Source organism: Capnocytophaga sp. G1920 (assembly GCF_051417515.1).
The window spans coordinates 57,672-112,172 of record NZ_JBPRKH010000007.1 but is presented as its reverse complement, the minus strand read 5'-3'; the positions used below and the strand labels follow the sequence as shown (position 1 = coordinate 112,172).

At 38.0% G+C, this 54,501-nt stretch carries 58 protein-coding genes and 3 tRNA genes; 25 read left to right on the top strand and 36 right to left on the bottom strand.

Going from position 1 to position 54,501, the window contains the following annotated elements; translation table 11 throughout:
* Window positions 1-267 precede the first annotated feature (267 nt).
* On the top strand, window positions 268-1,761 hold the full coding sequence (locus ACSQ7D_RS06085) for a sulfatase (protein ID WP_437135237.1): 1,494 nt from the start codon (window positions 268-270) through the stop codon (window positions 1,759-1,761).
* Here the strand turns inward: ACSQ7D_RS06085 and ACSQ7D_RS06080 are convergent.
* From ACSQ7D_RS06080 to tig, 7 genes are all read right to left on the bottom strand, one after another.
* A complete protein-coding gene (locus ACSQ7D_RS06080) occupies window positions 1,758-3,386 on the bottom strand; it encodes an AMP-binding protein (protein WP_009751476.1) in 1,629 nt (542 codons plus the stop codon). The two genes, ACSQ7D_RS06085 and ACSQ7D_RS06080, sit on opposite strands and share 4 nt — an antisense overlap.
* A gap of 26 nt (window positions 3,387-3,412) precedes the next feature.
* Window positions 3,413-4,087 carry a tRNA (guanosine(37)-N1)-methyltransferase TrmD gene (trmD, locus tag ACSQ7D_RS06075; protein WP_437135236.1) on the bottom strand — a complete coding sequence of 225 codons (675 nt, stop codon included), beginning with the start codon at window positions 4,085-4,087 and terminating at the stop codon, window positions 3,413-3,415.
* A 4-nt stretch (window positions 4,088-4,091) separates the two neighbouring features.
* Window positions 4,092-4,730 (bottom strand): hypothetical protein, encoded by a 639-nt coding sequence (locus ACSQ7D_RS06070; RefSeq protein ID WP_437135235.1) that lies wholly within the window; start codon window positions 4,728-4,730, stop codon window positions 4,092-4,094.
* A gap of 30 nt (window positions 4,731-4,760) precedes the next feature.
* Window positions 4,761-5,363, bottom strand: coding sequence for a thioredoxin family protein (locus tag ACSQ7D_RS06065; protein WP_437135234.1), 603 nt, complete (start codon window positions 5,361-5,363; stop codon window positions 4,761-4,763).
* A 63-nt stretch (window positions 5,364-5,426) separates the two neighbouring features.
* Window positions 5,427-6,659, bottom strand: a complete 1,233-nt coding sequence (clpX, locus tag ACSQ7D_RS06060; protein WP_289013339.1) for an ATP-dependent Clp protease ATP-binding subunit ClpX — start codon at window positions 6,657-6,659, stop codon at window positions 5,427-5,429.
* Window positions 6,659-7,318, bottom strand: a complete 660-nt coding sequence (gene clpP / locus ACSQ7D_RS06055; protein ID WP_437135233.1) for an ATP-dependent Clp endopeptidase proteolytic subunit ClpP — start codon at window positions 7,316-7,318, stop codon at window positions 6,659-6,661. The genes clpX and clpP overlap by 1 nt, the downstream gene beginning before the upstream one ends.
* A gap of 232 nt (window positions 7,319-7,550) precedes the next feature.
* The gene (gene tig, locus ACSQ7D_RS06050) at window positions 7,551-8,879 is read right to left on the bottom strand and encodes a trigger factor (RefSeq protein ID WP_009751461.1); all 1,329 of its coding nucleotides are present in this window, start codon (window positions 8,877-8,879) and stop codon (window positions 7,551-7,553) included.
* Window positions 8,880-9,645: 766 nt separating this feature from the next.
* Here tig and ACSQ7D_RS06045 point away from each other — a divergent pair.
* The 6 genes from ACSQ7D_RS06045 to ACSQ7D_RS06020 all read left to right on the top strand — a co-directional run bounded on the left by ACSQ7D_RS06045 (window position 9,646) and on the right by ACSQ7D_RS06020 (window position 12,971).
* Entirely contained in the window at window positions 9,646-10,491 is an 846-nt protein-coding gene (locus ACSQ7D_RS06045; protein WP_002676096.1) for an NADAR family protein, read from the top strand.
* 103 nt (window positions 10,492-10,594) lie between these two features.
* Complete coding sequence (udk, locus tag ACSQ7D_RS06040; protein WP_002672209.1) at window positions 10,595-11,209, top strand: uridine kinase; 615 nt, start codon at window positions 10,595-10,597, stop codon at window positions 11,207-11,209.
* Window positions 11,209-11,517: a septum formation initiator family protein gene (locus ACSQ7D_RS06035; protein ID WP_002672207.1), complete on the top strand. Its 309-nt coding sequence runs from the start codon at window positions 11,209-11,211 to the stop codon at window positions 11,515-11,517. The genes udk and ACSQ7D_RS06035 overlap by 1 nt, the downstream gene beginning before the upstream one ends.
* Window positions 11,518-11,548: 31 nt before the next feature.
* Window positions 11,549-11,866, top strand: coding sequence for a DUF4298 domain-containing protein (locus ACSQ7D_RS06030; protein ID WP_002672205.1), 318 nt, complete (start codon window positions 11,549-11,551; stop codon window positions 11,864-11,866).
* 50 nt (window positions 11,867-11,916) lie between these two features.
* The gene (locus tag ACSQ7D_RS06025) at window positions 11,917-12,333 is read left to right on the top strand and encodes a PaaI family thioesterase (protein WP_009750555.1); all 417 of its coding nucleotides are present in this window, start codon (window positions 11,917-11,919) and stop codon (window positions 12,331-12,333) included.
* A 17-nt stretch (window positions 12,334-12,350) separates the two neighbouring features.
* On the top strand, window positions 12,351-12,971 hold the full coding sequence (locus ACSQ7D_RS06020; protein ID WP_178977900.1) for an L-threonylcarbamoyladenylate synthase: 621 nt from the start codon (window positions 12,351-12,353) through the stop codon (window positions 12,969-12,971).
* 51 nt (window positions 12,972-13,022) lie between these two features.
* On the opposite strand, the gene ACSQ7D_RS06015 is transcribed toward ACSQ7D_RS06020, so the two are convergent.
* Together ACSQ7D_RS06015 and ACSQ7D_RS06010 are read right to left on the bottom strand one after the other, a co-directional pair.
* Window positions 13,023-13,307: a winged helix-turn-helix domain-containing protein gene (locus tag ACSQ7D_RS06015; protein WP_009419679.1), complete on the bottom strand. Its 285-nt coding sequence runs from the start codon at window positions 13,305-13,307 to the stop codon at window positions 13,023-13,025.
* On the bottom strand, window positions 13,297-13,896 hold the full coding sequence (locus tag ACSQ7D_RS06010; RefSeq protein WP_437135232.1) for a hypothetical protein: 600 nt from the start codon (window positions 13,894-13,896) through the stop codon (window positions 13,297-13,299). The genes ACSQ7D_RS06015 and ACSQ7D_RS06010 overlap by 11 nt, the downstream gene beginning before the upstream one ends.
* 272 nt (window positions 13,897-14,168) lie before the next feature.
* Here ACSQ7D_RS06010 and ettA point away from each other — a divergent pair, with 272 nt between their 5' ends.
* From ettA to ACSQ7D_RS05995, 3 genes are all read left to right on the top strand, one after another.
* Window positions 14,169-15,860 carry an energy-dependent translational throttle protein EttA gene (gene ettA, locus ACSQ7D_RS06005; protein ID WP_002672152.1) on the top strand — a complete coding sequence of 564 codons (1,692 nt, stop codon included), beginning with the start codon at window positions 14,169-14,171 and terminating at the stop codon, window positions 15,858-15,860.
* An 86-nt stretch (window positions 15,861-15,946) separates the two neighbouring features.
* Entirely contained in the window at window positions 15,947-16,525 is a 579-nt protein-coding gene (locus tag ACSQ7D_RS06000) for a flavin reductase family protein (RefSeq protein WP_437135231.1), read from the top strand.
* Window positions 16,526-16,661: 136 nt separating this feature from the next.
* Window positions 16,662-18,725 (top strand): M13 family metallopeptidase, encoded by a 2,064-nt coding sequence (locus ACSQ7D_RS05995; RefSeq protein ID WP_437135230.1) that lies wholly within the window; start codon window positions 16,662-16,664, stop codon window positions 18,723-18,725.
* Here the strand turns inward: ACSQ7D_RS05995 and ACSQ7D_RS05990 are convergent.
* Genes ACSQ7D_RS05990 through prmA form a run of 3 tightly spaced genes read right to left on the bottom strand, consistent with a single transcriptional unit; the run spans window position 18,689 to window position 21,714 of the window.
* Window positions 18,689-20,188 carry a phytoene desaturase family protein gene (locus tag ACSQ7D_RS05990; RefSeq protein ID WP_437135229.1) on the bottom strand — a complete coding sequence of 500 codons (1,500 nt, stop codon included), beginning with the start codon at window positions 20,186-20,188 and terminating at the stop codon, window positions 18,689-18,691. The two genes, ACSQ7D_RS05995 and ACSQ7D_RS05990, sit on opposite strands and share 37 nt — an antisense overlap.
* A gap of 3 nt (window positions 20,189-20,191) precedes the next feature.
* Window positions 20,192-20,878 (bottom strand): SMUG2 DNA glycosylase family protein, encoded by a 687-nt coding sequence (locus ACSQ7D_RS05985; RefSeq protein WP_437135228.1) that lies wholly within the window; start codon window positions 20,876-20,878, stop codon window positions 20,192-20,194.
* Window positions 20,878-21,714 (bottom strand): 50S ribosomal protein L11 methyltransferase, encoded by an 837-nt coding sequence (gene prmA / locus ACSQ7D_RS05980; RefSeq protein WP_437135227.1) that lies wholly within the window; start codon window positions 21,712-21,714, stop codon window positions 20,878-20,880. The genes ACSQ7D_RS05985 and prmA overlap by 1 nt, the downstream gene beginning before the upstream one ends.
* A 499-nt stretch (window positions 21,715-22,213) precedes the next feature.
* Between prmA and ACSQ7D_RS05975 the strand changes: the two genes are divergently transcribed.
* The 4 genes from ACSQ7D_RS05975 to ACSQ7D_RS05960 all read left to right on the top strand — a co-directional run bounded on the left by ACSQ7D_RS05975 (window position 22,214) and on the right by ACSQ7D_RS05960 (window position 25,352).
* Entirely contained in the window at window positions 22,214-22,864 is a 651-nt protein-coding gene (locus ACSQ7D_RS05975) for a phosphatidylserine decarboxylase family protein (protein ID WP_015782987.1), read from the top strand.
* Window positions 22,865-22,872: 8 nt separating this feature from the next.
* Window positions 22,873-23,985: a CapA family protein gene (locus ACSQ7D_RS05970; RefSeq protein WP_437135226.1), complete on the top strand. Its 1,113-nt coding sequence runs from the start codon at window positions 22,873-22,875 to the stop codon at window positions 23,983-23,985.
* Between the two features lie 7 nt (window positions 23,986-23,992).
* Window positions 23,993-24,712 carry a YebC/PmpR family DNA-binding transcriptional regulator gene (locus tag ACSQ7D_RS05965; RefSeq protein WP_437135225.1) on the top strand — a complete coding sequence of 240 codons (720 nt, stop codon included), beginning with the start codon at window positions 23,993-23,995 and terminating at the stop codon, window positions 24,710-24,712.
* 91 nt (window positions 24,713-24,803) lie between these two features.
* Complete coding sequence (locus tag ACSQ7D_RS05960) at window positions 24,804-25,352, top strand: RsmD family RNA methyltransferase (RefSeq protein ID WP_437135224.1); 549 nt, start codon at window positions 24,804-24,806, stop codon at window positions 25,350-25,352.
* Here ACSQ7D_RS05960 and ACSQ7D_RS05955 read toward each other — a convergent pair.
* Window positions 25,349-26,038: a DNA alkylation repair protein gene (locus ACSQ7D_RS05955; RefSeq protein WP_437135223.1), complete on the bottom strand. Its 690-nt coding sequence runs from the start codon at window positions 26,036-26,038 to the stop codon at window positions 25,349-25,351. The genes ACSQ7D_RS05960 and ACSQ7D_RS05955 overlap by 4 nt on opposite strands.
* Window positions 26,039-26,057: 19 nt before the next feature.
* Window positions 26,058-26,549 carry a DUF2271 domain-containing protein gene (locus ACSQ7D_RS05950; RefSeq protein WP_264854327.1) on the bottom strand — a complete coding sequence of 164 codons (492 nt, stop codon included), beginning with the start codon at window positions 26,547-26,549 and terminating at the stop codon, window positions 26,058-26,060.
* Window positions 26,550-26,693: 144 nt separating this feature from the next.
* On the opposite strand from ACSQ7D_RS05950, the gene ACSQ7D_RS05945 reads away from it, so the two are divergent.
* The 7 genes from ACSQ7D_RS05945 (at window position 26,694) to mgtE (ending at window position 33,895) form a co-directional block, all read left to right on the top strand.
* On the top strand, window positions 26,694-27,731 hold the full coding sequence (locus ACSQ7D_RS05945; RefSeq protein WP_437135222.1) for a DUF445 domain-containing protein: 1,038 nt from the start codon (window positions 26,694-26,696) through the stop codon (window positions 27,729-27,731).
* Window positions 27,732-27,816: 85 nt separating this feature from the next.
* Entirely contained in the window at window positions 27,817-28,947 is a 1,131-nt protein-coding gene (tgt, locus tag ACSQ7D_RS05940; RefSeq protein WP_437135221.1) for a tRNA guanosine(34) transglycosylase Tgt, read from the top strand.
* A gap of 97 nt (window positions 28,948-29,044) precedes the next feature.
* Window positions 29,045-30,121, top strand: coding sequence for an LptF/LptG family permease (locus ACSQ7D_RS05935; RefSeq protein ID WP_437135220.1), 1,077 nt, complete (start codon window positions 29,045-29,047; stop codon window positions 30,119-30,121).
* Between the two features lie 350 nt (window positions 30,122-30,471).
* Window positions 30,472-31,125, top strand: coding sequence for a hypothetical protein (locus ACSQ7D_RS05930; RefSeq protein WP_437135219.1), 654 nt, complete (start codon window positions 30,472-30,474; stop codon window positions 31,123-31,125).
* A gap of 146 nt (window positions 31,126-31,271) precedes the next feature.
* Window positions 31,272-31,715: a hypothetical protein gene (locus tag ACSQ7D_RS05925; RefSeq protein WP_437135218.1), complete on the top strand. Its 444-nt coding sequence runs from the start codon at window positions 31,272-31,274 to the stop codon at window positions 31,713-31,715.
* Between the two features lie 23 nt (window positions 31,716-31,738).
* Window positions 31,739-32,512 carry a 16S rRNA (adenine(1518)-N(6)/adenine(1519)-N(6))-dimethyltransferase RsmA gene (rsmA, locus tag ACSQ7D_RS05920; RefSeq protein ID WP_437135217.1) on the top strand — a complete coding sequence of 258 codons (774 nt, stop codon included), beginning with the start codon at window positions 31,739-31,741 and terminating at the stop codon, window positions 32,510-32,512.
* 27 nt (window positions 32,513-32,539) lie between these two features.
* Window positions 32,540-33,895 (top strand): magnesium transporter, encoded by a 1,356-nt coding sequence (mgtE, locus tag ACSQ7D_RS05915; protein ID WP_437135216.1) that lies wholly within the window; start codon window positions 32,540-32,542, stop codon window positions 33,893-33,895.
* A 41-nt stretch (window positions 33,896-33,936) separates the two neighbouring features.
* Here mgtE and ACSQ7D_RS05910 read toward each other — a convergent pair whose 3' ends face one another.
* The 17 genes from ACSQ7D_RS05910 to ACSQ7D_RS05830 all read right to left on the bottom strand — a co-directional run bounded on the left by ACSQ7D_RS05910 (window position 33,937) and on the right by ACSQ7D_RS05830 (window position 46,391).
* On the bottom strand, window positions 33,937-35,151 hold the full coding sequence (locus tag ACSQ7D_RS05910; RefSeq protein ID WP_437135215.1) for a bifunctional folylpolyglutamate synthase/dihydrofolate synthase: 1,215 nt from the start codon (window positions 35,149-35,151) through the stop codon (window positions 33,937-33,939).
* A 108-nt stretch (window positions 35,152-35,259) separates the two neighbouring features.
* Window positions 35,260-36,087 carry an energy transducer TonB gene (locus ACSQ7D_RS05905; protein ID WP_308765874.1) on the bottom strand — a complete coding sequence of 276 codons (828 nt, stop codon included), beginning with the start codon at window positions 36,085-36,087 and terminating at the stop codon, window positions 35,260-35,262.
* 8 nt (window positions 36,088-36,095) lie between these two features.
* A complete protein-coding gene (locus tag ACSQ7D_RS05900; protein WP_437135214.1) occupies window positions 36,096-36,482 on the bottom strand; it encodes an ExbD/TolR family protein in 387 nt (128 codons plus the stop codon).
* A gap of 27 nt (window positions 36,483-36,509) precedes the next feature.
* Window positions 36,510-37,214 carry a MotA/TolQ/ExbB proton channel family protein gene (locus ACSQ7D_RS05895; protein WP_308765873.1) on the bottom strand — a complete coding sequence of 235 codons (705 nt, stop codon included), beginning with the start codon at window positions 37,212-37,214 and terminating at the stop codon, window positions 36,510-36,512.
* 168 nt (window positions 37,215-37,382) lie between these two features.
* Window positions 37,383-37,457, bottom strand: a tRNA-Val gene (locus tag ACSQ7D_RS05890).
* Window positions 37,458-37,493: 36 nt separating this feature from the next.
* A tRNA-Val gene (locus ACSQ7D_RS05885) sits at window positions 37,494-37,571 on the bottom strand.
* A gap of 40 nt (window positions 37,572-37,611) precedes the next feature.
* A tRNA-Val gene (locus ACSQ7D_RS05880) sits at window positions 37,612-37,686 on the bottom strand.
* Between the two features lie 111 nt (window positions 37,687-37,797).
* Window positions 37,798-39,912, bottom strand: a complete 2,115-nt coding sequence (gene recG, locus ACSQ7D_RS05875; RefSeq protein ID WP_308765872.1) for an ATP-dependent DNA helicase RecG — start codon at window positions 39,910-39,912, stop codon at window positions 37,798-37,800.
* 45 nt (window positions 39,913-39,957) lie between these two features.
* Window positions 39,958-41,007: a glutaminyl-peptide cyclotransferase gene (locus ACSQ7D_RS05870; RefSeq protein ID WP_308765871.1), complete on the bottom strand. Its 1,050-nt coding sequence runs from the start codon at window positions 41,005-41,007 to the stop codon at window positions 39,958-39,960.
* Window position 41,008: 1 nt separating this feature from the next.
* Window positions 41,009-42,685, bottom strand: coding sequence for a tRNA pseudouridine(55) synthase TruB (gene truB, locus ACSQ7D_RS05865; RefSeq protein WP_308765870.1), 1,677 nt, complete (start codon window positions 42,683-42,685; stop codon window positions 41,009-41,011).
* A gap of 5 nt (window positions 42,686-42,690) precedes the next feature.
* Complete coding sequence (locus tag ACSQ7D_RS05860) at window positions 42,691-43,341, bottom strand: epoxyqueuosine reductase QueH (protein WP_308765869.1); 651 nt, start codon at window positions 43,339-43,341, stop codon at window positions 42,691-42,693.
* Window positions 43,342-43,396: 55 nt separating this feature from the next.
* Entirely contained in the window at window positions 43,397-43,843 is a 447-nt protein-coding gene (locus tag ACSQ7D_RS05855) for a GNAT family N-acetyltransferase (RefSeq protein ID WP_002672071.1), read from the bottom strand.
* 137 nt (window positions 43,844-43,980) lie between these two features.
* Entirely contained in the window at window positions 43,981-44,799 is an 819-nt protein-coding gene (gene pyrF / locus ACSQ7D_RS05850) for an orotidine-5'-phosphate decarboxylase (RefSeq protein ID WP_437135213.1), read from the bottom strand.
* Entirely contained in the window at window positions 44,789-45,028 is a 240-nt protein-coding gene (locus ACSQ7D_RS05845; RefSeq protein WP_002672069.1) for a hypothetical protein, read from the bottom strand. Before ACSQ7D_RS05845 ends, pyrF begins: the two co-directional genes overlap by 11 nt.
* Window positions 45,025-45,714, bottom strand: coding sequence for an SIR2 family NAD-dependent protein deacylase (locus ACSQ7D_RS05840; RefSeq protein ID WP_437135212.1), 690 nt, complete (start codon window positions 45,712-45,714; stop codon window positions 45,025-45,027). The genes ACSQ7D_RS05845 and ACSQ7D_RS05840 overlap by 4 nt, the downstream gene beginning before the upstream one ends.
* 158 nt (window positions 45,715-45,872) lie before the next feature.
* On the bottom strand, window positions 45,873-45,995 hold the full coding sequence (locus ACSQ7D_RS05835) for a hypothetical protein (RefSeq protein ID WP_437135211.1): 123 nt from the start codon (window positions 45,993-45,995) through the stop codon (window positions 45,873-45,875).
* 105 nt (window positions 45,996-46,100) lie between these two features.
* Complete coding sequence (locus tag ACSQ7D_RS05830; protein WP_255346883.1) at window positions 46,101-46,391, bottom strand: HU family DNA-binding protein; 291 nt, start codon at window positions 46,389-46,391, stop codon at window positions 46,101-46,103.
* 186 nt (window positions 46,392-46,577) lie between these two features.
* Between ACSQ7D_RS05830 and ACSQ7D_RS05825 the strand changes: the two genes are divergently transcribed.
* Together ACSQ7D_RS05825 and yajC are read left to right on the top strand one after the other, a co-directional pair.
* A complete protein-coding gene (locus ACSQ7D_RS05825; protein WP_437135210.1) occupies window positions 46,578-47,519 on the top strand; it encodes a transcription antitermination protein NusB in 942 nt (313 codons plus the stop codon).
* A gap of 75 nt (window positions 47,520-47,594) precedes the next feature.
* On the top strand, window positions 47,595-47,903 hold the full coding sequence (gene yajC / locus ACSQ7D_RS05820) for a preprotein translocase subunit YajC (RefSeq protein WP_437135209.1): 309 nt from the start codon (window positions 47,595-47,597) through the stop codon (window positions 47,901-47,903).
* 78 nt (window positions 47,904-47,981) lie between these two features.
* Here the strand turns inward: yajC and ACSQ7D_RS05815 are convergent, their stop codons facing one another.
* Entirely contained in the window at window positions 47,982-48,671 is a 690-nt protein-coding gene (locus ACSQ7D_RS05815) for a PAS domain-containing protein (RefSeq protein ID WP_437135208.1), read from the bottom strand.
* Between the two features lie 371 nt (window positions 48,672-49,042).
* Here ACSQ7D_RS05815 and ACSQ7D_RS05810 point away from each other — a divergent pair, with 371 nt between their 5' ends.
* Entirely contained in the window at window positions 49,043-50,698 is a 1,656-nt protein-coding gene (locus tag ACSQ7D_RS05810; protein WP_002672050.1) for a ribonucleoside-diphosphate reductase subunit alpha, read from the top strand.
* Window positions 50,699-50,801: 103 nt separating this feature from the next.
* Here ACSQ7D_RS05810 and serC read toward each other — a convergent pair whose 3' ends face one another.
* The 3 genes from serC to ACSQ7D_RS05795 all read right to left on the bottom strand — a co-directional run bounded on the left by serC (window position 50,802) and on the right by ACSQ7D_RS05795 (window position 53,261).
* Window positions 50,802-51,863: a 3-phosphoserine/phosphohydroxythreonine transaminase gene (serC, locus tag ACSQ7D_RS05805; protein ID WP_437135207.1), complete on the bottom strand. Its 1,062-nt coding sequence runs from the start codon at window positions 51,861-51,863 to the stop codon at window positions 50,802-50,804.
* On the bottom strand, window positions 51,850-52,815 hold the full coding sequence (locus ACSQ7D_RS05800) for a D-2-hydroxyacid dehydrogenase (protein WP_437135206.1): 966 nt from the start codon (window positions 52,813-52,815) through the stop codon (window positions 51,850-51,852). Before ACSQ7D_RS05800 ends, serC begins: the two co-directional genes overlap by 14 nt.
* 164 nt (window positions 52,816-52,979) lie before the next feature.
* Window positions 52,980-53,261, bottom strand: a complete 282-nt coding sequence (locus tag ACSQ7D_RS05795) for a GNAT family N-acetyltransferase (protein ID WP_002672042.1) — start codon at window positions 53,259-53,261, stop codon at window positions 52,980-52,982.
* Between the two features lie 209 nt (window positions 53,262-53,470).
* Here ACSQ7D_RS05795 and ACSQ7D_RS05790 point away from each other — a divergent pair, with 209 nt between their 5' ends.
* Window positions 53,471-54,139, top strand: coding sequence for an alpha/beta fold hydrolase (locus tag ACSQ7D_RS05790; protein ID WP_128090614.1), 669 nt, complete (start codon window positions 53,471-53,473; stop codon window positions 54,137-54,139).
* 61 nt (window positions 54,140-54,200) lie between these two features.
* Here ACSQ7D_RS05790 and ACSQ7D_RS05785 read toward each other — a convergent pair whose 3' ends face one another.
* Complete coding sequence (locus ACSQ7D_RS05785) at window positions 54,201-54,332, bottom strand: hypothetical protein (protein ID WP_437135205.1); 132 nt, start codon at window positions 54,330-54,332, stop codon at window positions 54,201-54,203.
* Window positions 54,333-54,501 lie beyond the last annotated feature (169 nt).

Genomic DNA, 54,501 nt, shown 5'->3' with positions numbered 1-54,501 from the left:
GACGAACAAATGACGAACAAATGACGAACAAATGACGAACAAATGACGAACAAATGACGGTGCGAGCCGCACGGGCAGATAAACAAATGACGAAGGAAAGACAAACAAATGACGGTAAGAGCCACACGGGCAGACGAACAAATGACGAAGAATAAATATATCTAAGATCAACTTAGACTCTATCTAAGATGAAATTTAGTTATTATTTTAGTTACATATAATTTTGTTTAATTGAAAAGTTGTATCTTTGCTGAAACTTTAAATGAAATGAGAACACTCTTTTTACTTGCTTCAACACTCCTTTTTCTCACAGTTGAAGCACAACGCCCTAATATAGTAGTTTTTATAGTAGACGATATGGGATGGGAAGACACTTCTTTGCCTTTTTGGAGTGAACGTGTTCCTAATAACGATATTTATCACACGCCTAATATGGAGCGATTGGCTTCGCGAGGGGTGCAGCTTACGCAAGGTTATGCGGCGTCAATTTGTTCGCCCAGCAGAGTGAGTTTACTTACCGGTAGCAATGCGGCACGCCACCGTGTTACTAACTGGACGTTGCACTACAATACCCCTACCGATGTGGAAGATACCGTACTCACGCCACCCGATTGGAATGTAAATGGTATTTCACCCATACCTAATGTACCTCACGCTTATTATGCTAAAACGCTTCCTCAGTTATTAAAAGAAGCTGGTTACTACACTATTTGCATAGGGAAAGCACACTTTGGGGCAACTCAAACCTTAGGGGCTAATCCGTTGAATTTAGGGTTTGAGAAGAATATTGCAGGACACGCGGGAGGAGGACCTGCGAGCTATTCAGGGCTTACTAATTTTGGCAATCGTACTGATGGACAACCTTCGTCGGCTTTTGCGATTCCTGACCTCGAAAAATATTGGGGAAAAGATATTTCGGTAACCGAAGCACTTACGTTAGAAGCACTCGAAACATTAGATAACCGACCTAAAGACCGTCGGTTTTTTCTCTATTTCTCACATTACGCAGTGCATATTCCTATTGAGGAAGATAAGCGTTTCAGTACTAAATATCAGCATTTAAACCCTATTGAAGCTCGTTATGCCTCGATGATAGAAGCTATGGACAAGAGTTTGGGCGATGTGTTGGATTATCTCAAAGCACATCAGTTAGAAAATGATACTTTTATTTTGTTTCTATCGGACAACGGAGGGCTGAGTGCCGTAGGTCGTGGTGGAAAACCTAATACACATAACTATCCGCTACAAGCAGGTAAAGGCTCGGCTTATGAAGGAGGTGTGCGTATTCCTATGATAGCCTCTTGGCAAGGACAACTACCCACAAATAAGCACACTGAGCAACCTGTAATTATAGAAGATGTATTTCCGACACTTTTGGAAGTGGCAAAGATAAAAGACTATAAAGTACCTCAAAAGGTAGATGGGAAAAGTTTTTTGGCAATCTTAAAAGGTAAAAGAGTAGGAGAGGAGCACCGTTGCTTTTATTGGCATTGTCCTAACAATTGGTATACAGTGGAAGGCTATGGTTATGGAGCTTCCAGTGCTATAAGGCAAGGCGATTGGAAATTAGTATATATGCACAAAACGGGTGAGAAACAGTTGTTCAATATTAAAGAAGATATAAGCGAAGCTCATAACTTAATTAAGCAGTACCCTCGTAAGGCAAAGCAACTTACAAAAAAAATACGCCATTATCTCAAAGAAGTAAAGGCGCAGATGCCTATGAATAAAGAGACAGGGAAAATAGTTCCCTTACCTTAATCTTCGTCCTCTAAACCGAGTTCTCTCGCTGATATTTCACGCATTTCTACCTTGCGTATTTTACCCGAGATAGTCATCGGGAACTCTTCTACAAATTTCCAATAACGAGGCACTTTGTAATGAGCTATGCGTCCTTTGCAGAAGTCGTGGAGTTCTTCTTCGGTGAGGGTAACCCCTTCTTTAGGTTTAATCCAAGCCATAACTTCTTCACCGTATTTTTTGCTAGGGACACCAATTACTTGCGCGTCCATTACTCCTTTATAGGTATAGAGGAAGTCTTCTATTTCTTTAGGAGAGATATTCTCACCTCCGCGAATAATTAAATCTTTAATGCGACCTGAGATATGAATATAGCCATCATCGTCCATCATAGCCAAATCGCCAGAGTGCATCCAGCGTTGTTCGTCTATTACCTGCTGTGTAGCCTGTGGACTGTTCCAATACTTCAACATTACTGAATAGCCACGGGTACATAGCTCACCGTTCTCACCTCGTTTCACGATGGCTTTGGTCTCAGGATTGATAATCTTAATCTCTAAGTGGTCGTGAATAGTTCCTACCGAGTGGATTTGTTTCTCGAAAGGTGCTCCTATTTTAGTTTGTGTAGAGACAGGTGAAGTTTCTGTCATACCGTAGCAAATAGTTATTTCGTGCATATTCATTTGCTCTTTTACGCGTTTCATAATTTCAGGAGGACACAAAGCTCCTGCCATTACCCCTGTACGCAGACTTGATAAATCATAAGGTTGTTTGTCTAATACATACAGTTCTGAGATGAACATCGTAGGCACACCATAAAGCGAAGTACATTTTTCTTTCTCTACAGCTTCGAGTGTTTTAGTAGCATCGAAACTGTCATTAGGGATTACCATAGTAGCACCGTGTGTTGTGCAGGCGATATTGCCGATTACCATTCCGAAACAGTGGTAAAAAGGTACAGGAATGCACACTCTATCTTTTTCGGTATAATTCATTCGGATACCGATAAAATAACCGTTGTTGAGGATATTGTGGTGAGAAAGTGTAACGCCTTTTGGGTTGCCCGTAGTTCCTGAAGTATATTGTATATTTACGGGATCATCAAACTGCACTCTCTCTTCAAAAGAAAGTAGTTTCTCGTCGGTAACTTTTTCACCGTGTGCTAAAAAATATTCCCAACTCTCTCCCCAATACACTTCTTTACGCAAAGATTCAGTAAACTCACGCGCATCGTCTATCATTTTTTTATAATTACTACTTTTAAACTGAGGGGCAGCAAAGATGTATGATATCCCTGATTGATTGATTACATAAATCAACTCACTGGTACGATAAGCAGGATTGATATTCACCATTATCGCTCCTATTTTGGCTGTGGCATACTGCAAGAGCGTCCACTCATAGCAATTAGGCGACCAAATACCTACCCTATCGCCTTGTTTCACACCTAAGGCGATAAGCCCTTTCGCTACCGTTGTTATTTGCTTATAAAACTCGGTATAAGTAACTCGGTAGTCCTGGTGTACGGATATAAGCGCTTCCTTATTAGGGTATTTTTCTACTGTTTTACGAAGGTTCTGGTCGATAGTTTCTCCTATAAGAGAGATATTGGAAGCTCCATAGGTGTAAGCTAAGTTTTTATTCATAAGGATTATTTTAAGTTATTCTTTTGTTATTTCAGTAAGTCAGGTCGTTTGGCTTTGGTATGCTCATAAGCTATATTTTCCCGCCATTGTTCTATTTTGGGGGTATTGCCACTGGTAAGGATTTCGGGTACTTCCCAACCCTTGTAGTTAGCAGGACGTGTATAGACTGGTGGAGCCAACAAATTATCCTGAAACGAATCGGTAAGGGCTGAAGTTTCATCGGAGAGGACACCAGGGATGAGGCGAATAATTGCATCGCAGAGCACTGCTGCACCTAATTCTCCACCTGAAAGCACATAGTCACCTATGGATATTTCTTTGGTGATAAAGTGGTCGCGTACGCGCTGGTCTACCCCTTTGAAGTGCCCACACAAGATGATAAGATTTTTAGCCAACGACAGTTGGTTAGCCATCTTTTGTTGCAGTGTATCTCCATCAGGGGTGAGAAATATCACCTCGTCATAATCTCTTTCAGCTTTGAGAGCTGAAATGCACTTATCGATAGGCTCTATCATTAGCACCATACCTGCCCCCCCCCCAAACTGATAGTCATCTACTTGGCGGTAGGCATTATTGGCATAGTCGTGTAGGTTGTGGAAATGTACTTCTACTAATTGTTTATCAATTGCACGCTTTATAATGGAGTAGCCAAAAGAACTCTCCATTAGTTCAGGAACAACTGATATAATATCAATACGCATCAGTCTAACGATGTTTATTTATTTCGTCTTGCAACTGGCGACGCACTTTCTGTTCGCGTTCAATAGCTGCTTTGCGATAGCTCTCGTATTCCTCTTGTAATTCTGATAATTGATGAAGAGACTTTCTTGTAACAATATTTCCGTTAGAGTATTTGTAAATATACAGCACTAATAGAACTCCTAAAGCAATAATAATTCCCCACATAATGGTATTGTATAAACCTTTGGATAATAAAGCTCCAAATAGATTCATACTATCTTTCTCATTGCGGGTTTGGTCTAAGGTAGTTTGCAAAGAGGCTATATTATCATTTAGTGTCTTAATAGTTTCTTCGTGAGTTTTTACTTTTCCCTTTTCAGCAGCGAGACGTGATTTTATATTATTCACACTATCTGCCATACTGCGTTGAAAGCTGGCAAGTTTAGCTTTGTCAAACATTTTGTAATTTTGCCAAGACCCTGCTCTGTCTATCATACGTTGGAACTGTTCGGGTAGGGTGGTAGGCTTTGGTTCTTCAGGCTGTACTTCCACAGTTGTTGAAGCAGTTTTCTGTGAACTAAATGAAGTTGTTGTTGCATCTTGTGCTTTAATTGATACAGCAGAAAAGGCACTAAGTGCCATCATTATTATTAGTTTTTTCATATAACTTATATTTTAAATTAATAATTGAGGTTACAATGTTTTCATTATCTTTGTAAAATCGTCTACAATGGTGGCTCCTTTGTCCTGGTTGTACCATTTTTGTAGTTCTTCTTTGAATTCAGGGGTGAGTTTACCATTCTTAGCCTTCTCTTCTTCTACCATTTTAGTAGCTACTGACGGACGAGAGCCCCAATGTGCTAATACCTTATCTTCTAAGTCTAAAAACACTACTACAGGAATGGCTTTGCCTCCATTGGTAAGAAAAAGATTCATCAGCTCTTCATTCTCATCTCTAAAAACAAGTTTCATAGTGATTTTAGGGTTGAGGATCGCTATTTTATGTACGACGGGTACAATTTGAGCCGCATCAGCACACCAACTTTCGGCAATCACTAATAAACAAACACTCTTAGGGTAGTTTACAAAGAATTGAGCCTTATCTTCAGGTATTTCTATGGTCTTATCTAAGCGTTTGTAGCGTTTTTGGTTTAAAGCAGTGTAATATATACGTTCTTCGGTTTGTTCTTCTCCACTCGATTTTCCTTCTGTTGCATACTTGTCTATCAGGTTGCGATAGGTCTCGTAAGAAACAGCTTTTAGGAGGCTATTGCGAATGATTTGTGTTGTATCCATATTCAATTAATTAACAATTAAAAGGTAAGGCACGAGCTACAAGCTCGCACCTGCTTTTGTAATTTAAGAAGCTATTTGCAAAGCTGATTTGTTGAGTTTTTCCTCAGCGTATTCTTTGGTTACTGTCAGTTCTTTTACGCCTGAATTAGGAAGCTCAAACATCGCATCAGTGAGTATATTCTCGCATAGCGAACGCAAACCACGTGCGCCGAGTTTATACTCTAAGGCTTTCTCAACGATAAAGTCGAGCGCTTCTTCTGTTATATCAAATTTAATGCCATCCATCTCAAAGAGTTTTTTATACTGTTTGATGATGGCATTCTTAGGTTCGGTAAGAATCATACGCAAAGCGTGTTTATCTAATGGATTCATATAGGTAAGCACCGGTAAACGACCTATAATCTCGGGTATCAAACCGAAGTCTTTTAGGTCTTTGGGTATGATGTATTGCACCAAGTTTTTCCTATCTACTTGTGTATTTTTAGACGAGTTGTAACCCACCGCTTGCATATTCAGGCGTTTAGAAATAACACGCTCAATGCCATCGAAAGCTCCTCCGGCAATAAACAAGATGTGTTCGGTGTTTACTTCTATATACTTCTGGTCGGGATGCTTGCGTCCGCCCTTGGGAGGTACGTTCACCACAGAGCCTTCGAGGAGTTTTAGTAGTGCTTGTTGTACCCCTTCGCCCGATACGTCACGAGTGATAGAGGGATTGTCGCTCTTGCGAGCAATCTTGTCGATTTCGTCTATAAACACGATGCCTCTTTCAGCTTTTTCCACATCGTAGTCAGCAGCTTGTAATAGGCGTGAGAGAATACTCTCTACATCTTCACCTACATAGCCTGCCTCAGTGAGTACTGTAGCGTCTACAATGGCAATAGGCACATTTAGCATCTTAGCAATGGTGCGTGCTACTAAGGTTTTACCTGTACCCGTTTCGCCTACCATTATCACGTTACTCTTTTGTATTTCCACTTCATCGTCGGCATCGGGTTGTTGCAAACGCTTGTAGTGATTGTATACCGCCACTGAGAGTATTTTTTTAGTAAAGTCCTGACCTATTACATACTGGTCGAGGAATTTTTTAATCTCTTGTGGGGTTTTCAGGGTCATATCACCCGATACTACAGGCTTCCCTTTTTGAGCTTTAGTACCGAATGCCTCTTCTATAATGATATTAGCTTGTTCAACGCAATAGTTACATATATTACCAGCCATACCGCGAATTAGCATCTCGGTTTCGGGTTCTGCACGACCGCAGAATGAACAATATTCTACTTCTTTTTTAGCCATTATTTTCTTTCTAACACTTCGTCTATCATACCATACTCTTTAGCTTCGCGTGCTATCATCCAGTAGTCGCGTTCTGAGTCTTTATACACTTTAGCAAAAGGTTGCTTAGAGTGTTTGGCAATGATTTCGTAGAGTTCGTTTTTGAGTTTCAACATTTCTTTTAGATTTATTTCCATATCGCTGGCTACCCCTTGTGCACCTCCCGAAGGTTGGTGAATCATCACACGAGAGTGTGGCAATGCCGAGCGTTTGCTCTCAGTTCCAGCACATAGCAATACAGCAGCCATCGAAGCAGCAATACCGGTGCAGATAGTAGCCACATCAGGTTTTATAAACTGCATCGTATCGTAAATGCCTAAGCCGGCATACACGCTACCCCCTGGCGAATTGATATAGATTTGAATATCTTTAGCGCTATCCACACTTTCCAAGAAAAGCAATTGTGCAGTGACAATATTCGCTACTTGGTCGTTTACATCGGTGCCCAAGAAGATGATTCTATCCATCATCAAGCGCGAAAATACGTCCATTTGGGCTACATTCAGCTGGCGTTCCTCCATAATGTAAGGGGTCATACTGCCAATAATCTTATCGTAGTAAAGACTATTTACACCGTGCTGTTTAGTAGCATATTTTCTAAATTCGTCTGATAAATTCACTTTTTTAATGATTAATTGTTAATAATTAAAGGTTATCTTTTTAGGAAGTATGGTTAGATAATGATTAACAGACTTCTACAAAATATCAAACTTTGTCTAAGTGTAGCTGTTTTTACCTTTTATCTCTTGCCTTTTACCTAAAAAGGGTAGTCCAAAATTGCCAAAGTAAGATACAGAAATGGTATTTATCATTAGCAATTTTGGACTGGTTTTTTATGTTTTTTGTGAAGTTCTATTCAGGGAAAGCTAACTTTACAAATTCATCGAAAGTAACTTTCTTTACATCAGTATTTACATTTTCTTTGTAAAACTCAATGAGTTTCTTAAATACCAATTGTTGCTGAATGCGTTGTACTTCTTCTCGGTTTTGCAACACACGGTCTACAATGCCGTCTACATAACTATCGTCATCGGTAGGCATACCGTATTGAGATAACTGTGCTTTGATATAAGTGCGCGCAAAGTCTTTTAACTCTTCAAATTTAGGGTGCAAGTTATTATCTTCCATCACCTTGCCTTCGATAAGCTGATAACGCAATCCTTTTTCTGAATGCTCGTATTCTTTTTCCGCTTCTTCCTCAGTAAGTTCTTTTTCACCAGCAGTGCGCAACCATTTTTTAAGAAAAGCAACAGGGAGGTCAAACTGAGTATTGTCTACCAAATAATCGGTAACAGTGTTCAAGAAATGCTGGTCGGCTTGCTCATTGTATTGTTGTTGAGCACCTTCTCTTATCTTGTTGCGCAATTGCTCTTCGGTGGTAACAGAACCATCAGGGAAGAGTTTATTAAACAATTCTTGGTTTAAAGCAGCTTTTTCGCGTTCATTCACTTCTTCCAGGGTAAAAGTAACTTCTACATCTAAGTGATGAGCTTCGTCGTGCGATACTTTTAGGTAGTGCATTAAGCTGTGTGCATCTTTGAACAACCCTTTAGTTTGCAACTGAAATTGGTCACCTATCTTTTTGCCTACAAACTCTTTGCGAACAGCATTGCTGAGTTCTTCTAAGGTGAAAGTAGCTTGAGAGTCAATACCTTTTTCCTCGTTAAAGAAAGTACCAGTTACTTCAAGACTGTCATCATCTATTACTTCGCCTTTGGCAACGAGTTTACCAAATTGTTTCTGAATGCGTTCTATTTGTTTGTCGATTTGGTCATCAGTAACGGTAATTTCGTAGCGAACGATTCCTTTTTTAGGTTGCAAGTTTACTTCGATAGCAGGAGCTAAGCCTATTTCAAACTCAAAAGTAAAGTCATCGGCATCTAAGTCGATGTCTTTTTTCTCTTTGGGGAGTGGGTTACCTAAAATATTGAGTTTTTCATCGCCTATGTATTTGTATAACGAGTCTTGTAACACTCGGTTGATTTCGTCAAACTTCACAGCTTTTCCATACTGTCTTTTAATCATACCAGCAGGTACGTGACCCTTTCTAAATCCAGGAATAGAAGCAGTTTTTCTGTAATCGTTTAGTACTTTCTCTACTTTATCGGCGTAGTCGTTTTTTTCAATAGCTATCTTAATGACAGCATTCAAAGCATCTACTTGCTCTCTGTTTATATTCATTTTTTAAAAAATATTAATCCAAATTTTTCAGTTTGCAAAAGTAGTACATTTTTTTTATATAGCAAAACTTTATGCTAATTCTTATATTTTAAAAGCATTAATTTTACTTTTTTCTTCACCCTAAATTTTTAATCATTTTCATCTCACAATATTCTTTGCGTTGCTACATTCCTCAGAGAGGAAGTTTGCACCAGCTCAGTATGTGAATAGGGAGAGGTTTCTTTTACCTTATCTTCATTCATTGTTCGTCATTTGTTCATCTGCCCTTGCGACTCGCACCTTCTTTTCTTCGTCTTTTCTTTATCTGCCTGTGCGGCTCGCACCGTCATTTGTTCGTCTTTTGTTCGTCTTTTATTCGTCTTTTATTCGTCTTTTGTTCGTCTTTTGTTCGTCTTTTGTTCGTCTTTTGTTCGTCTTTTGTTCGTTAATTGTTTATCTACTCTTGTAGCTCGCACCGTCTTTTGTTTTCCTTAGGCTTGATTCAGTTTCGCTCTATCTTCAAATAAGTTTTGTCTTTCAGACTGATAGTCTTTACCAATTTTTTTTTAAGGCTTGTCCCCCTTCGGGGGTTCGGGGGCTTCTCACTAGTCTTTTCATTATCTGCCCGTGTGGCTCGCACCGTCTTTTATTACCCGTACATAGTGCTATGATTGCCTCTCGTGCTACGACTGCTCATACGACTCACACTGTGGTATTAACAGCGCATTTGCTAATTATCCAATTATTTACTATCTTTGTCCCATTGTTAATGATTAATTATTCAATTATGGATTATATGACTCCACAGTGGATTAAATATCCTGAACTTTCTGAATTTACGATGGGCTGGCGTATGGGCTATGGCGAAGAGTACCGCTATCAATTTTGGGATTGGTACGACTCGCTTACGAATAAACAGCAGCAAGAGTATCAAAAGCTCTTTCCTTATCCTGTTTTTTGGCATTACAACAATTGGAAAATGATTAACAATGACGGTAAATTATCTCAAGATATTGTTGATAATGAAGAGGATTATTACTTTGGAAGTATTTCCTTTTGGCAACCTAAGGGAATGTGTAAATATTCCAAAGAAACCTTTCTTAACTCTCCTAAAAAACTCAAGTTTCTCTTCTTTTGGAAACCTAATGCCGATGCCATAGATGAATCCTGTTTTTCACAATGGCAACTTTCGCCTTTTAATGTAAATGCCAATGAATATTCGTGTACTGAGCAGTATATGATGGCTGAAAAAGCACGTTTGTTTGACGATGAAGAAGTAGAAAAGGAAATAATGAACACCACTGACCCTAAGCTGATAAAGGCTTTAGGCAGAAAGGTACGCAATTTCGACCCTGCCGTATGGGATAAGGTGAAATACAGTATTGTACTTAATGGCAATTACTATAAATTTACCCAAAACCAAGCAATGATGGATTTTCTTTTATCTACGGGTGATAAGATATTAGTAGAAGCCAGTCCGTTAGACACCATTTGGGGCATTGGTTTAGGTAAAGATAACGAAAAAGCGTTCAACATCGCTTCGTGGCGTGGTAAGAATCTCTTGGGGTTTGCCCTAATGGAAGTACGAGATGAACTTCGCAAACTTTATAAGAACGCACACTTGTTGCTGTAGTATGTAAAGACCAATCACTAAAAGAACTTCTCATTGACGATTTTTAAGTTTTACTTTGTCAATTGAGTAGTATTTTATACTTTTGCCCCAAAATACATCAAAGATGCTTATCATAGGAATTACAGGAGGAACAGGTTGTGGTAAAACAACTGTTGTTAATCAAATTATTAAAGAACTCTCAGGCGAGGAAGTTACCGTTATTTCACAAGATTCTTACTATAAAGATTTGAGTTATCTTAGCTTTTCTGACCGCACCAAAATCAATTTTGACCATCCTAACTCTATCGATTTTGATTTGCTTAAAGAACATTTATTAGCATTAAGAGAAGGAAAAGATATTCAAAGTCCTACTTATTCATTTGTAGAACACAACCGTACTAACGAAACCATTTTAGTTAAACCTACCAAAGTGGTAATTGTAGAAGGTATTCTTATCTTTGCACACCCCGATATCCGTGAGCTTTTTGATATTAAAATATTTGTACACGCCGATTCTGATGAACGACTTATACGTCGTATCAAACGCGATACAACCGAGAGAGGTCGTGATGTGAATGAAGTACTCAATCGCTATCAAACCACCTTAAAACCTATGCATTTAGAGTTTATTGAACCTGCTAAAGAATTCGCCGATATCATTATTCCTAATAATAAGCGCAATAAAGTAGCTATTGATATCATTAAAACAATAGTGCATAACCGTATATTTCAAAAATAATGAAAAAGTTACTTGAATATCTATCTTTATTGAAGGGCTATAAACTATATCTCGCCATATTATTCTTTTTTATAATATGGATGACTTTCTTTGATGCTAATTCTATATTAACTCATCACGAACTCAATAAAGAAAGAGAAAAACTCAATAAGCAAAAACAGTTCCTTAAAAGAGAGATTGAAAAAGATAAAAAAGAACTTCAATCTCTTTACACCGAAGAAGGTAAAGAGAAGTTAGGACGTGAAATATACTATCTCAAACACGACGACGAAGAAGTGTTTATCATCGAATACGATAGCATTAATTAAAACAATAAACTAACTTTTTTTTAAATTAGCTATGAACAAACGATATGAGAATATTAGCAAGATGAACGACATTCTTGCTAAATTAGAAAATACTCTTACCAAAGCTCAAGAAGTATTGGAAGAATGGAAAGCAATCCAACCGGAGTATGACCAGTTGGTAGCTTATTACGATAGTAAACAGTGGCGCCAAGACTATTTTGATAGCAACGATGGTAAAATACCTGACGAAGTACCGCAATGGGTACTCACACAAGATGCTATTTTTGATGCTATTGGCACTCAGTTTTATTTAGCTGATGAATATCGCACTTTATTGGATAAAATTAAAGCAAAAGAAATGAACCCTTAGGAAATCACCGCTTATACTTTTGTAAACTCTTAAAGTTTTTACTAAATCATATGAATAAAGAAACCTTGCGACAACTGTGGGAAACACTACCTCCTAATAATTTAATGCGTGATTGGCAAATGGAAATTGCTGAAATTACTGAAAGTACTATTACTCTTAGTATGCCAGTTACCGAACGCGTTACTCAGATAGACGGGGTTCTTCACGGAGGCGCTACACTTGCGCTGGCAGAAACTGCAGGGAGTTTAGGAGCTTATTTGCTCTATCGAGAAGAAGGAGAGCAGATACGAGGTATAGAACTAAGTGCTAATCACGTGCGAGCAGGTAGGGTAGGGGATACACTCTATGCTAAGGCAATATGTGTGAATGCAGGTAGAACGCTCCAGTTATGGGAAATAAAAGTAACAAATCAAGACGAAAAGCTTATCTCTTACTGCAAATTTACCACTATACGAATTAATTACTAACTGTTAATCATTGAAAAATGGCTGAGTTTATAAAACTATATAATGAAAATCCCAATGAAAAAGATATAAGTAGGGTAGTAGAAGTCCTTCGCCGTGGAGGATTGATTATTTATCCTACCGACACAGTTTACGGATTGGGCTGTGATATTACTAACACTAAAGCTCTTGAAAAGATTGCTCGTATCAAAGGTGTAAAGCTCGAAAAAGCAAACTTCTCTTTTGTGTGTTCTGATTTAAAGAACCTATCAGATTACGTAAAACAAATAGATACAAGTACTTTTAAGTTGTTGAAACGTACGTTACCTGGTCCTTATACTTTCATTATGCAAGGTAATAATAATTTACCTAAAGATTTTAAGAAGAAAAAAACAGTGGGTATTCGTGTCCCCGATAATTTAATAGCTCGTACAATTGTAGAGAAATTAGGAAACCCTATTGTATCTACCTCTATTTATGATGAAGATGATGTGATAGAATATACCACCGATCCAGAACTTATTTTCGAGAAATGGCAAAACAAAGTAGATTTGGTGATTGACGGCGGTTATGGCGATAATGTAGCTTCCACAGTTATAGATCTTTCAGGAGATGCTCCTAAAGTATTGCGTGAAGGCAAAGGAGATATATCAATTATTTGATATTAGCCGTTAGTGGTTAGAAACTAACGACTAACGGCTAACGGCTAACGGCTAACGGCTAATATAGCTTTTTAGTGCCTCTACATATCGCTCAAAAGCTAAAAGACCTTCTTTGGTGAGCTGAACTTCGGTATTGGGGTAGTTATCTTTAAAAGATTTTTTGACAGTGATATAACCAGCAGTCTCTAACTTCTGGATTTGCACAGAAATATTACCAGAGGTAGCTTTGGTTATTTCCTTAATACGAGCAAAATCAGCTTTTTCTTCTGAAACCAATAGTGAGACGATAGCCAAACGAAGCTGTGAGTGCAAAATAGGGTCTAAATCAGCGAACATTACTTCTCTTTTTATATTTGTTATGAAATTGAATACCAGGCACTAAGAACAATAAGGTTGCTAATACTACGCATAGCAAAGGCAAATAGATTTCATAACTAAAAGGCACAAATATACCTGCATAAATTAACAACAAAGCTACTAACGATGTTGCTATCCAGAGTTTCATTTTCATTTGTAATGCCATTGCTAAAGCTACAAAAGCAAAAGGCAGATAAATGACCAAAATGGCTATTTGAAATTTGCCAAAAGAGCTCAAAGGTACTAAAAAAGCAAAAATTGCATTAATGCCTGCAACTGCCCATATCCAATCTAACCAATCGACGTAGTTTTTTTGTGTAGCAACTTTCTTTTCTTTGTATTTGATAATGAAGTTCACCACAAAGCCAAGAGGCATTAATATCAACCATACAAATCCAGATTGTTTGGAATAATAGTTGGTGATAAGCATCACAAACTGCAGTACGCCTGCAAGCATAATAAGCACACTCCAAAAGATAAGGAAGAAACCGTTCTCTTCGTACTTTTGTTTTCGTTGATTGATGACAGACTGAATGATTTTCAAGCTGTCGGATACTTGTAAGTCCATAATGTTAAAATGTTTAATGTTATAAATTCGCTGCAAATATAAGTTAGTTTATAATATAAACCAAATTTTTAGCAATTATTTTTATAGCATAAGGTATGTTTTTTTTATATAAACTTGTAATTCAATTAATTATAGAAGTTTAATTTTACAGTTTACAAGTGCGTGCGAGCCAAAATTTGCTTACTTGATATTCTTTTTATATTTTTGCACTTGTAATAATAAGAATCTTTAATGATTTCATTTACTATTCATTTTTTACTTTTCACTAAATTATGGCAGACGATAAAAAGATAATCTTTTCGATGAATAAGGTAAGCAAAACCTATTCATCTACTAATAAACAGGTACTTAAAGATATTTACCTAAGTTTCTTCTATGGAGCCAAAATCGGTATTTTAGGGCTTAATGGCTCTGGTAAATCCTCTCTGCTAAAAATTATTGCAGGAATAGATAAAAACTATCAAGGAGAAGTAGTATTTGCTCCTAATTATACCGTAGGCTATCTCGAACAAGAACCTCATCTTGATGATGATAAAACTGTTATTGAAGTAGTACGCGAAGGAGTAGCCGAAACTGTAAAGCTCTTAGAGGAATTCAATCATATCAACGACCTTTTTGGGCTCGAGGAAAACTATTCTGACCCCGATAAGATGCAAAAGCTGATGGATAAGCAAGCCGAGTTACAAGACAAGATAGATGCCTTAAATGCTTGGGAACTCGACAATCAGTTAGAAGTAGCAATGGAAGCCCTCCGTACCCCTGAGCCCGATACGCCTATCAAAGTGCTTTCGGGAGGAGAACGCCGTAGGGTGGCACTCTGCCGTCTACTCTTGCAACAACCCGATGTTTTGTTACTCGACGAGCCAACTAACCACCTCGATGCAGAATCGGTATTGTGGTTAGAACAGCATTTGCAACAGTATGCAGGTACAGTCATAGCCGTTACCCACGACCGTTATTTTTTAGACAATGTAGCGGGGTGGATATTAGAGCTCGATCGTGGAGAAGGTATTCCTTGGAAAGGCAATTACTCTTCTTGGCTCGACCAAAAAGCTAAACGTTTGGCTCAAGAACAGAAAACTGAAAACAAACGTCAGAAAGTATTGGAGCGTGAGCTCGAATGGGTACGTCAAGGTGCTAAAGGACGTCAAGCTAAACAAAAAGCACGTTTGCAGAACTATGACCGTCTGCTCAATGAAGACCAAAAACAATTAGAAGAAAAGTTGGAAATATATATCCCCAACGGACCTCGTTTAGGAACTAATGTAATAGAAGCACGTCACGTAGCCAAAGCCTTTGGTGATAAGCTACTCTATGATGATTTAAACTTTGTGCTTCCTCAAGCAGGAATAGTAGGAGTGATAGGACCTAATGGAGCAGGTAAATCTACGATCTTCCGTATGATAATGGGTGAAGAACAGCCCGATAGCGGTGAGTTTTTGGTAGGTGACACGGTGAAGATAGCTTATGTAGATCAAACTCACAAACAGATAGACCCCGAGAAGTCTATATGGGAGAACTTCTCTGGTGGGCAAGACCTCATTATGATGGGAGGTAGACAAGTGAACTCTCGTGCTTATCTCAGTAGATTTAACTTTGGTGGTAGTGAACAAAATAAAAAAGTAGCCACTCTTTCAGGAGGAGAACGCAACCGTTTACACTTGGCAATGACTCTTAAAGAAGAGGGTAACGTATTACTGTTAGACGAGCCTACCAACGATTTAGACGTAAATACTCTTCGCGCCTTAGAAGAAGGTTTAGAGAACTTTGCAGGTTGTGCAGTAGTAATTTCACACGACCGTTGGTTTTTAGACCGTATTTGTACTCATATCTTAGCTTTTGAAGGTGACTCACAAGTGTATTTCTTTGAAGGTAGCTTTTCAGAGTATGAAGAGAATAAGAAAAAACGACTTGGCAAAGAAGTAACACCTACTCGTATTAAGTATAAGAAGTTAGTACGGTAAGAATAATAAATATGAAAACTTTTTGATAAATATTTATTGTTTTTCCAATTAGATTTTGTACTTTTGTGCCAAAATAAAAAAATAGTATGAAGTCTTTTTTACCAACTATGTTTTATTACGGGTTTCCTGTAGTACTTCTTACTACTACCGATAAAGATGGAAACGCCGATGTAACGCCTATTTCAAGCACCTTTACTTTAGGTGCGAATGCTGTGATAGCGCTTGTAAAACTAAACAAGGCTTATCATAATGTGATGGAAGTGCCCGAGGTAGTTTTTAACCTCCCTACTGCAGCTATGTGGGAAAAAGTAGAGGCAATTGCCCCTTATACCGCTCAAAACCCTGTGCCTCCTCAAAAAATGGGTAAATACACTTATACTGACGACAAGTTTAGTATTGGAGGATTTACTCAATTACCTTCAGAAAAAGTACGTCCTCCGCGTATTGTCGAATGTCCTATTCAGGCAGAAGCTAAAGTGAAAAACGTGAATGACCGCGATGCTTATGTACTTGTAGAATTGGAATTTGTGCAAGTACACGCTGAAGACCATTTGGTAATGGAAGGTAATAAAATCAACCCATTAGAGTGGGAACCGCTCATCTATAATTTTAAACATTATTACGGATTGGGAGAACACAAAGGTTTGAATTTCAGTATTAAGTAATGACTTATCTAAGATAAGAAAAAAGAAAGCTTTGCTAAAACTCTTACAAGGTTTAGCAAAGCTTTTTTTATATTCTTTATTGCTAATTGTTAATTATTTTTTACCTTTGCTTCATTAAACAAAAACATTATACAAGATGATGAGAAAAACAGTAAAAACCGCACTGTTGTTTTCGTCGGTAGGGCTAATGGTTGCCTGTGGCGGGAATAACAAAAAATCAGAAAATGCAATGACAGACAAAAATGCTGACAAGGGGATTGCTCTTGCTGAAATGGACACTACGGTACGTCCGCAAGATGATTTCTACAATTATGTGAACGGCACTTGGGCTAAAACTGCCAAAATACCAGCCGATAAACCTACGTGGGGCTCTTTCCATATCCTACGCGAGAAAACCGATGAGAATTGCTTGCTCATCTTGGATAATCTCCTCAAGGAAAACTTCGCTCAAGGTACTGAAGGTCAGAAAATAAAAGACCTCTACGAATCGTTTATCGATTGGAAAAAACGCGATGCCGAAGGACTCAAACCTATTGAAGGTTATTTGAATAAGATTGAGGCTATTAAAAACCTCACAGACCTTCAAAAGTATTTGGAAGAGGTAACTCGCGAGGGTGAAAACCCTATCTGTGCTTGGGGGGTATATGCCGATATGAAGGATTCTAATATGAATACTGTGTATCTCGGCAACTTTAGCATCGGTATGGGGCGCGATTACTATCAAAAAGACAACAAGGAGAATACTGAGGCTTTACAAAAGTATCAAGATTATGTAAAGGCTATCTTTAAAGTTCTTAAAGACGACAAAGCTGCTGAAAAAGCTAAACAAATGGTAGATTTTGAACGCTCGGTAGCCAAATTGATGCTCACCAATGAGGAAGATCGCAATCCTAACCTTAGCTACAACCCTCAAACAATGGCTGAGCTCAGCAAATTAGTGAAGAACCTCAATCTACCTCAGTTTCTTAAAAACGTAGGGGTGAACACTGATAAAGTAGTTGTTTCTGAAATTCGTTTGTACAAACAATACGATAAGTTTATCAACGAAAAGAACTTGCCTCTTATCAAAGATTACCTCAAATATCAATTAGTAGCCGATAATGCGAGCAACCTTACCAAAGAACTCGATGAGCTTTCTTTTAACTTCTACAACAAGGAGTTGCAAGGACAACAAGAACAACGTCCGATGAACAAACGCGCTCTAAGCGTTATCAATAGTATTTTGGGTGAAGCCTTTGGTAAATTGTATGTAGAAAAGTATTTTCCACCTAAAGCTAAAGAAGAAATGGTTACTTTGGTAGATTATCTCAAAAAGAGCTTTGCACAACATATCAAAGATGTAACTTGGATGTCAGATGCTACTAAAGAAAAGGCTTTGGCTAAACTCAATAAATTTACTGTGAAAGTAGGTTACCCCGATAAGTGGGAAGACTACTCTAAATTGACTATTGAACCGGCTGCTAAAACGGTGTATTTTGCTAACTTGCAACGCGTGAGTGAATGGGCTTACCAAAAGAGTTTGGAAAAAGTAAGCAAGCCTGTAGATAAAACTAAATGGGGTATGTCGCCTCAAACAGTGAATGCGTATTACAATCCATTGTATAATGAAATTGTGTTCCCTGCGGCTATCTTACAACCTCCTTTCTTCAATTTCGAAGCCGACCCTGCGGTGAACTTCGGGGGTATTGGTGCTGTAATAGGTCACGAAATGACACACGGATTTGACGATAGTGGCGCTGAATTTGACGGCGATGGTAATCTAAAAAATTGGTGGACTCCTGAAGATAAAAAGAACTTTGAGAACGCTACCAAAGCCCTTGCTAAACAATACGACCAATACGAACCTGTGAAAGGTGTATTTGTAAATGGTACTTTCACCAGTGGTGAAAACATAGCCGACCTCGGTGGGGTGAACATCGCTTTTGATGCTTTGCAAATGTACTTAAAAGATAAAGGTAATGTAGGTAAGATAAGCAATTTCACTCAAGAACAACGTTTCTTTATCTCTTGGGGTACCGTATGGCGTACGCTTTCGACTGATAAATACCTTACAAATCAAGTAAAAACTGACCCTCATAGCCCAGGATATTTCCGTTCATTCGGTCCGCTTGTGAATGTAGACGCTTGGTATAAAGCCTTTGATGTAAAAGAAGGTGATAAACTTTATAAAAAACCTGAAGACCGCATCAAAATTTGGTAGGTGAGCACCGCACTGATAGTAACTCCTACTAATCCGTGCATTGCAACACTCTGCCCTGTAACATACAAATTTTTGATGTGAGTTTGTGGCATAAAAACGCTTTCCATTATATGGTTAGCGTTTTTTTTGTAGCCGTACAATGCTCCCGTAGGGTTGCCTATATAATCGCGGTAAGTAAGCGGTGTAGAGGTGTAGTAATGAGCAATAGCACTTTTGAGTGTAGGAAATTGTTGAGCAACTACATCTAATAAATCCATAGCACGCTGACTTTTGAAAACTTCATACTGGTTGCCTCTATGATTCCCCTCGGTGTTGGTAGTAAAACTATCTTGCCAGCGTTGCAGTTCATCAGTGTTCATATAGGTGAGGATAGTAACATTATCAGTATATTCCCTGCTGTCTTTTGGTGGATTCATAGAGAGCATATACGAAAGCGGAAAGTCGTTATTAGGGTAATTAGTAGCGTGGTAAACACTGTTATTATCCTTAAACCAATATACATTATAAGGCAAGTAGCGAAAAGAATTTAGCTTGAGTACCAAATGTAATGAAAAGGCAGCAACCGTAGGTTGTAAGCCCTGCACGCGTTTGCAAAAAGAAGGCTTAAAAGGCGTTTTGCCTGTGATGTTGAGTAGTTGCTTTACATCTATAGCCGAGATGATTTGTTTTGCAACAAACTGCTCTCCTTGCTTGGTGAGTACTGTGTTGATAGTATTCCCTTCACTGTATTCAAAGCCTATGACCTCCCTTTGGTTGAAGAGGTCAGCACCGTACTGGCGTAGTTTTTCAATGAGCAAGTTGGTGATTTGGCTACCATCTTGTGTGAGTCGCCAAGCGCTTTCTATATATGAATTGACCGATAGCGCGTGCACGTATAAAGGTGTCTGCTCATCAGCACCTCCATAGAGAAAGTTAGAGCCCAATAGCACGGCTTTGAGTCGTTCATTATTGGTAATACTATTAAGGAAATCTAAGAGTTTTAAAGAAAGCGTATGCACATCGTAATCGGCTACTGCTTGCTTATGGCGGTAGAGTGGAAACTTATCGCAAATAGATTGCATTGTGTGAGCATACTCTTCTAAGGCTTTCTTTTCATTCGGGAAATAGGAGAGGAGTTGTTGTACGAAGTTCTCATAACCCTGAGCGTGAGGATACATCACGTTAGGTGTATCGCCAAAACAAATACGGTCGTAGCCGTTTATATCAAGGCGTTCTACCGAAAGATGATTGGCAATACCTACATCTTTAAAATACTCATATAGTACCTGACCTTCTGCGAGACTTCCTATGTAATGCACTCCTGTATCAAACAGCGTATTATTGCGCACAAAAGTTTGTAGGTTACCTCCATACTGCTCATTTTTCTCCAATACACACACTTTCTTTCCTGCTTTTGCCAAGAGCAAAGCCGAAAAGAGCCCCGAGAGTCCGCTACCTATCACCAAAACATCGTATTGCTTCATTGTCTATATTCCAAAACTCATCAAAAACTTATCGATATACAACTGTTTTTCTTTTGATTTATACTGTTGAATAAAGCGAGGGTGCTCTAATACTACCATTTCACCAAATAAAGTAGCTTCTTTATTCAATTTTTGTAAGAAAGTAGCGTTCTTTTTGCCTAATACGAACACCTTTTGAGTATCTACTCCTAAGGCGATGTGCTTTTTGAGAGTTGCTATCATATAGTCCTTTACCGATTTGAAGAGCGTATCCTCATCGTAATAATTAGCATTGAGCCATTTGCCGTCAGAGGCTTTTCGAACAATAGCCAAAGGAAAAGGAGAATTGATATAAAAATCATTGTAGAACTTAGTGACTCCACCGTATGCTTTTATCATATCATACATAAAAACCGATGATACTTCGTGGGTATGTGCCGACTTCATTACAATACCACACTCGCTTTCTAATCGCTTGGTATCAGTAAAAGGAACGCCTGTAACTCCTGCCCCGTGTCGGCTGGGATTGATGCCTATAATGAATTTCCGCTGACGGTTATCGTTGTAGAATTTGTGATAAAAAGCACGCATTACCTCCATAGTTTCAGGGTTATCCATATAAGGATTCAGCACATCAAAATCCTTAGGCAAGGATTGGTTGTACTCTAAATGTGTGTTGAAGTTGATAATTCTATCGGCAAAAGTATTCATTAGGCTTGTTTTTTGAATTTTACTGCTACCCAGTTGTTGCGTTCTAAGTTCTCGATGTATTGCAGACCGTATGCTTCCGCTTTTTTGCGGATAAGAGGTATATCTTCCTTGTAAAAACCACTGAGCAAGAGAGTGCCTCCTGCTTCGAGGACTGGCACATACTGCGGTATATCGTTTAAGAGAATATTACGGTTGATATTGGCAATAATAAGGTCGAAGTCTTTTTCATTAGCCAGGGAAGAAGCATCTCCCAACTGTACTTTGATGTGCTTACAACCATTGCGTTCTACGTTTTCTGTGGAGTTCTCTACACACCATTCGTCTACATCAATGGCGAGTACCTCAGTAGCACCGCGTTTGCTTGCCATAATAGCGAGTACGCTTGTGCCACAACCCATATCGAGTACCTTTTTGCCTTTGAGTTCTTCCTTTAAAAGGAATTGCAACATCATATAAGTAGTTTCGTGATGACCAGTACCGAAACTCATCTTAGGGTCGATAACAATTTCATAAGGGGTATGTGCTTCGGGGTGGAAGGTAGCACGCACGGTACACTCATCGTCTACGGTGATAGGCTCGAAGTGTTTTTCCCATTCCTCATTCCAGTTCACCTGTTCAATAGTTTGATGTGTGTAGGTAATTTGGAACTCCTCGCTGTGAAGTATCTGTATGTCAGAGAGTATATTAGCATTCCAAAAGGGTTCTTGTATATAAGCCTGCAAACCGGTTTCGGTATCTACAAAGCTCTCGAAGCCTACTTCGGCGAGTTCGGCAACTAATATTTCAGAAGCAACCCCCATAGGAGTAATGGTAAAAGTGTATTCTATGTAATTCATTAAATATAATTGATTATCAGTATTATTTATTTAAGTAGAGTACTGATTAGAAAACTGAGAAAAAAATGTTAAAATATATAAAAACCGTGCATTTTCTTCAAAAAAAAATGATTAAAACACTTCTTTATCTTTATTGCTATGAAAAATATTAAATATTTATTAATCAGTTAAATAAGAGTTACAGCTACTCTGCTGTTTAGATGGTGTTAGAGCGAAGCTAAGACGAAGGAAAGACGAACCTAAGACGAAGGTAAGCCGAAGCTAACGTCTTATTAAGCTGTATTTCAATTGGTAAAAACTTCAATTTTCGACATTGAGGAAAAAATGTTAAAATTGCCGATATGCCAAAAAAAATGCAATAGTTATTAAAGTTTTAATGTCAGAGGGCAAAAGTAGTAAAAAAATAGGGAAGACCAAGAATTATGGTTGAAAAATATTTATTGTGCGTTGCAATTTGTTAATTCTTTCGTATCTTTGCACCCTAAAATAATTGCATACAATGTTTCACAAGGAAGGTTTTAAGATTATTCTCATTACGCTATTCGCCGTGATAGGTATATCGGTTATAGCGCATTATTTTGTTGATATACTGTGGCTTAAAAAGCTTATACAGATAGTAGCTTTTTTATTTTTGATAGCTATATTGCAGTTCTTTAGAAATCCTAAACGCATTACGCCTAAAAATGACCAGCATATTATCGCTCCCGTAGATGGTAAGGTGGTGGTGATAGAAGAAGTGTTTGAGAAAGAATATTTTAAAGATAAACGTTTGCAGGTATCGATTTTTATGTCGCCTGTGAATGTGCACGTAACTCGTTATGCTTTAGGTGGAAAGGTTACTTATAGCGAGTATCACCCGGGGAAGTATTTGGTGGCGTGGCACCCTAAGGCTTCGGAAGAGAATGAACGTACTACCATAGTGGTAGATAATCCTGTATTCGGTGAAGTGTTATACCGACAAATAGCGGGAGCATTGGCTAAACGCATTGTGAATTATGCCAAAGTGGGTGAAACAGTGGTACAAGGCGAAGATGCTGGATTTATCAAATTCGGGTCGCGTGTAGACGTGTATTTGCCTTTGGGGACGAAAATAAATGTGCAACTCAATCAGACCGTAAAAGGAGGAATTGATGTGATTGCCGAAAAATAAAGGATAAGATGCAGAGAATCTTATTGTTAATAGCATTAAGTTTTAGTGGATATGCTACAGCTCAAATAGATAGTCTGGTGCATACTACTGTTGATACCTTACTCGTTCGTACCAAAGATACGCTTACCATAGTAGCCGTTGGCGATGTGATGATAGGCTCCGGTTTCCCTGCTGGTTATTTGCCTAAGGACGATGCGGTGAACAGTTTTAAATACGTAAAACCCTATCTGAAAGGTGATATTGTGTTCGGAAATTTAGAAGGAGTGATACTCGATAGTGGCGATTCGGAGAAGTGCAAGGATACAGAAGAGAGTCCTTGCTATGTTTTCCGTATGCCCAACCGCTATGGGAAAATCATTAAGGAAGCAGGTTTTAACCTGATGAGTACCGCTAATAATCACGCCAATGACTTTGGTGAAAAAGGACGGCGCAATACGGCTAAGATACTCGATAAGGTGGGTATATACCACGCAGGGCCAGTAGAAAAAAAGTTGGTTGTATTTGAGAAAGAAGGCATAAAGTACGGTTTTTGTGCTTTTTCACCCAATAGCAATATGCTATCGATAAATAACATAGAGCAAGCAACCGATTTGGTAAAGGAATTGCGCCCACAGGCGGATATCCTTATTGTTTCTTTCCACGGAGGCGCTGAAGGCTCTAAAAATACACGCGTACCGAGAGCTGATGAGTTTTTCTTCGGTGAAAATAGGGGGAATGTGTATAAGTTTGCGCACTCGGTAATAGACGCAGGTGCCGATATTGTATTGGGGCACGGGCCTCACGTTACCCGCGCGGTGGAAGTGTACAATAGGAAGTTTATCGCTTATAGTATGGGAAATTTCAATACTTATGGGCATTTTAATCTGCAAGGAGTTAATGGTATTGCTCCTTTGCTTGATATTAAGATTGACCGCAAAGGCAATTTTCTTTATGCCAATGTGATTTCAGTGAAACAGACGAAAGTGAAAGGATTAAAACTCGATAATGATTGCAAGGTGTTTAATGAGATGAAACGCCTTACTCATCTTGACTTTCCTGAGACACCTTTACACTTTGTGAATAACCAAATTTTGATTAAAACAACAGAACAGACAGATAACAAACTAATAACTAATAACTAAAATAAAAATGGGAAGAGCATTTGAATTTAGAAAAGCCCGTAAATTTAAGCGTTGGGCAGCAATGGCAAAAACATTTACCCGTTTAGGGAAAGACATCGTAATGGCAGTGAAAGAAGGAGGTCCTCACCCTGAGAGTAACTCACGTTTGCGTGCCGTGATACAGAATGCCAAAGCCGCCAATATGCCTAAAGAAAATATTGAGCGCGCCATCAAAAAAGCAACTGAAAAAGATACTGCAAACTATAAAGAAGTTCTTTTTGAAGGCTATGCACCTCACGGTATTGCTTTACTCATAGAAACGGCAACCGACAATAACAACCGTACCGTAGCTAATATTCGCAGTTATTTTAACAAGTGTAATGGTACTTTAGGTACATCGGGGTCAGTGGAGTTTATGTTCGACCACACTTGTAACTTCCGTATTAATGGCAATGGGATAGACCCCGAAGAGTTGGAACTCGAAATGATAGACTTCGGGGCAGAAGAAGTGTTTGTAGACGAAGACGGTATCCTCATCTATGCGCCTTTTGAGAGTTTTGGAGCTATCCAAAAAGAGTTAGAAAGCCGTAACATAGAAATCTTATCGTCAGGCTTTGAGCGTATTCCACAAGTAACGAAAGAACTTACCCCTGAAGAACAAGCCGATGTGGAGAAACTTCTCGAGAAGATAGAGGAAGATGAGGACGTGCAACAGGTGTACCATACGATGAAAGAAACGGAAGAATAATTAATGAGTTTATTCTTTTCCAAGAAGCTATGAACGAGGTAATGCAGAGTTTAACAGTGAGGGAAACTGTTCAATAAAAAGGTTAATCTTTATGAGAATAATATCAGGGAAGAATAAGGGGAAACAGCTTATAGCACCTAATAAATTGCCAGTTCGCCCTACTACCGATTTTGCGAAGGAAGCTCTTTTTAATATACTCAATAACTATTATTATTTTGAAGAACTTTCTGTACTCGACCTTTTTGCAGGAACAGGAAATATTAGCTATGAGTTTGCCAGTAGAGGTTGCCCCTCAGTATTATCAGTTGATAACCATAACGGTTGTGTGCAATTTATCAATAAAATAGCACGTGAATTAGTCTACCCTATTACAGCACTTAAAGCCGATGTATATGAATATTTAAAACGTACTACTCAGCAGTTTGATGTTATCTTTGCTGACCCTCCGTATGATTTCCCAATTGAAAAGTTTGTTACTATTGCCGATATTGTCTTCAATCAAAACTTACTTACTGAAAATGGAATACTCATTATTGAACATTCGTCTAAAACAGATTTATCAGAACAGCCATTTTTCTCACAAGCAAAGAAATATGGAGGGAGCGTATTTAGTTTTTTTGAAAGAGAAGAACAAGATTAGAGTTTAAACTGCAACAAATATTTCTTAGTATCTTCGGAAATACGACGGCTTTCTCTTGCTTTTTGTATACTCTTATTTTGTACAAAAGGAGAAAGTGTTTTTGATTCTATGTAAGGAACTGTTGCTTCATATTGTTTTGTTAAAGCAGTAGCAAAGTACCACGCTATCATCATATTTATGTAATATTCATCTGAGGTAATTTTTGTTACCCAGGTTAAGTATTCTTCCTTAAAAAGAGCATCTAAATAATTAGACAATAACAACCCAATTCCGTAACGTACTGTATAGGTTTCTTTGCTTGTAATCCATTGTTTGATGTGTTTTAATGTCTCTTCGGGGTATTTCAAGAAGATTTTAGGAGCAAAAGTATCACACGTAGCCCAATTATCAATATAAGGGAGGAACCGCTCTGTATATTGCATTGCTTTATCAAAATCTTTTAGCTGTTCAATGATAAAACCGTGTAGATTATTCTCCTCATAATAATAATGAGGTAACTCTTCTAAAAAAGACATTGCCTCAGTAGGGTAATGCTTTACTAATTCTTTAGCCAACGCTCGCATTGCAGGTGTTCTAACCCCTATAATACGAGATTTCTCCACAGTGGGAATCAAATTCGCTGTAAAATCTCTATAAGGAGAGTCTTCTAATGCCCATAACCGGTCTAAAATAATTTCTTTACTCATAATTTCTTTAAGGTGATTGTCAATCGTTAGGCATTAATCTCACATAACGGATATAACCTTTACCTTCAACTTTAGTGTTAAGGTTCTCGGTTTTAAATTCTACTTCAGCATCTTTAGCATAGTAATATTCATCTTCAACGGCAGTCTCAAAACGTATTTTGTAGCCCTTGTTCAGTTTACTATCATCAATTGTAAGTATCTTTACAGCGCGTTCTCCTCCGCTAATGGTAGCTCCCGTAATCCCATCAATTGTCTGGCGTTTACCATAAAACTTCCACCATTGAGTAAGATCGTCGTACCATTCAGGATCATCTCCAAGAATTTGTAGTGTTTGCTCATATTTACCTTCGGGATTGATAAGTGAAACTACTATGTAGGCTCCTTCACCCTTGTAATTAGTCAGTTGTATGAGGCATTTGTATTTTTTAACAGTTGCTTGCTGTACAAATGAAAGAGTAAGTAAAGCAATTATTCCTACGGCTAATGTTTTTAAAAAGTGCTTTTTTATCATCTTTATTACAAGTTTTAAAATACTACTATTTAGAATAAACTGATGCAAAGATAGGCAATAATTACTATCTGACAATTTATATACTCAACTTTTTTATTTTTCTCACTTTTCTTCGTACCTTTGCACCTGAAAAACTGATAATTTATGAATAGTTCCAAGCGCCAAAAACTACAACACCACAAGAATATAGCTACGGGGCTCTTTGTTTTGATGTTTATCATTTATATAGCAATGGTGGTATGGCATAAAAAAGCTCCCGAACTCACTTTTATAGGTTATATAAAGGCTTTTTCTGAAGCCGCTATGGTAGGAGCGCTTGCCGATTGGTTTGCAGTAACAGCACTCTTTCACAAACCATTAGGATTAAACATTCCACATACCAACCTCATTGAGGAAAGAAAGAATGACATCGGGGAGAATTTAGGTGATTTTGTGGTGGAGAACTTCCTTAAACCTAAACAGATACGTCCTTACATCACCGATATTAAAGTATCATCATTTATAGTTGAGTGGCTCTCGAAAGAAAGTACTCCTCACCAGATAGAAACTTTTGTAAGAAAAATACCTCTCAATGCAAAAGCAAGCGAAGTACTCACCACTTTTTTAGACGAGAATAAACATCAGAAATTCCTTCGGAAAGCTTTTGAAAGGGTAGCTACTTATCTTGCCGAACATCAAGAGATGGTGCAACACGAAATTGACAGCCAATTTCCTCCTCTTGTTCCATCGTTTATTAAAGATACAATTACTCGGAAGGTAAGTAATGGGCTCTATCAGTTAGTTGTAAAAGCATCGGAAGATGAAACACACCCTATCAGGGCTGAAATTACAGCGCAATTGTATGAATTTGCCGAAAAACTCAATACTCCTGAATGGGAACAACATCTTGCAAAGCTATTGCGCACCGCTACGGAGCGCTTCTCCGATGAACTCCGTCAAAATGTCCAGCTGCAACACCAAATAGACGCTTGGGTACAGAAAACTGCCTATCAGTTTGTGCTAAAAAACAAAGAGGAAGTGGGAAAACTCATCAGTCATACGGTAGAGAACTGGGAGGGACGCGAATTGAGCGAAAAACTTGAATTGGAAGTAGGTAAAGACCTCCAATTTATCCGTATCAATGGCACTTTGGTAGGCGGATTAGTCGGTTTGGCTATTTACGCCTTTACTCAGTTATTCTGAAAGAGATATTAGCCTATTTGCTAACTTTCCTGATTTGCTAATTTGCTAATTCTTCCCTACCTTTGCGCCCGAAAATGTTTCAACTATGGATTTTGAAATACTAAAAACAGACGAACATACTAAAGCACGTGCTGGGAAGATTACTACCAGCCACGGCGTGATTGAAACCCCCATTTTTATGCCTGTGGGAACGGTGGGAAGCGTGAAAGGAGTGCACCAACGCGAACTGAAAGACGATATTAATGCCGATATCATCTTGGGGAACACCTATCACCTCTATTTACGACCTCAAACACCCATTTTGGAAAAAGCAGGAGGCTTACATAAGTTTATTAATTGGGATAGAAACATACTTACCGATAGCGGTGGTTATCAAGTATATTCATTGGCTGCCAACCGAAAGATAAAAGAAGAAGGTGTAAAGTTCAAAAGCCATATCGATGGCTCTTTTCACTTCTTTTCACCCGAAAAAGTAATGGAAATAGAGCGCAGTATAGGTGCTGATATTATGATGGCTTTTGATGAATGCACGCCTTACCCTTGTGAATACGGTTATGCAAAACGTTCAATGCATCTCACACATAGGTGGCTCGATAGATGCATTGCTCACCTCGAAAAAGTACCTTCTAAATACGGTTATCATCAAAGTTTATTCCCGATAGTACAAGGGTCAGTCTATAAAGACCTTCGTACACAGTCTGCCGAATATATTGCAAGCAAAAATGCCGATGGAAACGCTATCGGGGGGCTATCAGTAGGCGAACCCGTAGAACAAATGTATGAAATAACCGAACTTGTATGCGATATTCTCCCCAAAGACAAGCCCCGATACCTTATGGGAGTGGGTACACCCGTTAATATATTGGAAAATATTGCTTTGGGAGTGGATATGATGGATTGTGTAATGCCTACGCGCAATGCTCGCAACGGAATGCTCTTTACTGCAAAAGGAATTATCAATATTAAAAACAAAAAATGGGAAGATGATTTCTCGCCCATAGACCCTGACGGTCATACTTACGTAGATACCTATTACACGAAAGCCTATTTACGTCATTTATTCGCTGCTAACGAGTTTTTGGGCAAACAAATCGCTTCAATTCACAATCTTGGTTTCTATTTATGGCTTGTGAGGGAAGCTCGCCGACAAATTGTAGCGGGTACTTTCTTTACGTGGAAGACAAAAATGGTTACTGATATGTCAAATCGTCTTTAAACAAATTAAATTAATTAATATACTTCTGATAAAAACGCTTTTGCGTCGCTAATTCCCCCTTTGGAGGGGGATAGGGGGAGGTTTAAAAAACAAAAAAATGAAAATACTCGACTGGTACATCTTAAAACGCTATCTTCTTACCTTCTTTATGATGATAATTCTCTTTATTCCTATCGGAATTATCGTAGATTTATCTGAAAAAGTAGATAAGATGATACAAAAAGGCGCCCCGATGAACGAAATACTGTGGTATTACCTCAGTTTTATCGTTTATTTTGCCAATATATTGTTTCCCATCTTGCTATTCCTCTCTATCATCTGGTTTACATCAAAGTTAGCCAATAATACCGAGATAATCGCTATCCAGAGCTCAGGTGTATCGTATATGCGCTTTTTGCGTCCGTATATCGTGGGTGCGAGTATCATTTCGGTGATAGTGTTTTTTATGGGAATGTTTATTGTACCGGCTGCCAGCACTGTGTATAATGATTTTTGGAATAAGTATATACGTTCTTCGAAGGTGGAAAGCGTTTCAGACCTCTACAATCAGTTTTCTGACAACGATTACCTTTATGTAAGCTCGTTTAACTACCAAGACAAACGCGGGTATAACTTTTCAGTAGAACATTTTGAAGGTATTAAGATGACGGAAAAGATAAATGCCGAAACGATTCAGTGGATAGACAGCACGAAAACCTATCGGCTTACTAATTACTCCAAAAGAAAGATAGGGGAGGGCGACGATGTGATAGTGAAACGCGACCAGTTAGACACGATATTCAATTTCAAGCCTGATGACCTGATGCCTATGGAATATACAGCGGAAAATAAGAACTTGTTTGAGCTAAACAAGTTTATTGAACGCGAAAAGATGAAAGGTTCACCCAATTTAAATATGTATCTATTGGTAAAATACCGCCGTTGGGGTGCTATAAGTACTGCCTTTATCCTTACGCTTATCGGCGTGGCTGTTTCATCGGTGAAAAAGCGCGGAGGAATGGGAATCAACTTAATGGTGGGAGTAGTCGTAGGGTTTAGTTTTGTGTTTTTCGACCGTGTGTTTGGAACCCTTGCTCAAACCTCAGGAGGCTTATCCCCATTGATGGCAGTCCTTTTGCCTAACCTTATTTTCCTTACCTTAGCTATCTTGTTACTCCGGAAAGTAAGAAACTGATAGAGCATTTTAACCCTTTGTAACACCAAAAGAAAGTGTTGCAACTGTAAAACAAAAGAAAGTAAATGCAAAAGGTAGTAAAGTAATAAGATAACAAAACTAAGTAATAAGTAAAAAGCGTATTGTAATGCCAAAATAACCCACTGTAACTACAAACGTAAGTAATGTAACAGCTTATCGTCTTATTTTAAATTGATATGAGAAGTTTACAAAGAATACTTTTTTACCAGCAAAAACAATAATTTGCACAGTGTTATTTGGCAGGATTTTTGCGGTATAGAAATGAATGTAAATCATAATGATTTAACATTTTTCAACTAATTTATAGACCTTTTAAAATATGTAATATTATGAAGGAAAAGAGTACAGAATTAAAAACACTTGAAAACAGACGTTTGTTATTTACCAATTACAGTGAAATAGCCGAATTGAAAGCTCAGTTAGAGGAATATCAATACAATGAAGAGGCTATGAAAGTAGGTAAAGCACTTTATGACAAAGCACAAGCCGCTTATAACGATAATTTGGCAAAAACGAGCCAAACGGTAGAGAAAAGAGCCTTGTTTGAAAAGGCTTATAAAGCGATGAGCGACAAATATAAAGAACATCGCAAGGTCGCAAAAGTAGCGTTGAAAGCATCTCCCGAAGCGCTGGTATCATTTGGGTTAAAAGGAACGATGTCGCGCGATTATCTGGAAGGTTTAGCCACCACGAAAAAGCTTTACGAGGGCATTAAAGCCACTACTACCCAGCGGGCAGCGCTCGACAGGTTCAAACTTACCGAAGCCGTCGCCGATGAACAGCTTTCAGCCATTGTGAAAGTGGAAGAGCTCCGTGCGCAATACGTGAAATTGCGCGGTATCGACCAACAAGCCACTCAGGATAAGAACAAAGCCTTCGAGGCAATGAACAAATGGGTGAAGGAATTTTACGAAGTAGCCAAGATAGCCCTTTCTGACCGTCCGCAACTACTTGAAAGCATTGGTAAACTCGTAAAGAGTTAGTTGTAACGCAATAATATAAACATTTTAGCACAGAAGCCCACCCGCCACCAAAGTTAAGAATTTGTTCTTTTTCTTGTTTATAAATTTTTATTAGATTTTAGGGTGTGGCTTCTGTGTATTTTTAAATTGCACAAAAGAATAATATTATGAAAACAGCTATAGAATTTAAAGAAACACAATTTTCTTATATATTACTGTCTATTTTAGCCCTTTTTATAGGGATTATAGCTTTTTCGGGCTATCAAAGCAAAGGAGGTTGGGTAATAATTCTATTATTAGTGGCTATTTTAGTAGCTGTATTCTATAAACTCACTACTGTAATAGATGATTATGGTATTGTAGCTTCATTTGGTATCGATTTTTTGAGTAGACGAATGAATTTTCAAGAAATGGACGTCTCTACTATTCAACTCATTGATATTCCTTGGTATTATGGCATTGGGATACGGTATACTTCGGCAGGTATCATCTATAATACGAAACATAATAAGGCAATCAAGATATTGTCTAAGGACAGAAAGAAGGTGTTTTTGGTAGGAACTGACCATTATGAGGAAATAAAGTCGATACTTCTGCAAAAGAACAACTAAAAGCCTCTCTGAAAGGTATATAAATGGAATTAGTAAAAGCAAAAAAGCATTTAGGACAACATTTTTTAAAAGATTTAAACATTGCACAGAAAATAGCTGATACATTATCGCTAAAAAACTATAAAAAAGTAGTAGAAATAGGAGCTGGAATGGGCGTGCTTACTCAGTTTTTGCTCAAAAAAGACGTTGATGTGCACATAGTGGAAATCGATAAGGAATCGGTAGCTTATTTGGAGGCAAATTATCCTGCATTAAGAGGAAAAATAATTGCCGATGACTTTTTGAAATATGATGTAGCGGGTTATTTATCCGAACCATTTGCTATTATAGGTAATTTTCCTTATAATATCTCTACTCAAATCGTTTTTAAACTACTTGAACTGCGAAAATATGTTCCTGAGTTTAGTGGAATGTTTCAGAAAGAGGTAGCCGAACGTATATGCGAGCACGAAGGCAGTAAAACGTATGGAATTTTATCAGTTTTAGTACAGGCTTTTTATGAAACGAGCTATTTATTCACAGTTTCGGAGAGTGTTTTTAATCCTCCGCCCAAAGTAAAGAGCGGTGTAATACGATTAGTACGGAAAGCTGACTTCCATTTAGATTGTGATGAAGGATTATTCTTTACCGTAGTGAAAACAGCTTTCAATCAACGGCGAAAAACCCTTCGCAACAGCCTAAAACCACTACTTACAGATGAGAATTTAAAGCAAGACCCTATATTTGATAAGCGTCCTGAGCAATTGCCTTGGCAAGAGTTTGTTTTTATTACTAAAAAAATCAGTAATCAAGTTTGATAGCTAACGATTTGACGTCTTAAAACTATGACAACTTTTAAAATAACAGATGAACTCATTGAGAAAATCCATAAACTCATTGAGGAAAAACAAAATAAAGAACTTACAACCCTCTTAAATGATTTACACTATGCCGATATAGCTGAAATCATTCACGAATTGGATATTGAAGAGGGGGTATACATCATTCGTTTAATTGATGCTGAGAAAACATCAGATGTACTCACAGAATTAGACGATGATTACCGTGAGAATATCTTAAAAAACCTTTCTGCAAAAGAAATTGCCGATGAAATCATCGAGTTGGACACCGATGATGCGGTGGATATCATCTCTGAATTGCCCGAAGATAGAAAAACAGAGGTTATTTCGCATATTACGGACGTAGAACACGCCAAAGACATCGTAGAATTACTTCGTTATAGCGAAGATACTGCGGGAGGACTAATGGCGAAGGAACTTGTAAAGGTAAATGAGAATTGGAATGTGCTAAAATGCGTAAAAGAAATGCGCGAACAGGCGGCTCACGTTACTCGTGTGCATTCTATTTATGTGGTAGATGATAATGATGTGCTTAAAGGACGACTTTCACTTAAAGATTTGCTTACTACTTCCACACGCTCAGAAGTGAAAGACATTTATATTCCAAAAGTAGACTACGTATACGTTACTGATACTGCCGAAGAGGTAGCTCACATAATGAGTAAGTATGACTTAGAGGCAATTCCTGTAGTTGATGAAATGAAACGTCTTGTGGGACGCATCACTATTGATGATGTGGTGGACGTGATAAAAGAAGAAGCTGAAAAAGACTATCAGTTGGCAGCAGGTATTACCAATGATGTGGAGGCAAGCGATAGTGTATGGAAACTTACCAAAGCACGTTTGCCTTGGTTACTTATTGGAATGTTCGGAGGATTAGGTGCAGCGAGTATTATCAATGGTTTTCAGGATACGATGATGATTTACCCTATATTATTGATATTTATTCCGCTTATTCAAGCTACTGCGGGAAATGTGGGAGTACAATCATCGGCGATAATAGTACAAGGATTAGCAAATAATTCTATCGACGGCGAACTTATCAAGCGGTTATTCAAAGAATTTCTATTAGGACTCATCAACGGAGGAACTATTGCAGGAATAGTGATATTAGTAAGCCATTTTGCTTTTCAAGCTGAGTATTTGGTAAGTATTACGGTAGCCATAGCACTCATTACAGTGATTGTAAATGCTGCTGTGATAGGTACTTTTATCCCGATACTTCTCCACAAGCGCGGTATTGACCCAGCGGTTGCTACGGGTCCGTTTATCACTACCAGCAACGATGTTTTAGGTATCTTGATTTACTTTTTTATCGCAAAAATGATATTAGGATTTTAAAACAACCTTCATTTGTTTTTCAGTATCCGCTTTTTGTTATTTTACAACACTTCCGCAACTACAAACGTGCTTCCACCAACAAAGATAAAGTCAGTGGGAAGCGCTTGTGCTTTAGCGGCATTTAAGGCTTCTGCTACTGAAGAATATCTCTCCCCTTGGAGTCCTTTTGTAGTGGCAATTTTCTTTAATGTATCTACATTAAGTCCTCTTGCAATAGCAGGACTGCAAAAATAATAGGTAGCTTCTTTTGGGAAAAGCTCTAAAACACTATTTACATCTTTTTCTTTTACAAAACCTACTACAATATGAAGATGTGTATAGGTTTGCTTTTTGAGTTGTTCCATCACATAAGTAAGTCCGCCCACATTATGTCCTGTATCACATACGATAGTAGGGTAGGAGCCAAGGGTTTGCCAACGACCTTTCAGATTTGTATTGTGCACTACGTGTAAAAGACCTTGTGCAATATTCTCCGGAGTAATATCCCACCCCTGGTGGATAAGCAATTCGGTAACAGCTATTACTCCTTTGATGTTTTTCTCTTGGTAGGCACCTTGAAGGTCGGTTGTAAGAGAAGTTTCTATGTGATTAGCAAAAATAATAGGAGCATTCATTTCTTTAGCTTTTGCTGTGAAGACGGGAGCAGTTTCCTCTTGATATTCACTGATTACTACAGGCACATTTCGTTTGATAATACCAGCTTTTTCAAAAGCTATTTTAGGTAAAGTATCTCCTAAAATATCAGTATGGTCTTTGGAGATATTGGTAATAAGAGAAACTTCGGGAATGATAATATTAGTGGAGTCAAAACGTCCTCCTAAACCTACTTCTATCACAGCGATATCTACTTTTTCATTCTCGAAATAGCTGAACGCCATTCCTACTGTCATTTCAAAGAATGAGAGGTGATATTCTTCCAAAAAGGGTCTGTTTTTAGCTATAAAACTTACCACATAGTCTTCAGGTATTTCCTTCCCATTAATTTTGATACGTTCGCGGAAGTCTTTGAGGTGTGGAGAGGTGTACAATCCTACCTTAAATCCTGCCTCTTGTAGGATAGAAGCGAGCATACTGCTGGAAGAACCCTTTCCGTTAGTGCCTGCAATATGCAAACTTTTGAATTTTGTTTGAGGGTTTCCTAACACCGAAGTAAAGGCGAGGATATTATCTAATTTGTTGTTCAAAGCGGTTTTACCTTGTGTTTGAAACATTGGTAAGCGGTTGAACATCCACGAAAGTGTTTCTTGATAATTCAATGTTAAAGATAATTTTAGTTGTTTTACAATCAAAAATGAGATAATCAGTTATACTATAACCATTATCTCATCTTGTTAATTATTAATTACCAATTATTAATTGATTTCTTATTCTCCGAGTTTAAAGTTGATAACAATAAAACCTACTTGACGTGCAGGAGCATTATCATCGGCGTTCCAGCGGTGCATAGTAGCTGTTTTTCGAGCAGCTTCCAGCAAACACTGAGCAGAGTTAGTAGTTCCTTTCACACCAGCAGTAGCTTTTACTACTTTACCACTACGGTCTACTTCTATTTGTACTACTACGCGTCCTTCCTCATTGCAATTTTGAGGTACTTTACCTTGTGAAGCAATAGTACGACCTTTCAATCCCCAACCTTTGCCAGTGCCATTACCACCTCCTGAGCCATAATAAGAATTAGCGTACTGACTACCATCTATCTGTCCCTGATAACCAGGTTGGTTGCCATCTCCTTGTCCTGAGGTACCACTACCACCTGCATTGGCAGCTCCCAATATATTTGATAACGCATCCGAAGTTTCCCGTGAAGGCTTAGGAGCGGGTTTTGGACTCTCTTTTGGAGTATCTTTTTTAGGTGTTTCTTTCTTTTTTTCTTTCTTTTTAGGTACTTCGGGTACAGAAACTTCTTCGTTGTTATCTTGAGCCAAAAGGTTTTCCTTTACTTCTTGTGAAGTACTCTGTTCTGGTTGTGTTTGAGGAGATGTTTTAGTTTCTTCCTGTTTAGCAGCACTTGGCGGAGGAGTGCGTTCGCCCATTCCTACCAAATCAACTCCATAAATAACCTCTACACCTTTTTCGGGTGGTGGGTCTAAGTACTTCATTCCTGCAAAAAACAGTATGAAGATTACTAAACACATCACAACCGTAGTGAGTGCTAAGGATTTACGTTTATGTTCTGTATCGAATAAATTCATATACCTTTCTATTTTGGACGAACAGCCAAAATCACCTTAAATTGGTTTTGGTTTGCCACATCCATCACTGTTACCGCATTTTCAATAGGTACACTTTCCTCTACACGCAAAATGATAGTAGGATTTTCTACTCCCTTGAGTGCTGATTTGAGCTCTGTATCGAGATTATCTACTGAAATAGGTTTCTTGTCAAGAAAATAGTTTAAATATTTATCAATGCTTACTGAAACGTTTTGTGTATTGGTGCTTTTACCTTTAGCTTTAGGCAATAACAAATCAAGTGCATTGGGGCTGTTGGCAGTAATCATAAAGAATATTAACAACAGAAACACAATGTCCGTCATAGACGACATACTGAACTCAGGACTTACCTTATTTCTACCTTTTAATTTCATAATTAGATCAGAGTAGTTTTTTAAGACCTATAGAGGTTCGTTTAACAAGTCTAAGAATTCAACAGCATTGGCTTCCATTAGGTGTACCACCTTATCAGTTTTTACTACTAAGTGGTTGTAGCCTACATAAGCAATAATTCCTACTATAAGCCCTGCTACGGTAGTTGCCATCGCGGTGTAGATACCACTTGCTAATGACCCCATCTCTGCCTGACCGCCTGCTGAAGCCATTTCGTGGAATGACATAATCATACCAACAACTGTACCTAAGAATCCAATCATAGGTCCTGCTCCTGCAATAGTAGCGAGAATAGCCGTATTCTTTTCAAGATTGTAGACCTCTAAAGTGCCTGCATTTTCAATAGCTTTATTAATATCTTCAAGAGGTTTACCTATACGAGAAACCCCTTTTTCAATAAGGCGTGCTACAGGAGTATTCGATTGTACACAAAGCATTTTAGCAGCATCTAAGCGTCCAGCTGAGATACAATCACGTATTTTATACATAAAAGTTTTATCCATTTTAGAAGCTGCCTTAATAGCAAAAAGGCGTTCAAAATAGAGGAAAAGAGCTACAGCGAGCATCACAAATAAAATACCAATAATAATGATACTGCCCATACCACCATCTAGAATCAGTTCCATTATAGAAAGGGTTTTCTCTTGTACTGCGATGGGAGCAGTCTCGGTTGCAGTAGTTGCAACGTCTACAGAAGTTTGTAATCCTAACATATTATTTTTGTTTTTCTGTTTAAAAATATCGCAAAAATAAGAAATAATTATCAATAGACAATTATTAATTAATAATTAACAATTTAGAAAATTATAAACACTTGATAATCATTTGTTATTAAAATGAATAATTAACAAAAAAAGCTACTCAGTATTGAGTAGCTTTTGTGGACTCTACTGGATTCGAACCAGTGACCCTCTGCTTGTAAGGCAGATGCTCTGAACCAGCTGAGCTAAGAATCCTTTTTAATTATGAAAACAACAATAAAATCCGAGTTTTGGTGGGTCCTACTGGATTCGAACCAGTGACCCTCTGCTTGTAAGGCAGATGCTCTGAACCAGCTGAGCTAAGAACCCCAAAATTACAATGATAAAAATTTTTTAATTTTAACCTAAGTGGGTCCTACTGGATTCGAACCAGTGACCCTCTGCTTGTAAGGCAGATGCTCTGAACCAGCTGAGCTAAGAACCCTTACGTTTAATTCGGGTGCAAAGGTACTACTTTTTTTTAACTCTCCAAATTTTTTGGTGAAAAAAAGTAGAAAAAGATTACAATGTAGTAAGCATCACCTCTTCAGCTCCTTTATGAAATGTATGTCCAGAGGTTTTTATAGCGTTGTAACTGATAGAGCGTGTGGGCTATGCGTTGGTTTTGGGGCAACTCTAAATTAGGATCGGCTTTCAGTAGATCGATAGCTTGAAAGCGTGCTGCTTTTAGTATATCTTGGTCTTTTACAAGGTCGGCTATTTTTAGAGCGAGCACTCCACTTTGTTGCTTACCCATTAGGTCACCAGGACCACGCAATTTTAGATCTACTTCAGCGATTTCAAAACCGTCGTTGGTGCGCACCATCGTTTCCATACGTGTACGAGTATCGTTACTCATTTTGTTACCTGTGAGTAATATACAATAACTCTGTTCACTGCCACGCCCTACACGTCCACGCAACTGGTGTAGTTGTGAAAGTCCAAAGCGCTCGGCACTCTCAATTACCATTACAGAGGCATTGGGAACATTTACCCCCACTTCTATCACGGTGGTAGCCACCATTATTTGTGTTTCATTACGTAGAAAGCGCTCCATTTCAGCATCTTTTTCAGCTGGTTTGAGTCTACCGTGTACCATAGAAACCTTATATTTTGGCAAAGGAAAGCTTGCCGTGATATAATCATAGCCTTCGGTAAGGTTCTTAAAATCTAACGCTTCCGATTCTTCTATAAGTGGATATACTACATAAGCTTGTCTTCCTTTATCTATCTCTTTTTTAATAAATTCATAAGTCTCTGCACGGTGGTTTTCAAACTGATGTAGAGTTTTAATAGGCTTACGCCCAGGGGGGAGCTCATCTATTATCGAAACATCTAAATCACCATATACACTCATCGCTAAAGTGCGTGGGATAGGGGTGGCGGTCATTACTAAAATATGAGGCGGAATAGTGTTTTTATGCCATAACTTCGAGCGCTGTTCTACCCCAAATCGGTGTTGCTCATCGATAATGGCGAGTCCTAAGTTTCTGAACTGTACTTTGTTTTCCAAAAGAGCGTGAGTGCCTATAAGGATAGAAAGCTCTCCAGACTGTAATTGTTCGTCTAACATTTTGCGTTCTTTAGTTTTAGACGAACCTGTGAGCAGTGCTACAGTTACTCCTGTTTCTTTTAGTAGTTCACTAATGTTTTGGTAATGCTGATTGGCGAGAATTTCGGTAGGTGCCATCAAGCAGGCCTGACAACCATTATCTACTGCTAAAAGCATCGTCATTAGGGCTACGATGGTTTTACCAGAGCCTACATCGCCTTGCAACAAGCGGTTCATTTGGGCATTTGAGCCCACATCGGCGCGTATTTCTTTCAATACTCGTTTTTGGGCATCGGTAAGCGGAAAAGGCAAATGATGGTTATAGAAGTTCATAAAAGCATCGCCTACATTCTTGAAAGGTTGTCCTTGGAACTTCTGTTTGTGCAGAAGATTCTTGCGTACCAACTGTACTTGTATGTAGAAAAGCTCTTCAAATTTGAGTCGTACAGAGGCTTTAGTAAGCAAAGTTTGATTTGTAGGGAAGTGGATATTGCGCATTGCCTCCTGCTTGGAGATGAGGTTCATTGAAGTGAGTATGTTATCCGGTAAATTCTCAGCAAAGCTATTGCCTATTTCTTCAAAAACCGTTTGTACTAATTGGCGCATCACTCTATTGGTAATGTTGCGTTTAGCTAATTTTTCGGTGGAGGGATATACGGGCTGAATACTGCTGTGTCCTGCCTTCTTGAATTCGCTGAGCAAGTCCATTTCGGGGTGAGGCATAGAGAAAGTGCCTCCAAAGAAATTCAGTTTGCCAAAAATCACATAAGGTTCGTTGATTTTTAGGGATTCACGCAACCATTTGAGCCCTTTGAACCACACGAGCTCCATAGCGCCCGTATCGTCTACAAAGGTAGCAACAAGACGAGTACCTTTTTGGTGAGCCGACTCTACTGTGCGTAAGTTTACTATCTTGCCTACGAGTTGCACCTCGGCATTATTGTTCTGTAATTCGTTGATTTTGTAAAACTTGGTACGGTCGATATACCTGTTAGGGAACAAGTTTAGCAAATCTTGATACTCATAAATACCGAGCTCTGTTTTCAAAAGTTCAGCCCGCTGATTGCCCACGCCACGCAGATAGTTGATGGGAGTATGTAGGATATTCTCTGGAATCATAAGAGCAAAAGTAATAAAAAAATACAAACATCAAGCTCACATTATTTAATTCTTGTTTATAAAAATTACCTCAAATATCTTACTCCAATTCTTACCCGTGATGAAGAAAGTATTACGCCTAGCGTGATAAGCAATGCCATTAAGAACATCTAAGTCAGGAGTTTGTTCTACTTTTTCTTTTAATCCTCGTACATCTACAACGCCTTCTATAGCACCATTATTGGGGTTGATAATCATAATACCATCTTTTAGATAAGTATTAGCATATATTTTCCCGTCTACAAATTCTAATTCGTTAGCATTGGTAAAAATAGATTTATTAGTACATAGTTGTAAACTGTCTACTTCTTCAAAAGTGTTAGGATTGAGTATCCAAATCTTTTCTGAACCATCACTTTTGTAAAGTTTATCACTGCCGTTATGACAGAGCCCCCAACCTTCTTTACTTTTATGGTAAGAGAATGTTTTTAACAGTTTTAGCTGAGTATCATATACAAATCCTATATTTTCTCTCCAAGTGAGTTGGATAATTTTATCTCTAAAAACGGTAGATCCTTCACCAAAATACATTGCTTGTAAAGGTACATTTTTGTACATTTCGCCCGTAAAAGGATTCCATTTGCGTATGGAAGATTCTCGGTATTGCCCTGTGCTTTCTACTAAAGTATCACCTATAAATTCTAAACCTTGAGTATAAGCCTGTTTGTCGTGGGGATATTCATTTAGTATTTTATAAGTATACAATTTAGGAGCTTGTCCTGCTAAAAGTAAAATTTCTTTTCGTACTTTATAAACTTCTCCTTTATCAGTATATACAGTTACTTCTAAAGGCTGTTTACCTAACATTAGGTTTTCAAGTACTATGTTCTCATTAGTAACAACAAGCTCTTGGTGATGAAACTGATAGCTAATCTTTACTATTTTACCTTCAAACTTAGGATTCACAACTTTTATCTGTAAAGTTTCTCCTATGTGGTATTCCTTCTTTTTAGGATACAGTTCTATATTGAAAGCGTCTTGCTTAGGTGGATTTGCATTTTTGCAAGCTCCTATTAATAAGAAACTTAATATGCAAATTAACTGTTGTAATTTCATTCTATCGTTTACTTTGAAAAATATAAGTAATAGTTCCTGTTTGCTCTTTTTTGCCTGTTACAGCATTAAATCTGGCTCTGCTAGCATATAGTAATGAGTTTTCTATAAGGCAATCATCATTGGTAGTTGAATTCATTTTGTCAAGAGCTGTTCTAATAACTCTTCCTGCTTCATCAACTGTAATAATAATCACTACTTGCCCTTCTTTTTCACAAGTAAATACAGGGTTAGGTATATTTCCTGTCCTGCCAGATAAGGCATATTTTACTAAAGTATTCTTATTTACTTTATTATCAGATGAAATTTTAGTTGTTTTTTGAAGAGTATTATCGTCCGATATTACTAAGTTAGACGACATTTTATTATTACTCACCAATTCTTCTTTAGCACTTTCCATCTCTTGAGAAGCACGCTCTGCCATTATTTCGTCTAAAGTTTTAAAATTCTCAGTATGACGTAAGTCAGCATCGGCTTGATTATAAGCATTAGTAGTCAGTTTTGCATTCATAGTTTGAGAAAGATCAGGCGCTTCAGTTTGTTCCTCTAATTTTGGAGGTTCATAAGGTAAATCATCTGGAGTGAATGCCATTTCAATCATTATTTCTTTCTCTCTACTGCTAAGTTGTATCACCATAAGGGTTACTATCGTACCGAAAAGTATCAGTAAAGTAAGTATAATTGCCTTATCAGTATTTGAAAACATCGATAGAAAGTAGCGAAACTCATATTTGATTCCTGAGGTCTTTTTCTTCTTTTTTCGAGGAAAAATAGCTTCTATATTAAGGTCGGAAGTGTGTTGTTGTTTTTGTTGTTTATTAAGGCGTTCTCGCTCTCGCTCTTCATACACTTCATTAATAGACTTTTTCCTATTGTTTTGTGTGTTCAAAGTAGATTCTTTTCGAGCGAAATGGTCATTAAGAGTTGTTTTATTCTTATCGATAAATCGCTCGAATACAGTAGTGAGAATAATAGGTTTTGTTTGCATTTTTGGAATATGTATGTTTATAAATTCATCAGGCGTTAAGGCATCATTTACCGAAAAATCACCTATCTTAGTACGTCGCAATGCAGATAGATAGCCACCAGACCCTAAGGCTTTACCAAAGTCGTTTGCCAAGGAGCGTATGTAGGTGCCTTTGCTACATACCACCTCAAAGTGCAACTTAGGAAACAGACTTGCATCTATATTGAAACTGTGAATATAGATAGTGCGCTGAGGAACTTCTATTTCTTTCCCGTCGCGGGCAAATTCGTAGAGCCGTTTGCCTTCTTTCTTGATAGCTGAAAATACAGGAGGCGTTTGCACGAGTTCCCCTACAAACTGCATTCGCACTTGTTCTATCAGTTCAGGAGTGATATGGTCAGTAGGGTAGTGGGCATCTATTTCGGTTTCCTTATCGTAGGAAGGAGTCGTAGCCCCTACGGTGATAGTACCCGTATAAGTTTTTACAGCGTCTTGTATTTCGGTAATCTTCTTAGTAAATTTGCCCGTACAAATCACCAATAAACCAGAGGCAAGCGGGTCTAATGTTCCTGCGTGCCCTATCTTTATCTTCTTGAGCTTATAGTGTCTGAGTATTGCCCATTTGATTTTGTTCACTGCTTGAAACGACGACCATTGCAGGGGCTTATCGATAAGCAAGATACGACCTTCTGTAAGTTCTTCTGGAGTTATCATACTATTCACTTTTCACTTCCGTAGTATTTTTCCCCTATTCGTATTTTCTCTCTTCCGTTAGCTACTCGCCATTTGTTAGCATCGCGCAACGAGAAAGCACAACCGCAGTACTCTTGTTGGTAGAACTTCTCGTTTTTGCAGATTTCCATATTACAGGCAGCACCTCCGTTTTTGCGCCAATTGTAGTCCCAATAGGTAAGTCCCTCGTACTTATTGGCAGCATTTTTGCCTGCTTCATTCACTTGGTTGAGGTCTTTCCAACGCGAAATGCCCAATGAGGTTGCAATGGTATCGAAGCCGTTTTCGTAAGCATATAAAGCCGTACGCTCCATACGCAAATCAAAACACATCGCACAGCGACTGCCCCGTTCTGGTTCAAATTCCATACCTTTAGCACGCGTATACCACTTATCGGTGTCGTATTCGGCATCTACAATAGGTACGCCACACTTTTTGGCAAAGCGAATATTTTCCTCTTTGCGAATTTCATATTCTTTTTGAGGGTGAATATTAGGGTTGTAAAAAAATATAGTAAAGTCTATCCCCGACCCCTGAATAGATAGTATAATTGAACCTGAACAAGGTGCACAACAAGTGTGTAACAAGAGCTTTTTGCCATTATTGGGTAATACGAGATTCTTGTGGACTAATTCCATAGTATTTTTATTGTTTCCTTATTAGAGGGCAAAAATACAAAGAAATAGTAATATATCAAGACTCTGGTGGGTACATTTGTTTGAGAGCATTCACATATACCTCTGCACCTTTACGTTTAAAGCCTTCATTTTCATAGAGCTTAATAGCAGCTTCGTTAGTAGGCGAGGTAAAGAGCAATATTTCTCCTAAGCCCAATTCTTTGCCTTTGGCGATAAGAAGTTGAATGAGCTGAGTGCCTATTTTTTTACCACGTGCCATCTCGTCTACCACCACATCTTCTATCCAACCTTTATAGCCCGAAATCACTCTGTAGATAGCCATAGAAGCCATTCCGTGTAGGCGACCGTCTTCTATATAACCTACTACATAAGGTGCTTTAGTTTTGTCTTGAAAAAGGTCAGATAGTCGTTGTTGGTAGCGCCTGCTCAACAGTGAAAAAAGTCTGTGAGCGTCATCTTCAATGGTTGGTGTAATGTTGCTTTTATTTAAAAATGTAATCATATTATTTAGTTGTTAGTCATTAGTTTACTAGTTTTTAATCACCATATTCTGCCAAAGTTTTAAACTTATACAAAGTTGATATACCTATTACTTCTCATTTCTCTTGTTCCTTTTCATTACTACTCATTTACCACTTATCATTTACCATTAAGCATTAATTTCATCTTCTGTTGTAATTCCTCAGCTTTTTCACTTGCTACTTTGGCAAAGTCTTCGTCCTTAGAAGCGTAAATAATGCCTCTTGACGAGTTGATAAGCAGTCCGTAGTGGTCGTTCAAACCATACTTACATACCTCTTCCAAGCTGCCTCCTTGTGCCCCTACTCCAGGTACTAATAGAAAATGTTTAGGGATAATTTTGCGTATTTCCTTTAAGTATTCCGCCTTGGTTGCGCCTACTACGTATATCAGGTTTTGGCTGTTTTGCCAAGTGAGTGAGGTGCGTAATACCTTTTTGTACAGCTCTTCATTGTTGAGTTTTTGCGTTTGGAAGTCGAAAGCCCCTTCATTAGAAGTTAGAGCTAAGAGAATGGTGTGTTTGTTCTCAAAAGCTAAAAAAGGCTCTACCGAATCCCTTCCCATATAGGGGGCTACTGTCACGCTATCGAATTGCATATCTTCAAAGAAAGCTTTGGCATACATACTTGAAGTGTTGCCTATATCCCCACGTTTGGCATCGGCAATAGTGAAAATCTCGGGGTGGTGACGGTTTAGGTAGTCAATCGTCTTTTTTAAGGCGCGCCAACCTTTTTCGCCGTGTGCTTCGTAGAAAGCTGTATTGGGTTTGTAGGCTACCGCAAAAGCGTGGGTAGCCTCTATAATCGCCTTGTTGAACGCAAAGAGCGGGTCTTCCTCTTCAAGCAAGTGAGGAGGAATTTTAGTCATATCGGTATCCAAGCCCACACATAACAGCGATTGTTTAGCTTCGATTTGCTGTATGAGTTGCTTAGTAGTCATTTTCTTCTATACGGGCGATTTCTCGTTCGTAGAAAGCGATAGCTTCTTCTATAAGGTTCTCGCTTTCAGCCTCTAACTCTTTGGTGTCTTCTTCGTCAAACTCTTCCAGCCATTCTACTTCGTCGTTGTCTAAGTTCAGCACGAAGCGCGGATACTCTAAATGCACCACGAACATAGCGTCGGGCATATCGGTGTTGTCACCTAAAATAAATTTTGGGAAGTTACTCATTTCAATTCTTTTATTAGTTCAATAGCTTTAGCTACCCCTGTTGAAGCAACGTCTTTAATTACAGTGATTTTATCTTTACTACTGATGCTTGGACGTGGGTCTATATAATATATAGGTGTATCTTTCTTGGCACAGTTCATCAATCCAGCAGCGGGGTACACTTGTAATGAAGTACCTACAATAACCACTATATCGGCAGTTTCTACCTCTTCGGCAGCCTTTACAATCATTGGTACATCTTCGCCAAACCACACAATGTGAGGTCGTAATTGCGCTCCACTGGGGCTCAGGTCGCCCACTTTGATGTCGTCAGTACAGTCGTAGAGCGTATAGGGGTCATCTACTCCTCTCATTTTTAGCAGTTCGCCGTGTAAGTGAATAATGTGATGGCTACCCGCACGTTCGTGCAAGTCATCTACATTTTGAGTGATAATTACCACGTCGTACTCTTTTTCCAACTCGGCTAATAATAAGTGAGCGGGGTTAGGTTGCACATTTTTCACCTGTTTGCGCAAGCCGTTGTAGAAGTTCAATACAAGTTCAGGGTCTTTCTCAAAACCATAAGGTGTTGCCACTTGTTCTATATCGTGACCTTCCCACAAGCCATTGGCATCTCGGAAAGTTTTTACACCACTTTCAGCACTAATCCCTGCCCCTGTGAGGACTACTATTTTCTTCTTTTTCATATTGGTAATGTTAGTTATGGTCTTGTCAGAGAATTAATTTGCGCTTTCGTGCGCTTTGCACCTTGCCAAAGTTTCTAATTGCCTATCGTGCTACGACTTGCCTGTTGGGCTACGACTTTTAGCAAAGTAGAAGTCTACCAATTCCCTTCTTCTTATCTCTACTTTAGCATCAACTTAACTTCACTTTTCCTTCGTTCATTGTTCGTCTTTTGTTCGTCTTTTGTTCGTCTTTTGTTCGTCTTTCCTATAAGCTTTCTATAAGCTTCTCCCAAATTAACCATTAATCGTTAACCATTAATCATTAAATAAGGTTTCTATGCTAATTAACTCATCTACTAATAAATAAAAAAAGTCCCTTTCAACTGAAAGGGACTTTTTTACTGCAATTACTTTTTGTTTACTGCTTCAGATAATTCAGCCCCTGCTTTGAATTTTACAACTTTCTTAGCAGGCACTTTAATTACTGCACCAGTACGAGGGTTGCGAGCCTCTCTGGCTTCTTTTTTAGCAACTGACCAAGAACCGAATCCTACGACAGCTACTTTGTCACCTTTTTTTAGAGCCTTTTCAACACTTGAAAAGAACGCTTCAACAGCTTTTTTAGAGTCGGTTTTTGTAAGTCCAGACCCTGCTGCAATTGCATCAATTAATTCTGATTTGTTCATATGATAACTTATAAATACAGTTAATAAGGACAAAGGTAGTAATATATTTCATCATAGCAAGTATAAAACAAGAAAAAATGCGATTTTTAGTAAAAAATTAACATTTTAGGTGCTTTTTTAGCGCTTTTTTTTGGCTCGTTAAACCTTTTTTTCTACTTTTGCACTCTCAAAATAAAGTTAAGAAAGTTCTTACAAATTATGCTTACAAGACGACATATTAGGGCAAAAGTAATGCAATCAATTTATGCAATGCGTCAGAGCCAAAGTCAGGATTTAGACAAAGAATTGAAGTTCTTGCAAAACAGTGCTGATGAAATGCGACACCTATATTTATTAATATTATCACTTTTCATTGAACTGCATTCTTTGGCAACTCATCAACACAAAGTAGCTCAGAAAAAATATTTGGCTACTACTGAAGAAAGAACAGTACATCAAAAATTCTCTGAAAACCTTTTGCTCTTAGCCATCGTTCATAATACATTATTACAAGAAGCCATTGCTGATGCACGTATAAATCATTGGGAAATACACGAAGAGTATGTGCGTACTATATATAAAAGCATTATAGAAAGTGAGTTTTATAAGAAATACAGCAAACAAAAGAGCAGTTTTGAAGCTGATAAATCTTTTTTAATGACTATTTTTGAAGAAATTATAGCTCCCGATGAGACAATATATGAATATATTGAAGATTATAATCTCACTTGGGTAGATGATTATCCCATTGTAAATACCTATATAAGTAGGTTATTTAGAGAAGTGCTCCCCACCTCACCTGATAAATATTTTGTTCCTTCACTTTATAAAGATGAAGAAGAAAAAGATTTTCTTACAGGGTTACTAAAAAAAGTAGTGCTCAATGATAGTAAGTGGGAGAATGAAATTATTAGTAGAATGACAGGTTGGGAGAAAGATCGTGTGGCTGTAATAGATAGTATATTGTTAAAAATGGCTGTTTGTGAAATGCTTAGTTTCCCTAGTATTCCAGTGAAAGTAACACTTAATGAATATTTAGAACTTGCCAAGGAATATTCTACTACTAAAAGTAGTGCGTTTATTAATGGTGTAATGAAAAATGTACATAAAGAACTCGAAGAAAAACAACAAATTAAAAAGATAGGAAGAGGACTTTTATAATTGAAAACCAAAAGCTAAAAGTTCCTAATTACAATTTTCTAAAATAACTAAAAACTAATAATTAAATTAATAAATATGCAACAATTGATGAACAGTGGTTTACTACCTCTTATATTGATAATCCTAGTATTCTACTTTTTTATGATTCGTCCGCAAGTAAGACGACAAAAACAAGAAAAAAACTTTATTGAAGGAATGAAAAGAGGCGATAAAGTAATTACTAAAAGTGGTATGCACGGACGTATTGTAGAACTTACGGATAATACTTGTGTCTTAGAAACACTTTCAGGAAAAATCAAATTTGAACGTTCTGCTATTTCTATGGAACTGTCAGCTAAATTAAAAGACGATAAGAAAGAAATTCAAGACAAGAAAGAATCGTAGTCATAGAAAGAACCAAAAATGAGAGCGTATCTATTGCAATAGATACGCTCTCATTTTTATTGTGATATTTGCAAAATTCTAATTCGTAGAAAATAATTTTGCAAAGAAACTCTTGCGTTGCATCATAGTTTCTTCTTCGTGATGTTCTTCACTAAATATATCATCAGAAATTTCATAGTCTCCAATGTTAGTATCAGTGTGAGGCATATTAGGGATAGGATCAAAGTGAATTTCTCGCTTGCTTTCGTCCATAATATCCATAATATATTCAATATATGATTTGCCTTGTTTTTCTAAAAAGCCCTTAAAATAACGATTACTGAGCTCCATATCTCCTATTTTTTCAAGTTTAAGGAGCGTTTGATATAAAGGCTCAATATGCTCTGTAATTACATACTTAGGTACTGAATGCTGACGCGCCATAATAGTAACAACATCCCCAATAATATTCCTGCCGACTTCAAAATCGGTAATTACCCAATAATACTTACCCGATTTAGCTAAGTTTTTAATAATAGCGTGAAAGTTTCTCCCCGCCAAAATATTATCCCAAGTAATCTTGAATATGATCTTAGGCATATCGGGGTGACGAATAATGTTATGTGGTTTCCCTAATAATTCAACTGCAGAATAACCACAAACATCTATAAATGTTTGGTTTACGTCAGTAATAGTACCCAACTTATCAGTAGTACTGATAATAGTTTTGGTTTTATCCCACACTACTTCTTCATCAATAGGTATAGGTCTAGTAATTAGTTCTGACATAAGATTTCCTTTTATACTTAACGCTACAAAACTACAAAAGTTATCTGAAAGAACAAAATATTTTAGATAAAATCGTATTACTATTTTGTTTTAAATATAACAATTCTTTTTAACACGTTGATTTGTAGTAATTAACAGATATATTTCTACTCTTCTATATCTTCTTATTTTTAGTAGTTTTTGCACTTCTATACATTTAATTTGTATTATTTTAGCAATTCAAGTAATATAAAAGTATGACCGTATGTTAAAAAAATATCCTAAGAGACTGATTTTGCTATATTGTTGAAAACATTGTTAATAACTTATTTTGGATAGAGAGTGAAATTAGAATATAAAGCTGTTACTTTGCACCCCGAAAATAAAAAGTTATGAACGAAGAAAAAGACATTTGGTGGCTCAACGAAGAGTCTGAACAAATCCTCAATAGAGGTTATTTATTAAAAGGAGAAAGCGTAGAAGGTGCGATAGACCGCATTACAAGTGCTGCTGCACATAGACTTTATAAACCCGAATTACAGCCCGCTTTTAAAGAAATGATTACTAAAGGGTGGATTAGTTTCTCATCTCCTATTTGGGCAAATATGGGTACTGAAAGAGGTTTGCCTATTTCTTGTTTCAATGTGCACGTACCTGATAGCATCGAGGGGATTACTCATAAACTTGGAGAGGTGATTATGCAAACCAAAATAGGGGGAGGCACTTCTGGTTATTTTGGCGAATTGCGTAGTCGCGGTTCTGCAGTTACCGATAATGGTAAATCAAGTGGGGCGGTTAGTTTTATGAAGTTGTTCGATTCAGCTATGGACGTTGTATCACAAGGAGGAGTAAGGCGCGGTGCTTTTGCTGCTTATTTAGATATAGACCATCCCGATGCCGAAGAGTTTCTACAAATTAAAGATGTAGAATTTCCTATTCAGAATCTTTTCTTTGGTATTTGTGTACCTGATTATTGGATGCAAGAAATGATAGATGGTGATGTAGAAAAACGTCGCCTATGGGCTCGTGTCTTGGAGTCTCGCCAGCAAAAAGGGTTACCTTACATTATCTTTACGGATAATGCCAATCGTAATCGCCCTCAAGTGTATAAAGATAAAGATATGCTCATTCGTTCAAGTAACTTGTGCAGTGAGATTATGTTACCTTCTAGTGAAGATGAATCGTTTATTTGCTGTCTTTCTTCTATGAACTTAGAGCTCTTTGATGAGTGGAAAGATACCAAAGCAGTAAAGTTAGCGGTATTCTTTTTAGATGCGGTACTTTCAGAGTTTATAGAAAAAACAAAGGGTAATTACTATTTACAGGCAGCTCGCAATTTTGCTATTCGTCACCGTGCTTTAGGTTTGGGTGTGTTAGGATATCATTCTTACTTGCAACGTAATATGATACCTTTTGAGAGCTTTGAGGCAACTCAGTTCAATGCCCGCGCTTTTAGATACATTCGTGAAGAAGCTGATAAGGCAACTAAAGAGTTAGCTCATATTTATGGAGAACCAGAAATTTTAAAAGGATATGGTAGACGAAATACTACCACTATGGCAATCGCTCCTACCACTTCTAGCTCGGCTATTTTAGGACAGGTATCACCAGGTATCGAGCCTTATTCGAGTAATTACTATAAAGTAGGGCTTTCTAAAGGGAACTTTATGCGCAAAAATAAGTATCTCACTCAACTTTTGGAGGAAAAAGGTCTTAATAATGAAGAGGTATGGCGTTCTATTCGTTTGAATAATGGCTCTGTACAACACTTGCAAGAGTTATCTCAATTAGAGAAGAATGTGTTTAAAACTTTTAAAGAGATTTCACCGATGGAAATTATATCACAAGCGGCACAGCGTCAAGCGTACATTGACCAAACGCAGAGTTTGAACTTAAATATTCCTTCAGCAATGCCTATCCGAGATGTGAATAAAGTGCTTATTGAGGCTTGGAAATTAGGAGTTAAAAGTTTGTACTATCAGCGCAGTCAATCAGTAGCAAAAGAAATGATGATGAATTTTGTAAACTGTAGTAGTTGCGAAGCTTAATACATTTGATTATAAAGCCTTAGAGATTAAATAACATATTGTATAATATAAAATAAGTCCGATATTTATATCGGACTTATTTTGTTTTCCATATTATTCTTCTTTACGCGGTGCGTTCAAATTCTTTAAGTACATCTACTAATACTTGTACACTTTCTAAAGGCAAAGCGTTGTAGATAGAAGCGCGATAACCTCCCACACTGCGGTGTCCTTTTATTCCACTGATATTGGCTTCTTTACACAAAGCGTCAAAGCGTTCTTTGGTGCTTTCATCGGTGAGGTTGAACACTACATTCATTAGGGAGCGGTCTTCTTTGTTGGCATATCCTACTACTAACGAATTGCGGTCGATTTCTCCGTAAAGCAAATCGGCTTTAGCTCGGTTGCGTTTACCTAAGGCTTGTAATCCACCTTGTGCTTGTATCCATTCGAGTACTAATAGGTTTACATATACTGCAAAAGTAGAAGGTGTATTGAACATACTATCGTTTTTAATATGCAACTGATAGTCCATCATCGAAGGCAGTTTCCTACTTACCTTGCCCAATAAATCCTTCTTCACAATCACTAAGGTAGAGCCTGAAGCTCCTAAATTCTTCTGTGAACCCGCATAAATCAAACTAAACTGCTTGTAATCTAACGGACGTGAGAAAATATCAGAACTCATATCGGCTACCAAAGGGACGCTCGTTTGAGGTAAACTGTGGTACTCGGTACCGTAAATCGTATTATTGGTAGTGATGTGCAGATAATCGATATCAGTAGGGACAGTCACATTTTTTGGAATATACTTATACCCATCGGCTTTAGAGGAGGCTATCACTTCAGCATTACCAAAGAGAGCAGCTTCCTTTTGTGCTTTGTTAGCCCAAGTACCTGTATCTATATAAGCAGCTTTGGTTTCGAGGAGGTTGTATGGCACCATCAAAAATTGCATACTAGCTCCTCCTTGCAAGAAGAGTGTAGTGTACGAATCGTCCAATCCAGCGATTTCCAATGCCAATGCACGGGCGCGTTCTATCACACGTACAAACTCTGGACTGCGGTGAGATATTTCTACCACCGATAAGCCAGTGCCCTCAAAGTCAAGCAAGGCTTCTGAGGCTTTTTGGAATACCTCAGGAGCTAAGATAGAGGGACCTGCGCTAAAATTATGCTTTTTCATTTTCCTTATGCTCTGTTTTATATTTTACGATAAAATCTTCTACTTGGCGTTTCAAGATACGCCATAACTTATCTTGTGCGTATTCGCTCGCCCAAGCCACGTGAGGAGTGTAAATCACACGAGGGTGGTTGGCTATTTTTAGTAGAGGGTCGTTAGCCATTGGTGGTTCTTCTTCAAACACATCGGTAGCAAAGCCCATAATGCGGTTACTTTCAATGGCTTCGTATACTGCTTGAGGATCGACTACTGCCCCACGAGCCATATTGATAAGCAATGGTTTTTTACGCAATTTAGAGATGAATTCTTCATCTACTAAATGCTTAGTCTCAGGAGTAAGCGGACAGTTAAGCGAGATGATATCACTCTGTGCCAATACCTTGTCGAACTCAGTATAGTCTTTACTGCGTGGGGCTTTCCCTTGGCGTTCAGCCCACAGTACTTTCATTCCAAAGACTTCAGCTACTTTACTAATGGCTTTCCCTATGTTGCCTACTCCTATAATTCCTAAGGTTTTGCCGTGCAATTCAAACACCGGTGGCTCAGTAAGGCAAAAACGACCATCTTTTTCCCAAGTACCATCTTCTACACTTGTGTGATAGGTTTTTAGGGCACGCATAGCCGATAGTAACAACAAGAAGAAGTGTTCTGTAACACTTTCAGTAGAGTAACCCGCTACGTTTTTCACTTCTATACCCAAGGCTTTCGCAGCCTCTTTATCAATATTATCCATACCCGTAGCAGTAAGGTGAATGAGCTTAAGGTTAGGCAATTGCCTAAGGATACTCTCATCGAGTTTCACCTTGTTCACGATAGCTATATCAGCAGGTTTGAGACGTTGAACAATTTCATCGGGAGCTGTTTTTTGGAAGGCTACCCATTGGGCTATCCCTTTTGGGATATCTACATCTATGCGCTCAGAGAGCGTGTTGCGGTCTAAAAATACGGCTTTCATATAATATATTATTAATTCTTTTTTATCTACATAGTTAAGAGAGTAGGGGAGAGCCCTGCTCTTTTTGTTAGAGCGTATACCTTACATACTCTGCCCTCGCATACTTTATCCCTACGTAATGCGATGTAAAACAGAGTTTTTAATTAACCGTTAATCATTAATCATTAAATTCTGATACCAGCAGGAAGTATGTCTTTACACTCCTTATTACGTTTAAAAAAAGCAATAGCCACAGGGCAAACGGGCACTACTCTATATTTTTTCTCAGCTACTAAGGCTATTACCCCTTTAAAGAATTCATCAATGAGCGCTTCGTCCGTCGTTTCAGGTAGCAATGTTTTGGTAAAGAATATCTTACGCTCCTGAATAGCGTATTCTACAAAGGCAAGTTCACCGTTGATTTTGGCTTGGTATTGACGTGAAAATTCGCTGTCTATTACTTCCATTGTACTATGTTTTTAATTAGTAATATTCGTTATTTGACAAAAATGTTGTACTTTTGCTTCTGTCTAGATAAGAGATAAGAAGTAAGAAATGAGCGTTATACCTCATTCACATACCTAACTATCGTTAGTTTTTACTTTTTACCTATAACCTGTTACTCATTTAAAATTTGGTGCAAAGTTACTTATTTTTCGTAAAAAAGCAATATCAAATGAATATAAAAGATAATCTTTCTATTTATTTAATGCCTGGAATGGCTGCCAGCCCTAAGATTTTCGAGCGTTTGCAATTCCCCAACAATTTCCGTGTGCACTTACTCGACTGGATTACTCCCGAAAAAGAAGAAAGTCTAGCACACTATGCAGGACGTATTGCAGTAGCAATTACCGAGCCTTCTCCTGTGCTCTTAGGGGTGTCATTTGGAGGAATTATTGTACAAGAGATAGCCCAACAACTGAACGATTATCGAAAAATAGTCCTCATTTCCAGCGTAAAAACACAGTACGAACTGCCTAAAAAAATGCTTTTGGCACGTTATACAAACCTGCATAAGTTATTGCCCACTCGTACTATCAGCGATTTGGAGTTTTGGAAAAGATTTTCTTTTTCTGAACTGATGACCAAACGAATAGCTCTATACGAGAAATATATAGGAATGCGCTCTCCAGCCTATCTCGATTGGTCAATAGACCGCATAGTGAATTGGCAACAAAAAGAACCTTTACCCCACACAGTTCACATTCACGGAGATAAAGATCCTGTTTTTCCTATTCAGTATATAAAAAATGCTATTGTAGTAAAAAATGGTACTCATATTATGATTATCAATCGGTATAAATGGTTCAATGAAAACCTTTTAAATATATTGCAGTCAAATTAGAAAAGTACAAGATTAAAAGAGTCTTGCTATTTTTTCTGCAAACGAATCTAAACATAGATGTCTAATATTCAATATTCAAATAACTTTTCTTTGCCTTAGGTTCGTTATTCCTTCGTTCATCGTTCGTCTTTTGTTCGTTGTAGAGCCACTGTAGAGCCACTGTAGAGCCACTGTAGAGCCACTGTAGACCCACTGTAGAGCCACTCTAGAACCTCTTGTTGTTTGTCTTATAATTATTTATCTGTATAGCTTGTCCCGTCATTCGTCTCTCGTCATTAGTTTGATATTATTGGCATTACGGTATTAGCGAATCTATATTTTTTTCTTTTCTCTTTTCACTTTCCACTTTTTTTTATACCTTT

Coding starts and splice junctions, on each gene's coding strand:
- ACSQ7D_RS06085 (WP_437135237.1), top strand. CDS start 268: ATGAGAACACTCTTTTTACTTGCTTCAACACTCCTTTTTCTCACAGTT.
- ACSQ7D_RS06080 (WP_009751476.1), bottom strand. CDS start 3,386: ATGAATAAAAACTTAGCTTACACCTATGGAGCTTCCAATATCTCTCTT.
- trmD (WP_437135236.1), bottom strand. CDS start 4,087: ATGCGTATTGATATTATATCAGTTGTTCCTGAACTAATGGAGAGTTCT.
- ACSQ7D_RS06070 (WP_437135235.1), bottom strand. CDS start 4,730: ATGAAAAAACTAATAATAATGATGGCACTTAGTGCCTTTTCTGCTGTA.
- ACSQ7D_RS06065 (WP_437135234.1), bottom strand. CDS start 5,363: ATGGATACAACACAAATCATTCGCAATAGCCTCCTAAAAGCTGTTTCT.
- clpX (WP_289013339.1), bottom strand. CDS start 6,659: ATGGCTAAAAAAGAAGTAGAATATTGTTCATTCTGCGGTCGTGCAGAA.
- tig (WP_009751461.1), bottom strand. CDS start 8,879: ATGAATATAAACAGAGAGCAAGTAGATGCTTTGAATGCTGTCATTAAG.
- ACSQ7D_RS06045 (WP_002676096.1), top strand. CDS start 9,646: ATGGATTATATGACTCCACAGTGGATTAAATATCCTGAACTTTCTGAA.
- udk (WP_002672209.1), top strand. CDS start 10,595: ATGCTTATCATAGGAATTACAGGAGGAACAGGTTGTGGTAAAACAACT.
- ACSQ7D_RS06035 (WP_002672207.1), top strand. CDS start 11,209: ATGAAAAAGTTACTTGAATATCTATCTTTATTGAAGGGCTATAAACTA.
- ACSQ7D_RS06030 (WP_002672205.1), top strand. CDS start 11,549: ATGAACAAACGATATGAGAATATTAGCAAGATGAACGACATTCTTGCT.
- ACSQ7D_RS06025 (WP_009750555.1), top strand. CDS start 11,917: ATGAATAAAGAAACCTTGCGACAACTGTGGGAAACACTACCTCCTAAT.
- ACSQ7D_RS06020 (WP_178977900.1), top strand. CDS start 12,351: ATGGCTGAGTTTATAAAACTATATAATGAAAATCCCAATGAAAAAGAT.
- ACSQ7D_RS06015 (WP_009419679.1), bottom strand. CDS start 13,307: ATGTTCGCTGATTTAGACCCTATTTTGCACTCACAGCTTCGTTTGGCT.
- ACSQ7D_RS06010 (WP_437135232.1), bottom strand. CDS start 13,896: ATGGACTTACAAGTATCCGACAGCTTGAAAATCATTCAGTCTGTCATC.
- ettA (WP_002672152.1), top strand. CDS start 14,169: ATGGCAGACGATAAAAAGATAATCTTTTCGATGAATAAGGTAAGCAAA.
- ACSQ7D_RS06000 (WP_437135231.1), top strand. CDS start 15,947: ATGAAGTCTTTTTTACCAACTATGTTTTATTACGGGTTTCCTGTAGTA.
- ACSQ7D_RS05995 (WP_437135230.1), top strand. CDS start 16,662: ATGATGAGAAAAACAGTAAAAACCGCACTGTTGTTTTCGTCGGTAGGG.
- ACSQ7D_RS05990 (WP_437135229.1), bottom strand. CDS start 20,188: ATGAAGCAATACGATGTTTTGGTGATAGGTAGCGGACTCTCGGGGCTC.
- ACSQ7D_RS05985 (WP_437135228.1), bottom strand. CDS start 20,878: ATGAATACTTTTGCCGATAGAATTATCAACTTCAACACACATTTAGAG.
- prmA (WP_437135227.1), bottom strand. CDS start 21,714: ATGAATTACATAGAATACACTTTTACCATTACTCCTATGGGGGTTGCT.
- ACSQ7D_RS05975 (WP_015782987.1), top strand. CDS start 22,214: ATGTTTCACAAGGAAGGTTTTAAGATTATTCTCATTACGCTATTCGCC.
- ACSQ7D_RS05970 (WP_437135226.1), top strand. CDS start 22,873: ATGCAGAGAATCTTATTGTTAATAGCATTAAGTTTTAGTGGATATGCT.
- ACSQ7D_RS05965 (WP_437135225.1), top strand. CDS start 23,993: ATGGGAAGAGCATTTGAATTTAGAAAAGCCCGTAAATTTAAGCGTTGG.
- ACSQ7D_RS05960 (WP_437135224.1), top strand. CDS start 24,804: ATGAGAATAATATCAGGGAAGAATAAGGGGAAACAGCTTATAGCACCT.
- ACSQ7D_RS05955 (WP_437135223.1), bottom strand. CDS start 26,038: ATGAGTAAAGAAATTATTTTAGACCGGTTATGGGCATTAGAAGACTCT.
- ACSQ7D_RS05950 (WP_264854327.1), bottom strand. CDS start 26,549: ATGATAAAAAAGCACTTTTTAAAAACATTAGCCGTAGGAATAATTGCT.
- ACSQ7D_RS05945 (WP_437135222.1), top strand. CDS start 26,694: ATGAATAGTTCCAAGCGCCAAAAACTACAACACCACAAGAATATAGCT.
- tgt (WP_437135221.1), top strand. CDS start 27,817: ATGGATTTTGAAATACTAAAAACAGACGAACATACTAAAGCACGTGCT.
- ACSQ7D_RS05935 (WP_437135220.1), top strand. CDS start 29,045: ATGAAAATACTCGACTGGTACATCTTAAAACGCTATCTTCTTACCTTC.
- ACSQ7D_RS05930 (WP_437135219.1), top strand. CDS start 30,472: ATGAAGGAAAAGAGTACAGAATTAAAAACACTTGAAAACAGACGTTTG.
- ACSQ7D_RS05925 (WP_437135218.1), top strand. CDS start 31,272: ATGAAAACAGCTATAGAATTTAAAGAAACACAATTTTCTTATATATTA.
- rsmA (WP_437135217.1), top strand. CDS start 31,739: ATGGAATTAGTAAAAGCAAAAAAGCATTTAGGACAACATTTTTTAAAA.
- mgtE (WP_437135216.1), top strand. CDS start 32,540: ATGACAACTTTTAAAATAACAGATGAACTCATTGAGAAAATCCATAAA.
- ACSQ7D_RS05905 (WP_308765874.1), bottom strand. CDS start 36,087: ATGAATTTATTCGATACAGAACATAAACGTAAATCCTTAGCACTCACT.
- ACSQ7D_RS05900 (WP_437135214.1), bottom strand. CDS start 36,482: ATGAAATTAAAAGGTAGAAATAAGGTAAGTCCTGAGTTCAGTATGTCG.
- ACSQ7D_RS05895 (WP_308765873.1), bottom strand. CDS start 37,214: ATGTTAGGATTACAAACTTCTGTAGACGTTGCAACTACTGCAACCGAG.
- recG (WP_308765872.1), bottom strand. CDS start 39,912: ATGATTCCAGAGAATATCCTACATACTCCCATCAACTATCTGCGTGGC.
- ACSQ7D_RS05870 (WP_308765871.1), bottom strand. CDS start 41,007: ATGAAATTACAACAGTTAATTTGCATATTAAGTTTCTTATTAATAGGA.
- truB (WP_308765870.1), bottom strand. CDS start 42,685: ATGATAACTCCAGAAGAACTTACAGAAGGTCGTATCTTGCTTATCGAT.
- ACSQ7D_RS05860 (WP_308765869.1), bottom strand. CDS start 43,341: ATGGAATTAGTCCACAAGAATCTCGTATTACCCAATAATGGCAAAAAG.
- ACSQ7D_RS05855 (WP_002672071.1), bottom strand. CDS start 43,843: ATGATTACATTTTTAAATAAAAGCAACATTACACCAACCATTGAAGAT.
- pyrF (WP_437135213.1), bottom strand. CDS start 44,799: ATGACTACTAAGCAACTCATACAGCAAATCGAAGCTAAACAATCGCTG.
- ACSQ7D_RS05845 (WP_002672069.1), bottom strand. CDS start 45,028: ATGAGTAACTTCCCAAAATTTATTTTAGGTGACAACACCGATATGCCC.
- ACSQ7D_RS05840 (WP_437135212.1), bottom strand. CDS start 45,714: ATGAAAAAGAAGAAAATAGTAGTCCTCACAGGGGCAGGGATTAGTGCT.
- ACSQ7D_RS05835 (WP_437135211.1), bottom strand. CDS start 45,995: ATGGTTAATTTGGGAGAAGCTTATAGAAAGCTTATAGGAAAGACGAAC.
- ACSQ7D_RS05825 (WP_437135210.1), top strand. CDS start 46,578: ATGCTTACAAGACGACATATTAGGGCAAAAGTAATGCAATCAATTTAT.
- yajC (WP_437135209.1), top strand. CDS start 47,595: ATGCAACAATTGATGAACAGTGGTTTACTACCTCTTATATTGATAATC.
- ACSQ7D_RS05815 (WP_437135208.1), bottom strand. CDS start 48,671: ATGTCAGAACTAATTACTAGACCTATACCTATTGATGAAGAAGTAGTG.
- ACSQ7D_RS05810 (WP_002672050.1), top strand. CDS start 49,043: ATGAACGAAGAAAAAGACATTTGGTGGCTCAACGAAGAGTCTGAACAA.
- serC (WP_437135207.1), bottom strand. CDS start 51,863: ATGAAAAAGCATAATTTTAGCGCAGGTCCCTCTATCTTAGCTCCTGAG.
- ACSQ7D_RS05800 (WP_437135206.1), bottom strand. CDS start 52,815: ATGAAAGCCGTATTTTTAGACCGCAACACGCTCTCTGAGCGCATAGAT.
- ACSQ7D_RS05795 (WP_002672042.1), bottom strand. CDS start 53,261: ATGGAAGTAATAGACAGCGAATTTTCACGTCAATACCAAGCCAAAATC.
- ACSQ7D_RS05790 (WP_128090614.1), top strand. CDS start 53,471: ATGAATATAAAAGATAATCTTTCTATTTATTTAATGCCTGGAATGGCT.